This window comes from Saccharothrix luteola (genome assembly GCF_020859565.1).
Lineage (GTDB): Bacteria > Actinomycetota > Actinomycetes > Mycobacteriales > Pseudonocardiaceae > Actinosynnema > Actinosynnema luteola.
Map to the genome: position 1 here is coordinate 1 of NZ_JAJHUO010000044.1, position 57671 is coordinate 57671.

A 57671-nucleotide genomic window follows, 5' to 3' on the forward strand; every position below is an offset into this window, starting at 1 on the left:
CCGACCGGCGGCGGCCAGGTCGGTCCTCAGGCGGCGGAGCGGCGGCGGCCGGCGATGATCCGGCGGCGTTCGTCCTCGCCCATGCCGCCCCACACGCCGTACGGCTCCTGGACCGCGAGCGCGTGCTCGCGGCACGGGTCCACGACGGGGCAGCGGGCGCAGAGCTGCTTGGCCTTGTCCTCGCGGGCGGCCCGGGCGGAGCCGCGCTCGTTGTCCGGGTGGAAGAAGACCGCGCTGTCACGGCCTCGGCACAACCCTTCCTTCTGCCAGTCCCAGACGTCGGTCACGGGCTTGGGCAGGCGCGCGGTGCTGGTCATCGGACGAACCCCCTTGCGGTGTCACAGGTGCTTGATCACGGCTTACCCGCTGGTCCCCCGTGGGCAAACGTGGTGCGCCTCATCGGATGGATTACCGGGGGAGGTGGATTACTCCGGTTCCTCCTGCGCCAGCCGCTGGTCGAGGGTCTCGCCCTCGCGCAGCTCGCGCGGCGTGGTGCCGTGGCGGTCGGCGGCGCTCCAGTGCTCGGGCGGCTCGACGCCGCGCTCCAGCGGGTCGACGTCGAGCTCGTCCTCGTCCAACTGCTCGGTCTCGTCCAGCGGGCGTTCGTTCGGATCGGTCATCGCACTCCTCCCGGCGTGGCGAAGGCGCCCTCCAGCTCGGGCGCGACGGACTCGGCCCAGAACGCGAAGAACCGCTCCTGGTCCGGGCCGATCTGGTTCACGTACACCTCGTCGTAGCCCGCGTCGGCGAACTCGCGGACGCGGTCCACGTACGGCTGCGGGTCGGGGCCGACGGGCAGCGCCTCGGCCACCATGTCCTCGGTGACCAGCGTCGACGCCTGCTCGAAGTGCCGCGGCGTCGGCAGCACCTGGGCCAGTTCGCCGGGCAGCTGCTCGTTCGCCCAGAGCCGGTGCGCCGTTCTCACGCCCTCCTCGGCGGAGGGCGCGTGGCACACCTTGAACCCGGCCTGGGTCGGCTTGCCCTCGCCCCCGGCGGCGCGGAACTTCGCCACCAGCGACGGGTCCGGCATGGTCGAGCACAGGCCGTCGCCGATCCGCCCGGCCACCTTCGCCGCCTTCGGCCCGAACGCCGACACGTACACCGGAACGGGTGACGGCGGCACCGTGTAGAGGCGCGCGTTCTCGACCGTGTAGTGCTCGCCGCGGTGGCTGACCTGCTCGCCGGTCCACAGCGCCCGCATCACCTCGACGGCCTCTTCGAGCATCTCCAGCCGTTCCGGGGCGGACGGCCACGGGTCGCCGAAGATGTGCTCGTTCAGCGCCTCGCCGGTGCCGACGCCGAGAGTGAACCCGCCCCGGCACTGGACGGCCGCCGTCGCCGCGGCCTGCGCCACGACGGCCGGGTGAATCCGCAGCGTCGGACAGGTGACGGCGGTCGTGACGGGCAGTGACGTGACCTCGGACAGCGCGCCGATGACGGACCACACGAACGGGCTGTTCCCCTGCTCGCCGTTCCACGGGTGGTAGTGATCGGAGATCCACAGGCGCTCGAACCCCGCCTGCTCCGCCCACCGCGCCTGCTGCACCAGCTCGCGCGGTCCGTGCTCCTCGCTGGAGAGGAAGTAACCGATGCCGACCATGGCCACCGGTTACCCGCGCAGGAATTCCTGAACCTTGGTCGCCACCCCGCGCTTGACCACGTCCCACGCGTCCGGGTCGCCCCTGAGCATCGCCTCGGCGGTGGCCTTGGCCTGGTCGAACGTCGTGTGGGGCGGGATCGGCGGCACGTTCGGATCGCACCGCACGTCCAGGACCACCGGCCGTGAGGCGGACAACGCCTCGTCCCACGCGCCGCCCAGGTCGGCCGGATCGGCCACGTCGATCCCGCCCAGCCCGACGGACCGCGCGAACGCCGCGTAGCCGATGTCGGGCAGCACCTGCGACTCCTCGAACTTCGGCGCGCCGCCCATCGCCCTCAGCTCCCACGTCACCTGGTTGAGGTCGTTGTTGTGCAGCACGCACACCACGCACCTCGGATCCGCCCACTCCTCGTGGTAGCGGGCGATGGTGATCAACTCGGCCAGCCCGTTCATCTGCATCGCGCCGTCGCCGACCAGCGCCACCACCGGGCGTTCCGGGTGCGCGAACTTCGCCCCGATCGCGTACGGCACCCCGGCGCCCATCGTCGCCAACGTGCCCGACAACGACCCGCGCATCCGCCCGCGCAACTTCACCAGCCGGGCGTACCAGTTCGCCGCGGACCCCGAGTCGGCGGTCACGATCGCGTCGTCGGGCAACCGCGACGACAACTCCCACATGATCCGCATGGGGTTCACCGGGTCCGCGTCCACAAAGGACTGCCGACGCAGGGTGTCCCACCACTCGGCCACGTTGCGCTCGACGGTCTCCCGCCAACGCCGGTTCTCCTTGCGCCGCAACAGCGGGAGCATCGCCCGCAACGTCGCCCCCGCGTCACCGACCAGGTTCACCTCGGTCGGGTAGCGCATCCCGATGAACCGCCCGTCGACGTCCACCTGCACCGCCCGCGCGGCGCCGAACTCGGGCAGGAACTGCGAATAGGGAAAGCTCGACCCGACGATCAACAACGTGTCGCAGTCCCGCATCAGCTCGTAGCTCGGCCTCGTGCCCAGCAACCCGATCGACCCGGTCACCCACGGTTCGTCGTCCGGCAGCACGTCCTTGCCCAACAACGCCTTCGCCACACCGGCGCCCAACACCTCCGCCACCTGGCGAACCTCACCACCGGCCCCGCGCGCCCCCTGGCCCACGAGCATCGCCACGCGCTCCCCGGCGTTCAACACCTCCACTGCGCGCTCGACGTCATCCGTCGCCGGGACGGCGGTCGCCCGACCCCGGCTGGGTGCGCTGGACGGCACGTGCTTGAACGCGTGCTCGGGCGGCGTGTAGTCCAGTTCCTGCACGTCGGCCGGGATGATCAGCGCCGTGGGCGCCCGCTGCGCCTCCGCGGTGCGAATGGCCCGGTCCAGGGCGTTGGGCAACTGCTCCGGCACGGTCACGTCGACCAGGTACTCGGACGCGACGTCCTTGAACAACGAGTGCAGGTCCACCTCCTGCTGGTAACTGCCACCCATCGCCGTGCGCGCCGTCTGCCCGACGATCGCCACCACCGGCACGTGATCCAACTTGGCGTCGTACAACCCGTTCAGCAGGTGGATCGCCCCAGGCCCGGAGGTGGCCATGCACACCCCGACCCGGCCGCTGAACTTCGCGTACCCGACGGCCTGCATCGCGGACATTTCCTCGTGCCGCGACTGCACAAACCGGGGCCTGTCCCCACTACGCCCAAAAGCCGAAACCAGCCCGTTGATGCCGTCACCCGGATAGGCGAACACGTGCTCGACCCCCCAGTCGCGCAGGCGGCGCAGCACGAAGTCGGCAACGGTGTCGGTCATGGCGGCCTCCCTGGAAAAGAAAGGGTTACCCGCCCCACCAGCCCTTACTCAGCCCACCCACCGCCGGCGCCCTACCCCGGGCCGGCCGGTGACGCAGGCAGGGCCGGGACGCAGCAGGGCCAGACGCAGCAGGGCCGGTTGGGGCCAGCAAGGTGGGCACGGCGCTGGCAGACCGGCGGCTGACCGGGGATGGCGGCCGGGCGGTGACCGCGGCTGGGCAACGATCGCGGCTGAGCGGGGATCGAGCGGGCCAAGGTTCGGGCGGGCCAAGGGATCGCCGCCAGGCAGGGCTTGCGGCTGAGCGGGGATGGGGGCTGAGCGGGGATGGGGGCAGGGCGGGGATGGCGCGGGGATCGAGGCTGGGTGGAGATCGCGGCGGCACCGATCGCGGCGGCAGGGATCCGGCGCGGGAATCGGGGCAGGGTCGAAGGGCAGGGCCGCGGCTGGGCGGAGATCGCAAGCTGCTCTGTTGACAGGGCGGGGATCGCGGGCTCCGTTGGCGGGGCGGGGGGCGGGGCGGGATCGCAAGCTGCGTTGGCGGGGCGGGATCGCGGCGGGGTGGAGATCGCGGCGGGGCGGGGATCGGGGGGTGCGTCGGCGGGGCATGGCTGGGCTGGGCGGGGCGGGCGTTGGAACCGCACTTGCCCATCCACGCCCCCTGGGCCGTAGTCGCCATGCCTGTCCGCCGCCGGGCCGGCCGTTTTATCCGGCTAACGTGAGACATGCGGTTTGGGTTGTCCTAGGTTGCACTCTTCGCCCGGTCGAGTGATCAACCAACCCGAGCAACCTCACAGGCACCCACAACGGCCCCCGCAACGGACCCGGAACCAACCCACCGAGGCCCGATTTGACATGGGTTCGGGCACCCCAGGCAGGTCGAGCCGGACCCTCACAACGGCAGCAACAACCGCCCGCCCACCACCAGAGTCCCCACCGCCACCCCGGCGAACAGCAGCACCCACACCAACCCCGGCACCCGCGTGATCCGCGCCAGCTGATCGGCATCGGACTGCCGCGCCAACCCCCGCATCCGCCGCCGCTGCAACTCCCCCACCGGCCTGACCCCGCCCAACAACAAGAACCACGTCACGAACAACGCGAACGCCGCCTGCCACTCCACCGTCGCGTACCACGACACGGCGAACATCACCGCCCCGGTCACCACGACCGACAGCACGCCGAACGCGTTGCGGATCATCACCAGCATCCCGGCCAGCAACCCGACCGTCGCCCACAGCAACGGCCGGACCTGGTCGGACGTCACCAGGACCGCCGCGCCCAGCCCGAGCAACGACGGCGTCACGTACCCCGCGAAGTACATCAGCACGACCGCGAAACCGGTCGGCCTGCCGCGCGACACCGTGACCCCGGACGTGTCCGAGTTCAGCTTGATGCCCTCCAGCCTCCGGCCGGTGAGCAGCGCGACGAGGGCGTGCCCGGCCTCGTGCGCGATGGTGATGACGTGCCTGCTGTACCGCCACACGCCCGGACTGGCCACCAGGACCAGCGCCAGCACGGCGGGAGCCCATTTCGTCAGAGTCGACATCGCCACCCAGCATGCCAGGGCCGCACCAGGGGCTTGACCTGGACCGCGCTCCAGCACCCAGGCTGACCGCCATGAGACGACAGCGCATCGGTTCACTGGAGGTCAGCGCCCTGGCGCTGGGCACGCTGCCGTTCGGCACGTCAGTCGACCAACGGACCTCGTTCGCGATCATGGACCGCTTCGCCGAGGCGGGCGGCACGTTCCTGGACACGGCCAACAACTACGTGTTCTGGGACGGTGGCACGGGCGACGAGAGCGAGCAGACCGTCGGTCGCTGGCTGGCCGCCCGGGGCAACCGCGACGACGTGGTCGTGGCCACCAAGACGGGCGCGCGGCCGTTGACGCCGGGCACCGGGCTGGAGAACGCCGAGGGCCTGGCCGGCGACACGGTCCGCAGTGCCGCCGCCGCGAGCCTGGAGCGGCTGGGCATCGACCACATCGACCTCTACTACAGCCACATCGAGGACCGCCGGGTCACGCTGGAGGACACCCTCGGCGGGTTCGCGTCCCTCGTCGAAGCCGGCACGGTGCGGGAGATCGGCGCCAGCAACCACGCCACGTGGCGCTTCGACCGGGCACGGGCGGTGTCACGGGCGAACGGCTGGCCGCTCTACACCGCCGTGCAGCAGCGGTACAGCTACCTCCGACCGCGGCCGGGGGTGAAGCTGCCCGAGGGCGGTCACGTGCACATGACCGACGAGCTGCTCGACTACGCGCAGACCGAGCGGGACGTCACGCTCGTGGCGTACTCGGCGCTGCTCGCGGGCAGGTACCGGGACAAGCCGCTGGGCGAGGAGTACGACCACCCCGGCACCACGCGGCGGCTGAGGGTGCTGCACGAGGTCGCGGCGGAACTCGGCGCCACGGTCAACCAGGTCGTGCTCGCGTGGCTGATACGCCAGGACATCATCCCGCTCGTGGGCGCCACCTCCGTCGCACAGGTGGAGGAAACGCTGGGCGCGCTCGAGATCGAACTGGACGACGACCAGGTGGACCGCATGGACTCGGCGACCTGAACAGCGAACAGCGAACAGCGCACGGTCCGTTCGGGACCGTGCGCCGTTCGCGCGTCTTGCCGTCAGCGCGTCAGACCAGCCGGCCCATCACCGGCTGAACCGCGACTTGTGCTGCTCCGCGATGGCCGGGTCGATCGGCTGGACCGGCCGCGGGTTCACGGTCGGGTCCATCGACTCGACCCGCTCGTCGCGGTACGCACCGTGCGGCGCGTCGTCGGTGCGCTGCGCGGGCATCTCCTGCGTCACCGGATCGGCCTTCGGGTCGCGGATGCTCGCGTCCCGCTCGTACCGGGCCTGCTCCCGACGCCGCTCCGCCTCCCGCCGGTCCGCGATCGTCTCGCCAGGACCCGCGACCGTCTCGCCGGGGCCCGCGACGGGCGCGATCGGCTCCCCGGTCCGCGTGTCGACCGGCGGTTCCGTCACGATCTTCCGCCGCGCCGGCAGCACCGCGATCAGCAGGCCGACGGCGGCGAGGCCGAGGTGCAGCCAGTTGTCGTTGACGTTGAGCGCCAGCGGGTTGCCGAGGCCGGCCACCGGGTTGGTGGAGAACACCCCGGCCAGGGCCAGGCCCCACAGCAGCACGGCGCCGTAGCCGATGAACAGGATCCAGCCGTACAGGCGCGCCAGGCCGGACGTGCTCGCCATCAGCAGGCCGAGCACACCGAACGCCAGGTGGACCACGTTGTGCAGCGGGTTCAGCGTGAACCCGAGCAGCATCGCGTGCTGGTCGCCCGCGAAGTCGCCGAACCCGGTGCGCACGAAGCCCAGCACACCCAACGCGAGGAAGACCGAACCGACCAGGCCTGCGAGCACCTGGGCGGGTTGCAGGCCCGCGACCTTGACGCGACCGACCGTCGAGTGGTGGGTCATCTCGCCCTCCAACTGAGGACCACGAGCCCGTCTGACCGGGCTCCGGACGACCACCGACTACCCGTCCGGTCCGAGCCGCAAACAGGAGCCGCGAACGGCGCGTCGCCGCCCCGACCCGGTACCGGGGCCGAATGGCGGCGGGGGACGGGCGCACGAACCCGTCCCCCCTTTCCCGACAGGAGTCACACACCCCGCCGTGCCGGGGTTTATCCGCCCCGACCCACCCCATGAAGGCCGGGCGGCCAGCGCCACGCCGAATGCGTGCCGATCATTACAGCCAATAGGCCGATAAGATTTCCCAATAATCACGCACCGTGTCGTCGGATTCGACGCATGCGAAGTATGGGCAGGTCAGGAGCGCTGGACCCGGTCACCGGACGTGCGCGTCGCGGAGCCGTTCCACTCGGTCTCCTTGCTGTTCACGAAGGTCCCCTTTGTGGTTCGTCGAACACCACTGCGGTGTCACCACGACTATCTCCGAACCGGCCGCTCGCGTCAAAGTAATTACGGCGTTCGCGAATTCATCGGACCAACCTCCGGTCCCATCGGGCAGGATCGCTTGACCTCGACTTAACTCGAACTCCTAGCGTGGCCGGCAGGACTTCAGAGGGGATCAGGACATGCACGCCATCGTTCAGCACGAGTTCGGCCCGGCCGAGAACCTGCGCTACGAGCAGGCGCCGGACCCGGAGCCGGGGGCAGGCCAGGTGCGGATCGCGGTGTCCGCGGCCGGGGTGCACCTGCTCGACACGTCGATCCGCCGCGGTGAGCACGGTGGGCCGTTCCCGCTGCCCGAACTGCCCATGACGCCGGGTCGGGAGGTCGCGGGGGTCGTCACCGCGCTGGGCGACGGGGTCGAGCCGCACTGGCTGGGCAAGCGCGTCGTCGCGCACCTCGGCCAGGCCAGCGGCGGGTACGCGGAGCAGGCCGTGGCGAACGCCGCCTCGCTGCACGAGCTGCCCGACCACGTGTCCGACGACGCGGCCGTGGCCATGATCGGCACCGGCCGCACCGCCGTCGGCGTGCTGCGCATCGCCGAGCTCACCTCCGACGACGTGGTCCTCGTGACCGCGGCGGCCGGCGGGCTCGGCGCGCTGTTCGTGCAGGAGGCGAAGGCGGTCGGGGCCAAGGTGGTCGGCGTGGCGAGCACCGCCAAGCTGGACCTGGTCCGCCAGTTGGGCGCGGACGTGGTGGCCGACTACACCCGGCCGGGCTGGGACGAGGGCATCGGGCAGGTCACCGTCGTGCTCGACGGCGTGGGCGGCGAGGCCGGCCGCAAGTCCCTGGAGCTGCTCGGCGTCGGCGGCCGGATCCTGCTGTTCGGCTGGTCCGCGGGCGAGCCCACCGCCATCGACACCGCCGACCTCTACCGGCTCGGCATCACCGCCTCGGTCGTCGTCGGGCCGCGGATGATGAAGGGCACGAACCTGCGCGGGCTGGAGGAGCTGTCGATGCGCGCGTTGGCCGAGGGCAGGCTGACCCCGCTGACCACGACGTTCCCGCTCAGCGAGGCCGCCAAGGCGCACGCCGCGCTGGAGGGCCGCGCCACCGTGGGCAAGGTCGTGCTCAAGCCCTGACACCGGTGAGGCCCCCGTGCGCGACGACCACGCACGGGGGCCTCACCGGTCTACGCCCGCTACACCGGCACCGTGACGATCCGCTCGTCGTCGAAGGTGCGCACCTCGATCGCCGCGACGTCCTCGGGCGCGATGAGCGCCGAGCCGTCGAGGTTGGTGCCGTCCTCCTCACCGGCCGGCGAGACGAGCCAGCTGCCCGCCTCCGCGCGCCGGCCGTCCTTGGCCACGACGATCAGCCTGCACTTCTCGCCCTGCTCGACACCCGCGACGGACGCGTTCACCCGCACCCACCCGGCGGCGGGCCTGACCTGCACGGTCATCCGCGCGCCGGTGACCGGGTCGGTGGCCGACCCGAGCTTCGTCCCGGCGGGCGGCACGGGCGCGGCCGTCGTCCCCTGGACGGCGCCCACGTCGGGCGCGGTGCCCCGGCCGACCGCGAAACCACCGCCGAGCACGACCGCGGCCACGGCCGCCGCGACCAGCCCCAGGCCGACCTGGCGACGGCGCAGCCGGGCGCCGCGCTCGGCCCGCACCTGCCGCAGCGTGCGCCGCAGCAGCAGGTCGCCGCCCTCGGGCGGGCCGTCGAGCAACGCCTCGGGCGGCACGTCGCCCATGGCCTCCTCCATCGCTCGCAGCTCGGCCAGCTCGCCGCCGCACCGCGGGCAGGACGCCAAGTGGTCCTCCACCGCACGTGCCTCCCGCTCGTCGAGCACGCCCAGCACGTATGCGCCGAGCAGCTGTGGATCGTGGTTCGTGGTCATCCGGCCACCCCCTTCAGCGCGACCTGTTGCCCGACGAACGTCTCTCTCAACGCCCGCAGCGCGTAGTGGGATCTCGACTTCACCGTGCCCGGCGGCACCCCTAACGCCTCGGCCGCCTCGGTCACGCTCCGGCCGCGGAAGTAGATCTCCATCAGCACGTCGCGGTGGTCGGACGACAGCCGGTCCAGCGCTTCGAGCACCACCACCGAGTCCACCACCGAGTCCGCGTGGTCGCGCTGCACCGGCGTGGCCGTCGGCGCCTCGGCCACCTCCCGGGGTCGGGCCGCCTTCGCCCTGAACCGGTCCGTGACGATGTTGCGCGCCACCGTGAGCAGCCACCCGCGGACCGAGCCCTTGCCGTTCACCAGGGCGTCCGGGTGCCGCCACGCGCGCACGAGGGTTTCCTGGACGACGTCCTCGGCCGACGCCCGATCACCGGTCAACCGCGTCGCGTACGCGAGCAGCGCCCGCCCGTGCTCCTCGTAGAGGGATCGGATCAGTGCCTCGTCGGCCGCGGCCTCCCGTTTCCGGGACCACAGAGCCGCCATCCACCCACTCCTCTCGTCAACTCCCGCCCTGGACACGGACGCCGCAGGCGTTCGGTTCACCGCGGGCGGCGGGGAGTCCGGTCAGGAGCAGGTCTCGCCGGCGTTCAGGCAGGTCGTGACGCGGTCCATCAGCGCGACCGGCATGACGTTGACGAACATCGCGTGGTCCGTGCGCGGGTCGCGCAGCTGCTCGGGGAAGCTGTCCAGGGCGTAGGGCCGCCCGGCGGGCACGGCGTACGCGACCCGCACGCGCAGCTTCGGCACCGGGAACGTGCCCGGCCGGCACACCCCGTTCGACCCGGGGAACTCGGCGTGCGCCCGGTGGCTCGGGCTGTCGGTGTTGCGGCCGTCCCAGCAGCTCGGGAAGTCGAACGTGCGCAGCACCGCGCCGCCCGGCGCGCACTCCGGGTAGCGGTCGGTGTGCCGGTCCTCGAACCCCGTGCAGCTCCACCGCGCCCGGCCGCGCCCGCTGGTCAGCGCCGCCGGGTCGCCGGTGATCATGCGCAGGAACCTCGGCATGGGCACGACCTGGCTGACCGGGCTGCCGGTGAACGTGATCTCCACCCTCGACGGCGGCAGCACCTCGCCGGTGTTGCCGTGCGCGCCGCCGCCGGGCGCGTGCTCGTCGTGCCCGGTCCGGTCGGTCAGCCGCAGCACCGGCCAGTAGTAGGTGGACCGGTCCTCCGCCGGGCAGGTGGTCCCGGCGGCGGCCAGCGAGTCGTCGGTGGAGCCCGCGTGCGTGCTCAGGTTGCCGACGTACTCGTGGGTGTGGTGCGCGCCGGACGGCTGCCCCGGCGCGATGACCATGTTGTCGGCGTTGAGGTGACGTGGTTCGTTGCGCCCGCAGTCGACGCGGAACGTGCCGGTCGACGCGTCCTGGGTGGTGGTGACCGACTCGACGGCCACCGGCACCTCGTCGATGGCCACGGTGCGGCTGTCCGCGCAGCCCGTCGCCAGCACGAGCACCAGCAGCAGGGGCGACCACCTCACGGCCGACAGCTTATTCGGACCCCGGCCGCCGGCCGCGCGGCCGGGACGGTGCCCGCACGACCCTGCCCGAGTGGGCAGATCACGGCGCCCGGGTCGTCGAGGTGACCAGGACCCGGCCGTCCTCCGTGACGACGCTGACGGCGGCGAGCTCGTCCGGGCCGACCACGGCGGCGCCCGCCAGCGCGGTGTCGCCGAGCCGCGGGGCGACCCAGCCGCCCGCCACGTGACGCCGGCCGTGAACGTCGGTGACCACGAGCAGGCACCGCTCCCCCGCGTCGACGCCGGCCACCACCGCGCTGAGCCGCACCCACCCGTCGGCGGGCGCCACCGTCGTGGTCAGCCGCACGCCGTCGGCCGCGGTGGCGACCAGCAGCCGTGCCCCGGGCGCGCGGTGCCGGCCGAGGTGGACGCCGCCGGCCAGCACCGCGGCGGCGAGCGCGACGCCCACCACCGTGACGACGCCGCCGCGACGCCTGCGGTCACACGCCCGCTCCGCGCGGACCTGGCGCAGCGTGCGTTCGAGGATCGGGTCGTGCATCTCTTCTCGTTCGGCTCGTGCTCGGACGTGTCCCGAGCGGCACTCACCACACGCACCCGTGGGACGTCCGGTTCAACCGCACGCGTCGAGGCGGCCCCGGACCGAGCACCGGGACCGCCTCGCGAGCACTTCAAGACCCGCTCAGTTCAGCTGCACCCTGAGGATGCGGCTGTTGGAGTTGTTCGGCGTGCTGTCCCGGTCGTCGCTGGTGGTCAGCCACAGGCTGCCGTCCGGCGCGGGCTCGACGGTGCGCAGCCGGCCGTACGTGCCCTGGAAGTGGGTCGTCTCCGAGCCGACCGTCGTGCCGCTGATGACCATCCGGTAGAGCCTGCTGCCGCGCAGCGTGGCCATGTACAGGGCGTTGTTGACGACGGCGATGCCGCTGGGCGAGGCGTTGGCGGTGCTCCACGTCCGCTTCGGCGCGACGTAGCCGGAGCAGTTGCCCGACGTGCCCTCGCACGACGGCCAGCCGTAGTTGCCGCCGCGCTCGGACAGGTTCAGCTCGTCCATGATCGTGTTGCCCAGCTCGGCCTGCCACAGCCTGCCCTGGCCGTCGAACGCCAGGCCCTGCACGTTGCGGTGCCCGTAGGTCCACACGTACCGGGCGTTGCCGCCGTTGCCGTAGAACGGGTTGTCGGTCGGCGCGGAGCCGTCGGCGTTGAGCCGCAACACCTTGCCGCCCAGGTTGGACAGGTCCTGCGCCCAGTTCGGGTTCTGGCCGTCACCGGTGCCCGCGTACAGCTTGCCGTCCGGGCCGAACCGCAGCCGGCCGCCGTTGTGGTAGCGGTTGCGCGGGATGCCGGTGAGCAGCACCTGCAACGACGACTGCACCAGGGCGTTGTTCTGCACCTTCATCCGCACGATCCGGTTGTCGTTCGCGGCCGTGTGGTAGATGTACAGGTAGTTGTCGGAGGCGAAGTTCGGCGACACCTCGATGCCCAGCAGGCCGCCTTCACCGCTCGTCGTGACGACGTTCGGCACCGTGCCCAGGGTGGTCTTCACCCCGGACGGCGACAGCTTGACGATGTCGAACGCGTCGCGCCGCGAGTAGACGCCCGACCCGTCGGGCAGGAAGTCCAGGCCCCACGGCACGTCGTTGTCCGTGGCCAGCTGCGTCACCGCACCGACCTGGTCGCCGCCCGACGACGTGGTGGCGGTGATCGCCATGCTCCAGTCGGAGACGTTGCCCACCGCGTCGTACGCCCGCACGTTCATCAGGTACGAGGTGTTCGGGCGGCGTCCGCCGATGGTGGCCGAGGTGCCCGTGGTCTCGCCCACCGGTGAGCCGCCCGCGAGGACCTCGTAGCGGGTCACGCCGACGTTGTCGGTGGACGGGTTCCACGCCAGCGACACGGAGTTCGCCGTGACGCCCGTGACGCGCAGTCCCGTCGGCGTGGTCGGCCGCTCGGTGTCGGCCTGCGCGGGCGGTGTGGTCACCTCGAGGTTGTTGCCCGCCTGGGAGATGTTGCCGGCGGCGTCCTTGGCGTTGACGTAGTAGACGTACGAGCCGTTGGGGTTCAGGCCGGTGATCGTGGTGGACGTGCCGGTGACGGACTTGACGAACTGGCCGCGCTGGTAGACCTCGTAGGACGTGACGCCGACGTTGTCGGTGGCCGGGTCCCAGGCCAGGTCGACCGAGGTGGGCGTGACGTTGGCCGAGCGCAGGTTCGCCGGCGGTGACGGCGGCGTGGTGTCCGCCTGCCCGATCTCGCCGAACACCTGGAACTCCTGCAACGAGTAGCCGTGGTAGGTGGCCGTGCGGCAGCGCGTGGTGCCGTACATCCGGACGTAGCGACCACTTCCGCTCACCACGAGGTCTTCCACGCCGCCCGCGCCGTTCGCGGTGGTGTGGACGCTGGTCCACGTGCTCGCGTCGGACGACGTCTCGATCCGGTAGCCGCGGGCGCACGACAGGTCCCACTGGAGCCGGACCCTCGTGATCGCGGCCACCGCGCCGAGGTCGACCCGGATCCACGACGGGTCGATGCCGCCCTGGCTGGCCCAGCGGGTGGACGAGTTGCCGTCCACCGCCGCCGAGGGCGCGAAACCCGAGCTGCCCGACGACGACGCGGTGGCCGGTTTTCCTTGGGAGAGCAGGACGGGAGCCGCGCTCGCGGGCGCGGCGGACACCAGGGCGGACGCCACCACGGCGAGCGCGGTGGCGAGCGAGCCGAGCGAGGTCGACCAGGCGCTCCTAGTACGGGGTGCCACAGATGCCTCCACAGTCTTTGACGACTCCCCCTTGGCGCTGGGGGATTGGCGCGGCGGCGAAGCGGCGGCGGAGGAGGACGGAGACGGGCGAGCGCGGGTTCAGGGTCTGAGTCTGCGGAACTTGCGCAACAGTTGACCCCCGACCCGGTCGCGTGCAGTCATTCGTCCTGTGGACTGAAACGGTAAGGGCTTTCTCCCACAGCGTCCAGTGGCGTTCCGGGCGATGTGCCCGAACCGCCGCTGGTGCCGACGGCCGAGCTGCTGTCCACTGTGGACGTGCCGCTAGCCGGTGAAGGGCACGGCGACGAGCCGGCCCCACAGCACGAAGGCCAGCAGCGCCAGGTACACGAAGTCCACCACCACCAGCTTGAACTCCCGACGCCGGAAGCGGACGACCGCGGCGCCGACCATGACGATCATCAGGCCGACGGCGGCCGAAGGCACCAGGACCGGCGCGACGTCGAGCACGGCGGGCAGGACCAGGCCCAGCGCCCCCAGCACCTCGAACGCGCCGATGGCCTTGATGGCGCCCGCGCTCCAGTCCTCGGTCCACGCGGCGCTGTGGCCGGTGGCGGCTATCTTCTGCTTGGACAGGACGAGCTTGCCGCCGCCGCCGAAGAAGTAGGCGGCGGCCAGCACGCCGGTGATGATCCACAGGGCGAGGTTCACGGGTTCCTCCTGGTCGAACGGCTGTCGAACGGCTTGTCGACCACGAGACGCCGGTGTTCCGGGCCCTGTGACAGGCCGGGCGCGTGACGCGCGTTACACGGCGTCGGACCGGCGGCGAACAGGCAGGAGCGACCGATGGGCGGCACGGCGCAGACGCGTCCCGCGACCGAGGCGTTCGTCGCCCACCGCAACCTGCTCTTCACCGTCGCCTACCAGATGCTCGGGTCGGCCGCCGACGCCGAGGACGCCGTCCAGGAGACCTGGCTGCGGTGGGCGGGTGTCGACCTCGACACCGTGCGCGACCAGCGGGCGTACCTGGTCCGGATCGTCACCCGCCAGGCGCTCACCCGGCTGCGCGCGCTCGGCAGGCGCAAGGAGTCCTACGTCGGCCCCTGGCTGCCCGAGCCGCTGCTGACCACGCCCGACGTGGCCGAGGACGTCGAGTTGGCCGACAGCGTCTCGATGGCGGTGCTGCTGGTGCTGGAGACGCTCACGCCGACCGAGCGGGCGGTGTTCGTGCTGCGCGAGGTGTTCGACGTCGGCTACGACGAGATCGCCGAAGCCGTCGACAAGACCCCGGCCGCGGTGCGCCAGATCGCGCACCGGGCCAGGGCCCACGTCGCCGAGCGCCGGCCGCGCGGCGCCACCGACCCGGCCGAGACCAGGGCCGCGCTCTCGGCGTTCCAGCGGGCGGTCGAGACCGGCGACCTGCAGGGCCTGCTCGACGTGCTCGCGCCGGACGTCGTCATCCTCAGCGACGCCGGCGGGTTCAAGCAGGCCGCGCGCAAGCCCGTCGTCGGCGCCGACAAGGTGGCCCGCTTCCTGGCCGCCCGCTGGGACGTCGTCGGCACGCGGACGACGACCGAACCGGCGCAGGTCAACGGCGGCCCGGCGGTGATCCTGCGGCTCGACGGCGAACTGGACGGCGTCGTGGCGGCGCGGGTCGAGGGCGGTCTCGTCACCGGCCTCTACTTCATGCGCAACCCGGAGAAGCTGACGCACGTGGCGCGGGAGACGACCCTGAGCCGGTGACGGCTACGGCACCAGCAGGCCCCAGTGGACGGCCCAGGGCACGAACACCGCGCCACCGGCCACCAGCAGGCCCAGCCGCACCCGGTGCCCCGCCGTGAGGTCGGCCCTGGCCTGCCACACCCTCACCCCGGTGACCGCGGTGGCCACCACCACCGCCACCGCCAGGACCTGCAGCCCGAGCCACGGCAGCGGCCGGCCGAGCACCACCGGGCCGAGGCTCCTCGCGCCGCTCGACGCCAGGTGGCCGAGGTAGCCGACCAGGCCGAGGACGCTCAGCAGTCCGGTCGTGGCGAGCAGACCCGCCGGTCGACGCAGGGGTGGCGTGCTGCGCAACCGGCGGACCGCCGCGCTCAGCCCGTACCCCGCGAACGCGACCAGCAGCACTAGGACCGCGACGACCTGCGCCGCCGGTGATCCCGGCTCGACCGGGGTGCTCAGCCGCTCCTGCTCCGGCGGTGTCCCGACCTCCGCGGTGCGCGGTCCGGTCACCCAGGAGGCGACCCGCGCCAGATAGGCCGGCGCGATCTCGTCACCGCGCTGGAAGCCGTCCGGGGACAACCGCATCGTGTGATCGGCACCGGGCACCGAGAGCAGCGTGTAGTCGCCGTTGCCGCCCCGGTCGAGCGACTCCTGGAACACGCGCAGGCTCTCGGCTCCGGGAATCACCCGGTCGAGATCACCCCACAGGGCCAACACCGGTTGGGTGACCCGGGCCAGCACCGGCGCCGGGTCGTAGCCCGACTCGGGGAACAGGCCGGCGCCGACGAGCAGGCCGAGCGTCGTGCGCGAGACGGTGTCCACCAGGGAGCCGGACACACCGGCGGCGGCGAGCCGGTTGACGAGGTTCCACGACTGCTGCCGTTCGGGCGCCGTGCCGGGTGCTCCGACCGTGACCACGAAGGCCACGTCAGCCGACTCGGCCGCGGCGATCGGGGCCACCCAACCACCTTCGCTGACGCCCCACAGGCCGGTCCGGGCCGGGTCGACGCCCGGCTGGGTCCTCAGCGCGCGCAGGGCGGCCAGCGCGTCGTCGGCCAGGAGTTCGAAGTCGACGTCGGACTTGGACCGCTTCGGCCGCTTGTCGTAGATCAGCGTGACGATGCCGGACCGCGCGAACGCCTCCGCCTCCTGGCGGTAGCCGTCCCGCGAGACCCGACCCGAGCCGTGCACCATGACCATGGCCGGGTGCGGGGAGTCCGTGTCGGGCGCGATCACGGTGCCGTGGAGCGTCAGGTCTCCACTCGAAAAGGTGATGTCCTGCTCGACCAGGCCGGATGGCGCGGCTTGGGCGGGTGGTGACAGCGCGGCCGACGCCGTGCCGACGACCAGCGCCGCCAGCAACCGGACGAGGGCACGACGAAGTCGCGAGTTGCGTTCGGGGAGCACGGGTGCTCTCCTTCCCGAGGAGGTTCGCACGTACGAGGAACACGCCGGTTCCGGCGTGGTGCCGCGGCTTCCGCCCGCCCGGGTCGTCGAGTGCCAGCTCGACGGCCCGGGCTTCGTGTCAGGGGCGGTCCGCGGGGCCGGGGACGGGGAACGCGAAGAAGCGCACGGCGACGTGCCGCGCGTCCGCGGGCGTCTCGTCCACCGGTCGTTGGTAGCGCTTGAGCAGCGCCATGTACTCGTCGAAGAACTCGTGCAGCTCGGGCAGCGTCAACCGCACCGAGCCGCGGGAGTGGGGCAGCGCGTCCGCCCACTCGCCCAGCTCCGACCGCCGGGCCAGGAACTCGTCGAACAGCTCCTGGTCGGCGGCCAGCTTGAGCTGCCTGAGCTGGTCCACGAGGGTCCGCACTTCCGGGTCCGCCGGCGCCCGGGGCCCGCGCAAGTCCTGCACGGGCGCGCGCCACCACCGTTCACGGCCGTGCGCGCGCTCGGGCACTTCCTCCACGAACGCGTGCTTCGCGAGCATCCGGAGGTGGTAGCTGGTCGCGCCGCTGCTCTCGCCGAGCGCCTTGCCGAGCGTGCTGGCCGTCGCCGGACCGTGCTGCCCGAGGTGGCGCAGGATCCGTTGGCGCAACGGGTGCGCGAGCGTGCGGAGTTCGTCGACGTCGGAGATCTCGCGCGGTGCGACCATGGTGCAAAGCTAGCGTTGCAAAGCCTGCTTTGCAACCTCGTCGTGCAACCGCACCCAGTCCTCCCGCCGGTCACGCCACGCGTCGCTCGCGAAGAGCGCGGCCTTCGCTTCCGCCGTCGAGAGCCCCAGGACGCGTGACGCGACGTAGGTGGTCTCGACCGGCGACTTCCCCCGTTCCCGCAGCTCGCGGAACACCTGCTCGCCATCCCGACCCGCCATGCTCGTCACGAGCACGTCCAACGCCGTCCGATCCACCACCCGACCTCCCTCACCGCAGCGGGAACGGCGGCTCGCCGCACGACCGGGCGTCGACCTGGAACCCGCCACAGGACCCCGGCCGCGCGACTTACCAGACGTCGTCGTCGGGCCGCCGCCGATCCACGCCCGACAGTGGATCAGCTGTAGAGCCCGTCGTACAGCGCGGCGTGCGTGGAGTGCACGACCTTCCGCTTCACCTTCAACGTCGGGGTCAGCTCGCCCTCGTCCTGGCTCAGGTCGCGGTCCAGCACGGTGAAGCGCTTGATCTGCGAGACGTGCGCGAAGTGGGAGTTCGCCTCGTCCACCACGCCCTGGATCAGGTCCCGCACCTCGGACGTGCGGGCCAGCGCGGGCAGGTCGGTCGGCAGACCCCGGGCCTTCGCCCACGGCACGATCTCGTCCACGTCCAAGGTGATCAGCGCGACCAGGTACGGCTTGAGGTCCCCGTAGACCACCGCGTGCGAGATCCAGCGCGACTGGCGGAGCTGGTTCTCGACGTTCGCGGGCGCGATGTTCTTGCCGCCGGCGGTGATGATGATGTCCTTCTTGCGGCCCGTGATGGTGACGAAGCCGTCGTCGTCGACCTCGCCGAGGTCGCCGGTGTGCAGCCAGCCGTCGGTCAGCACTTCAGCGGTGGCGGCGGGGTTGTTCCAGTAGCCCGCGAACACGTGCGGTCCCTGCATCAGCAGCTCGCCGTCCTCGGCCACCTTGAGCTGCAGGCCCGCCATCCCGAACGTGCCGACCGAGCCGAGCTTGTGCCGCGCCAGCGTGTTCACCGTGCCGACACCCGTGGACTCGCTCATGCCGTACCCCTCCAGCACGGGCACGCCGGCGGCCGTGAAGAACTCCAGCACCTCCACCGAGATCGGCGCCGCGCCCGACAACGCCTGCCGCAGCCTGCCCCCGAAGATCGCCCGGACCTTGGCGAACACCGGGTCCACCTGCTCGAACGCGGCCGCCAGGTCGGGCGGCAACGGCCGGCCGGCGGCCTGCGCCCGGCGCACCGCCAGCCCGACCTCCACCGCCTGCCGCAACCGCTCCGCCGGCACGCCGGCCGTGGCGGCGGTGTAGATCTTCTCGAAGATCCGGGGCACGGACGGCAGGAACGTCGGCCGCACCTGCGCCAGCTCCGCCACGACCTTCGACGTGTCGCCGCCGTAGAACGCGACCGCGTGGCCCGTGTAGAGCGCGCCCAGGTGCACGATCTGCGCGAACACGTGCGCCAGCGGCAGGAACAGGTACGCCACGTCGTCGGGCAGGACGTACGACAGCTCCTCGCTGAGCCGGCACATCGTCAGCCAGTTCCGGTTGGTGAGCACGCAGCCCTTGGGCGGACCCGTGGTGCCCGAGGTGTAGATGATCACGGTCGGGTCGTCCGGGTCGATCGCCGCACGGCGGTCGTCCAGCTCGTCCGGCAACGGCGACGTGCGCCCCTGCGACCGCAGCTCGTCCAACCCGCCACCCTCGATCACGATCACGTCCCGCAACGAGGGCACCTGCTCGCGGATCGACTCGACCTTGTCCCGCTGCGCGTCGTCCTCCGCGATCACGAGCACCGCACCCGAGTCGCCGATGATCCACGCGCACTCCTCCGCCGCGCTCGACGGGTAGATCGGCACCACGACACCACCCGCCGCGAGCACCGCCAGCTCCGCCGCCGACCACTCGACCCTGGTGTCCGCCAGCACGCACACCCGGTCCCCCGGCTCGACACCCAGGTGCACCAGCCCGGACGCCAGTTCCATGACCCACTCGGCGACCTCGGTGAACGTCAGGTCGTGCCACTGCCCGTCACGCGAGTGGCGCCACGCCACCCGGTCGTCGTGCGCCTGGGCGGCGGTGAAAGGCAGGTCGGCGATGACGCGTGCCGTGGTCGCGGGCATGGCGGTGCTCCTCACTGGACTGCGGAAGGGGTGACGCGCACGTGGACGCCGTTGAGCACGGCGGTGCCCGACAGCGGGTCCACGGCCAGGTCGTCGGTGAGCAGGTTGACGTTGACGCCGGGGTGGGCGCGCGCGGTGGCGAGTCGCGTGCCCGGCCGGTCGTGGCCCCACCCGTGCGGCAGGCTGACCACCCCGGCGGCCATGTCGGCGCTGACCTCCACGGTCACCTCGACCTCGCCGACCCGCGACGCCACCCGCGCCGGCCCGCCGTCCTCGAGACCCAGCCGCGCGGCATCGGCCGGGTTGACCAGCAACGTGCACAACTGCTTGCCCTTCACCAACGCGGGCACGTTGTGCAGCCACGAGTTGTTCGACCGCAGGTGTCGCCGCCCCACCAGCACCAACCCGTCAACGGGCCTTCGCAACGCCGCCAGCACCCGCGGCACGTCGGCCGCGATCGGCTCCGGGCACAGCTCGATCCGCCCGGACGGCGTGCGCAGGACTTCCGGCACCCGACTCGTCAACGCCCCCAAGTCGACCCCGTGCGGCCGTTCCAGCAAGTCGTCCACCGACAACCCGTACGCCCCGGCCCGCAACCGGGCGTCCAACAGCCGTTCCTCACGGCTGTACCCGGACTCCCCCGACAGCCCGACCAACGCGTCGAGATCCGCGTCCGCCCCGAGCCCGGCCAGGATCCCGGTCAACCGCAACAGGATCTCACCCTCGTCCACCTCGTCCGCTCCGAGCGGCACGGGGGGCCGCGAGTACTTCGCCACGTTCCGCACCGTGAACGACAGGAACGCCAAGTCGTAATGGGCACGCCTGCTCGGCGGCGGAGGCGGCAGGATCACGTCCGCGTGCCGCGTCGTCTCGTTGAGGTACGGGTCGACCGACACCATGAAGTCCAAAGTGGACAAAGCGGCGTCCAACCGACCCGAGTTGGGCACCGACAACGCCGGGTTCCCCGCCACCGTCACCAACGCCCGGACCTGCCCCTCACCGGGCGTCTCGATCTCATCGGCCAACGTGACGACCGGGAACTCCCCCGCCACCTCGGGCAGCCCCCGCACGCGACTGCGCCACCGCCCGGTGGCGAACCCCTTGCCCGACCCCGTCCCCCGCCGCATGTGCGCGGGCATCGGGAACATCGCCCCACCAACCCGATCCAGGTTCCCGGTCAGGACGTTCAGCACGTCCACCAACCAACTGGCCACTGTGCCGAACTCGACCGTCGTCGTGCCGATCCGCCCGTACACCGCCGCCCGCGACGCCGCCGCGAGCCGATGCGTCAACGCCCGGATCTCCTCCGCCCCGATGCCACACCGCGCCGCCACCGCCTCCGGCGTGAACGGCCGGGACAGCTCCCGCACCCCTTCCACCCCGTTCACGTGCGGCGCGAGGTCCTTCAGGTCGACCAACGACGCCGCGAACAACTCGTTCACCATCGCCAGCAGCAGGAACACGTCCGTGCCCGGCACGATCGCCAAGTGCTGATCGGCAGCCGCCGCCGTCCGACTGCGCCGCGGATCGACCACCACGAACGCCCCACCACGCCGACGCAACGCCTTCAACCGCCCCGGCACATCCGGAACCGTCCACAGACTGCCGTTCGACGAAAACGGATCCGCCCCCAACAACAACAAAAAGTCCGTCCGGTCGACATCCGGCACCGGAATCGAATACATCCCCCCGTAGAGCAGCCCGGACGACACGTGCTTGGGCATCTGGTCGACCGTCGCCGCGGTGAAGAAATTGCGCGACCCCAACGCCTTCCTCAACCCACCCGCGTACAGCCCACCGGCCAACGAGTGCACCGTCGGATTCCCCAAGTACAGGGCAACCGAATCCCGACCATGCTCACCGATAATCTCACTCAAACCTCGATCGACCAGCGCGAACGCCTCACCCCACGACACCGCCTCGAACGACCCACCACGCCGCGCCAACGGCCCGCGCAACCGATCCGGATCAGCGTCCAACGCCCCCAACGACGCACCCTTGGGACAGAGGAAACCACCGCTGAACGTGTCCTGCCGATCACCACGAACACCAGTGATCCGATCCCCCTCGATCGTCAACTCCAACCCACAGGTCGCCTCACACAACGGACACGTCGTAAACGCGGTACGCATACCCCTCCTCACCCCAACAACCACCAGCAGGCTGGTGTTATCAACGAGCCCACAACGGACCCGCCACACCCCACCGAGGCCCATGTCAAATCGAGCCGGCCTTGCCCACCGGGGCCGAACCACCGGGACTGAACCACCGAGGGTTGAACCATTGAGGGCTGCACCACCGACCCACCCGCCACACCACCGACCCAACACGCCCGGCCTACCACCGAGTCAGTGCGGCTTCCACAACAACTAAGCCCTACCCCCGCCCGTCCGCCCCCTCCAACCCACCCACCCCGTCCAACACCCGCGCCAACTCCAACCGCGACGACACCCGCAACTTCGCGTAGATCCGCGACAGGTACACCTCGATCGTCCGCGGGCTGTAGTGCAACGCCGCCGCGATGTCCCGGTTGCGCATCCCCTGCTGCACCAACCGCGCGACGTTCTCCTCCGCCGCCGTCAACACCCCGGACGCCCGCCCCCGCCCGCGCGCCCGCGGCACCTTCGCACCCAACTCCTTCAACCTCGCCCCAGCCTGCCGACGCAACCCGTGCGCACCAACCCGCTGGAACACCGCATACGCCTCGAGCAGCTCGTCCACGGCCGCCCCGTCCACCAGCCCCAACGCCAACTGCCCCCGTGCCCGCTCGAACACCAGCCCACCGACCTCCGCCTCGCGCACCGCCTCACGCAGCACCGCACCGTCCCGCTCGACCAGCCCGACCACCCGCCGGACCGTCGTCCGGGTCCACGGCGACACCCGATCGGCCGCCACGGCCCGCAGCCTCCCCAGCACCCGCCGCGCGTCGTCCACCCGACCACCGGCCAGGTCCAGCTCGACCAACCGGCCCAGCAACTCGCAGCCGTACGCCGACGTCCCGTCGTCGTCGACCGCCTCCACCAGCACCCGCCGCGCGCCCTCCACGTCACCCCGCGCCGCCAGGTACCCGGACATCGCCAACGCGTGCAGGCGGGACATGTTGGGGCTGTTCGGCACCCCGAACGCGGCCAACCGCGCGGCGACGTCCAGCTCACCCCGCCAGGTGCGCACCTCCAGCTCGATCGCGCGCAGCCCGTCCAGCATCATCAGCTCCTGCCGCGACTCCAACTCCGCCGCCGCCCGCCCCACCCGCTCCAGGCACGCGTCCCACTCACCGCCGAACCAGTCCAGCGCCACCCGCGCCATCTCCAGCTCACCGCGGAACGCGTGCCCGCCCGCCCGTTCCCGCAGCTCCTCCGCCCGCCGCAACCGCCACGACGCGTCGTGCACCAGACCGGCCAACGCGCCCGTCGACGCGCTCACCGCCAACGCCTGCAGCTCCAACGCGGGCTGTCCGTCCGCCGCGGCCAGCGACCGGTTCGCGTAGTCGACCGTCTTGTCGTGCCGGAACAGCATCGACGTGACGACCGCCAGCCGGTCGAACACCACCACGCCCTCGGCGGCCGACGTCAGCGGCATCGCCTCGGTCCGCTCCGCGGCGACCAACGCCTCGGCGTGACGCCCGGTGAACACCAACAACAACGCCCGCTGCGCGTGCAACGCCGCCGGCGCCCCCGCCACCCCCGCAGCCGCCAGCTCCGCGTCCACCAGCCGCAACGCCTCCGCGAACCTCCCGACCAGGAACATGCTGGTCAGCACCACCATCGCGCACCGCGACCGCTCCGCACCGGCAGGCAGCGCCGCCAACGCCGCCAGACCGGGCTCGATCGCCGCACCGGGCCGGGACGCGTGCGCCAGCGCCCGGCACTGCGAGGCCAGCAGCCCGGCCCGTTCCGGCGCGGCCACCGGCAGCAGCTCCAACGCCCGCGCGCACAACGCCGCCGCCGTCTCGGGCGCCGTCGCGCGGTTCGCCGCGGCGGCCTGCGCCATCACCCGCACCGCGCGCAGGTCGCCCGGCGGCGCGGACTCGGCCAGGTGCCAGGCCAGCTCCATCTCGTCGACCGCCAGCCCGCGCGCCCGGTCGTCCAGCAGCCGCGCGCTGATCAGGCTGTGCAGGTGCCGACGCTGGGCGGGCCCGATCTCCTGGTACAACGCCTCACCGACCAGCGCGTGCGAGAAGCGGTAGCCCCGATCTTCGTCCCGCACCACGATGTGCGCCCGCAGCAGCCCGTCGAACGCGTCCACCACCGTCTCCTCGGGCAGCGACGACACCCGCGCGAGCAGCCCGATCTGGTCGAGCCGCACCCGCCGGAAGATCGACACCGCGCGGGCGACCGCCCTGGTGTCCCGGTCCAGCGGCGCGACCCGCCGCAGCACCGCTTCCCGCCTGGTCAGCCGGATCGCCGACGGCGACACGGTGAGCCGGGCCCGGTTGCCGTCCACCGCGACCAGGTCCAGTTCGCGCAGCGACCGGGCGATCTCGACCGCGAAGAACGGGTTGCCGTCCGCCCGCTGGTGGACCTCGTGCGCCAGGCCGTCGTCCACCGGCGTGCCCAGCACGGTCTCCACGATCCGCGCCACGTCACCGCCGCTCAACGGGGCCAGCCGCACGCGCACCACGTCGGCGTGCCGTTCGAGCCGGTCGAGCAGCTCCTCCACGCCGGGGTTCCGGTGGTGCTCGCGCACCGCCGTGATCAGCACCAACGGCGCGGCCGTGACCCTGCGCAGCACCACGGCGAGCATGGCCAGCGAGTCGTCGTCCACCTGGTCGACGTCGTCCAGCACGAGCGCGGCGGGCCGTTCGGCGGTGAGCGCGGCCAGCGCCCGTGCCACCACCTCGCACGACCGGCCGAACCAGGTCGCGTCGGGCGCCGCCGTCAGCTCCAACGCCTCCACCGCGGCGCGCACCTCACGCGACCCCGCCCCACCCGGCGCGACCGCCACCGACCGCAACGCCGTGGCCACCGCCGCGTACGGGATGCGCCTGCTCACGTCGTCCGACTCGGCGGCGGCCACCGCGCACCCCCGGTCGCGCAGCCGGCGGCACGCCTCGGCCACCAGGCTGGACTTGCCGATCCCGGGCTCGCCCGACACGACGACAGCCACCAACCCGGCCGCGGGCACGCGCTCGACCGCGTCGAACACGGCCGCCAACTCGGCCTCCCGGCCGAAGAAGGACCGGCCGACGAAAGACGACAACAGGCGACCTCCCGCCGTCGGAGCGGCCACCACCCTACCCACTGAGGAATCCCTACTCACGTGGCGTGGCTCACGGTGGTGGCATGGCGGCAGACAACCGCACCTGGAGGGTCCATGACGGTCGAGGGCACCTGCGCCGACGAGTTCGCCGAGGTCCGCGCCGAGTTCGAACGCAACTTCGCCGAACGCGGCGAGCTCGGCGGTGGCGTGCACGTGACGCTCGACGGCGAGACCGTGGTCGACCTGTGGGGCGGCGACGCGGGCGGGCGGCCGTGGACCGAGGACACGATCACGCACGTGTGGTCGTGCACCAAGGGCGCGACCGCGTTGTGCGCGCACGTGCTGGCGTCCCGGGGCGAGCTGGACCTCGACGCGCCGGTCACCGCGTACTGGCCGGAGTTCGGGCAGAACGGCAAGGCGGACACGCTGGTGCGGCACCTGCTGTCGCACCAGGCCGGGTTGACCGCGGTGCGGGAGCCGGTGCCGCCGGGCGGGATGCTCGACTGGGAGCTGATGACGGGCCTGCTGGCGCGGCAGGAGCCGTTCTGGGCGCCCGGCACGCGGCACGGCTACCACGCGTTGACGTTCGGGCACCTGATCGGCGAGGTGATCCGGCGGGTGTCCGGGCTGGCGCTGGCCGAGTTCTTCGAGAAGGAGGTCTCCGGTCCGCTGGGGCTGGACTTCTGGCTGACGCTGCCCGACGACCTGGAACCGCTGGTCGCGCCCACCGTCCCCGTCGAGCGCGGCGAGGCGCTGCCGGGCATGTACGTGACCGGGCTGTCCGAGCCCGGGTCGATGCAGGGGCTGCTGCTGGGCAACACCGGCGGTTACGTCGCGGCGTCGAACACCCGGGAGGCCCACGCGGCGCAGTACGGCTCGGTCGGCGGGATGAGCAACGCGCGCGGCCTGGCGCAGATGTACCGGCCACTCGCGTCGGGCGGCGAGTACAACGGCGTGCGGCTGGTGGACGAGGCGCAGCTCCCGGTCATGTCGGGGGTGGAGTCGGCCGGGTTCGACGAGATGCTGCTCGCGCCGACCCGGTTCTCGGCCGGGTTCATGAAGGCGGCGGCCAACCGGCGCCTGCCCGCCGTGGAACGCGGGGTGGCGATGTCGGAGGACGCGTTCGGGCACTCCGGGATGGGCGGTTCGCTGGGCTTCGCAGACCCCGGCGCGCGGATGTCGTTCGGCTACGCGATGACGAAGATGGGGCCGGGCCTGGGCGTCAATGCCCGCGGCCAGTCCCTTGTGGACGCCGTCTACCGCGCGTTGGGCTACCGCCAGGCCCTCACCGGCACCTGGTTCCGCTGACGGTTCAGCGCGCGCGGAGGAAGCGGGCGGCGGCCACGAACTCCTCTTCCTCCGGTCCGTCCTCCCACTCGTGCAGGCACAGCTGGTCCGCGACCTCCGCCAGCCCGCGCCAGCCGTCGTCGGGCAGGCCGTGCTCGCGCGCCACCGCCACCAGGTCCGCGAACGCGTCGGCGTGCAGGCCGTCGGCCAGGTGTCCGTCGTACGGGGCCAACGCCTCCCGGGGCAGCAACGCGGCCACCTCCACGAGGTGCGCGCGAGCACGGGCCTGACGGAGCAGCACCTCGTCGTCACCGGGATCGTCCAACGCCGAGGGCTCAACCGACGCGATCAGCAGCATCAGGAACCAGAGGCGTTCCACGTCCTCCTGGAACGCCTCTCGATCCTCCTGCACGCGCGGGTCCCACAACGGGCTGCCCTCGACCAACCGGCGGGCTTCGTCGTCGGGCACGCCGGCGCCCTTGGCGTAGTAGACGATCGCCGCCGACTTCGGCACCCCACGTCCACCGAGCGCGGTGAACACCTCTTCGTGCCCGAGCCCCCGGACGTGGGCGTCGTGGACCATGGCGATCAGCTCGGGGTCGTCGTGCACACCGGCGATCCTACGAGCCGGTGCCGTAGACCGAACGCAACCAGACGCACGTCAGGGTGTCGACCAGCTCGCGGTCCCGCGCCGCCGACCGGCGGGACCGCGAACGGCTCAGGAAGGCCTGCTCGTTCATCGCCACCAACACCGCCGCCAACGACTTGGCGTCCGGGCCCGCCGGAGCGACGCCCGCCTCCCGCTCGAGCTCGATCCGCGACGCGGTCGCCTCCACGAACCGGTGGGCGACGCCGGCCCAGAACTCCCGCATCAACGGGTCGGTGTCACGGGCCCGTACGGCGGCGCGCAGCACCGGCCCGTGCTCGCGCCACACCGCGAGGCTCGCGCCCAACGCGCGCCGGATCGAGGCCTCGGGCGGTTCGCTCCCGCGCCGCAGCCACGACGACGCCGACTCGTAGAGGGCGTCGAGGACTCCACCGGACAACGCGTGCAGCACCGCTTCCCGCGACGCGAAGTGGAAGTAGAACGTCGACCGCGAGATGCCCGCTCCCGAGGCCAGTTCGTCGACCGCGATGTCGTCCAGGGAACGGGTCTGCAGCAGCCGCTCGGCCGTGTCGAGGATCGCCTGCGAGGTGAGGTCGCCCTTGCTGGGCCTGCGTCGCGACCCGACCGTGCCGGCACGTGGGGACATGGCGGACATCCTCGGTTCCGCACGCGTTCGGCCGCAAGGTTTTCGCGCGCACCGCTGCCAAGTCGAGAACGTCGACGCGCACCACCGCGCCGGTCCGGGTAGACAATGGGGTGTGGATCCGCTCTGGGCACTGCGACAGGTGGCGTTCCAGCTGGAGCGCGCCGGTGAACCCACCTACCGCGTCCGGGCGTTCCGCAAGGCCGCCGAGGTGCTGGCGGCGTTGCCGGACGGGGAGGTGGCGCGGCGGGTCGCGGCGGGCACCCTGACCGACCTGCCCGGCATCGGCAAGGCCACCGCCGGCGTGATCGCGGACGCCGTCGCCGGGCGCGAGCCGGCCTACCTGAGCCGGTTCCGCGAGCCGGTGGTGGGCGGGCAGGCGCTGCGGGCGTTGCTGAAGGGCGACTGCCACACGCACTCCGACTGGTCGGACGGCGGCAGCCCGATCCGGGAGATGGCCGAGACCGCGCGCGACCTCGGGCACTCGTGGATCGTGCTGACCGACCACTCGCCCCGGCTCACGGTGGCCAACGGGCTGTCCGCGGACCGGCTGCTCGAGCAGCTGGACGTGGTGGCGGAGCTGAACGCCGAGCTGGCGCCGTTCCGGATCCTGACCGGCATCGAGGTGGACATCCTCGACGACGGCGCGCTCGACCAGCGGCCCGAGCTGCTCCAGCGGCTCGACCTCGTGGTCGCCAGCGCGCACTCGAAGCTGCGGATGGCGGCGCCGGAGATGACGCGGCGGATGGTGGCCGCGGTGTCCAACCCGCACGTCGACGTGCTCGGGCACTGCACGGGACGGCTGGTGGTCGGCAAGGGGCGGCCGGAGTCGACGTTCGACGCGGAGGCGGTGTTCTCGGCGTGCGTCGAGCACGGCACGGCGGTGGAGATCAACTCGCGGCCGGAGCGCCGCGACCCGCCGGGCAGGCTGCTGCGGCTGGCGGTCGAGCTGGGGTGCACGTTCGCGATCGACAGCGACGCGCACGCACCGGGGCAGCTGGACTGGCTGTCGTTCGGCTGCGAGCGTGCCGAGGAGTGCGGCGTCACCCCCGACCGGGTGATCAACACCCTGGAGGCCGCGGACCTCCTGTCCCGCTGACCACCGACCGCGCAACCGCCAACCGCGCCGACCGTCCGGCCCTCAACGACCAGCCGTCGCCGGGCGCTGCGCCCTCGACGCGCGGACCAGGTGGCCGTACCACGGGATCAAGGGCCCGGTCCGGCCTTCGACCAGGCGCAGCCACGTGGCGCGGCACAGGGCGAGGAACGGCGCCGCGTCCCAGTAGCGCGCCAGCTCCGCCAGCGAGCGGGTCTGGACGTTGCCCAACCCGTACCGGCGGTCGAAGCCGTACGACACCGGCACCGCCGCGCCGTTCGCCTCGATCACCAGCGGGGTGAGCCAGCGGCCGAGGGGTTGCCCGTCGTCGACCGGCGCGGCCATGAACGCCTCCGGCTTGCGGGCCAGCATGGTGCGCGGCACGGCGTCCAGCTGGACGGCCAGGCCGTGTTCCTCGGCGATGCGGCCCAGCTCCACCGCCGCGTACGCCAGCTCGACGGCGTCCGGGCGCTCACCGGCCATCAACCTGTTCGCGGCGCCTTCCGGCTCCAACGGGTGAACCTGGAGAAGCAGAGCGCCCGATTGGACCGCGGCCAGTGCGACTTCACCCAGTTGGGTGGCATTCCCCTGGGTCAACGTGGTGATCACGCCGACCGGGAGCCCGACCTCGGTGAGCCGGCGGATGCCCGCCAACGCCTTCTCGAAGCACCCTTCCCGATCACGGATCCGGTCGTGCGTGGCGCGATCACCGTCCAGCGACACGGCCACCAGGTCGACCAGCCCGCGCACGAGGCCGATGCGGCGCTGCGTCAACGCCACCGCGTTCGTCGTGACGGTCGTCCGCAGCCCGGCCTCGCGGGCGGCGCGCAGCAGCGCGGGCAGTTCCGGGTACAGGAACGGCTCACCACCGGAAACGTTCAGCACGTCGTAGCCGAGCGCGGCCGCGTCACGCACCACGGCCGACAGCACGGAGATCGGGATGGCCTCGGCGACGTCCGGGCCCGAGCTGGAGTAGCAGTGCAGGCAGCGCAGGTTGCACAGCCTGGTCGGGTGGACCTGCAGAACCGCCCGGCCACTCGTCTGGCCCATTCCACCCTCCCGCGATGCTCGACATCCCTATGGAGCACGCACGAGGCCCGGTGATACGTCGAACCGTCAACCCGCTTCGCGGCCGCACGCGACCGGGGCCCGCCCGACGCCCGCTCATCACCACCGCCCGCCCCCCGGCCGAGCGTCCCGCCGACGCCGTCCCGCGACGCGCGAGGGTGCGCATTCCGATCCACCGCCGCAATTGTGCGGACAACTCACGAAACCACTCGAATTGACGTTTTCGGCGCGTGCCGACCGATCCGGTGTTAACGTGCTGCGCCGGTCGAGGCATTACCCGGCATTATCCCGAGTTCGGCTCACGTCTTTGGACCTGAAGGGGTCGCCGACATGGATGACCAGGACTTGAACACCGCTCACGTGCGCCGCAAACCGGGACCGGCGCTCTGGCTGTCGGCGGCCGGCGTGGCCGTGCTGGCGCTGGGGATCGCCATCGGCAGCACGTTCGACGCCGAGCCCGCCACCACCGCGGCCCCCGCCCTTCCGACCACATCACCGCAGGCCACGACCTCGACCACGGAGAGCGTCGCCGCCGCGAGACCGGGCACGATCTGGCTCTCCGACCTGCCACCGGTCGACAGCAGCTCGATCGACGACATGTACGTCGAGAGCCCGTGGACGGCCGCCCCCGCGAAGGTGCGGAAGGTGACCTACCCCAAATCCGTTTCCGCCACCGGAGCCTGGTGCTCGTCCGCCCAGCTGACATTCGCACTGGACGGCAAATACGACCGGTTCACCGCCCAGGTCGCGATCGCGGACGATTCATTGGCGACGAAAGAACTCGACTTCTACGTCCTCGTCGACGACCACCGGGCGGCCGAGATCGCGAACACCGGCCCCACCCCGCAACCGGTGGACCTCCCCGTCACGGGCGCGCGCCTGCTGACCATCGGCGTCGAGCCGTTGGCGGAGGACCCGAGCGACTGCCCGGGGCCGGAACGCGTGGGCGTCTGGGCGGACCCGACCCTGACCCCGGCCGGCTGACGGACAACGCCCCACGACCGGCTGAGGGACGACGTGCCCCGGCCGCGCGGGGCCGCGGCCGGGGCACGTCGATCCATCAGGTGCAGCCGGGCGACATCAGGCGTAGCAGGGCTTCTCGAACTTGAAGTCCTTCGCCGTCGGCCCCGTGAAGAAGTCCTCCACCAGCCCGACACCGGTCGCCGCCTGCTCGTCCGGCTTGTAGATCAACGTCTGCCGGAACGTGGCGTCGTTCGAGTTGCCGGCGAAGTTGCCCGCGCCCTGGGGCAGCATGCCCTCGTAGTCCACCGAGTTCAGCTGCCGCACGGCCGCGAGCACACCGGCCCTGGTCAGGTCCTTGTTCGAGGCCGCCTTCTCCAGCGCCGCCTTCAACGGGTACGACCACACCCACCCGGCCGTGTAGCCGTCGTTCGGCGTCACGCTCGGCAGGGCCTCGCGCAGCGCCTTGTGCCCCGGCGAGTCCGTCGCCCACGACTTCCACGGCGCGGACTGCAGGTACAGCGCCTTGATCGCGGGCGCCGCGGGGCTCTGCATCAGGCCCTGGTTCCACGTCGGCGACGTGCCGATGAACTTGCCCTTGAACCCGCGCGCCGCCGTCTGGCCGATGATCACCGCCGCGTCGGTCGGACCGGTGGTCAGGATGACCACGTCCGGCTTGTTCGCCAGCACCGCGTCGATCGCGCCGCCCTGGTTGTCCTGGCCGGTCTGGGTGACCGCGTTGGAGTACGCCACGCCGCGCTTCTCCGCCGCGATCTTCGCGCCCGCCGCCGCGTCGTCGCCGTAGTCACCGGGCAGGTGCACGGCCATCACGCTCTTCGCGCCGAGCTCGTCCACCGCGTAGTCGACCGAGTTCATCGACTCGACGCAGTAGTTCGCGCCCGATTCCAGGACGACCTCCTCCACGCCCCACAGCGACGTCCACGACGCGGGCACGCTGACCATCTGCGTGCTCTCCAGGTCGGGCAGGATCGCCGCGGTCGTCGGCGAGCCCAGGGTCTGCGCCAGGGCCAGGACCTTGCCCTTCATCTCCTGGTAGACCTGGTTGTGGATCTGCGGGTTGTACTTGTTGTCCTTGACGTACGTGGTCACGTCGACGTCGTAGCCGCCGATGCCGCCCTTGTCGTTGACGCGCTTCCAGAACGCCTTCTGCGACTCCGTGATCGGCACCGCGAGCGTCTTGAACGGCCCTTCGGTCAGGTCGGAGATCGACCCGAGGTAGATGCAGCCCCGGTCACTGTGGCCGGTGTCCGGGCACGGCTCGCTGGTCACGCCGAAGTCGACCTTGATACCGCCCTTGCCCTCCTGCGGCGCCGCGCCGTCGCCACCGCGACACGCGACGGCGGCCAGCGCCACCACGGAGAGCACCGCGAGCACCGCTCTGTGACTTGCCATCCCATCCACCCTTTCAGTACGAGAAAGGCCAAGTGCGCCAGTAGTTGCGGACGCGCACCCAGATACCGAACAGGCCACGTGGCTCCACGATCAGGAACACCACGATCAGCAGCCCGTAGAGGACCGCCTCGACCTGGAACACCGTGACCGCACCGGTCGCGTCTGCGCTGATGAACGGCAGCACCGTCGGGAGTTCCCGGGTGATGCGCGGCAGCAGCGTGATGAACAGCGCGCCCATGATCGCGCCGGAGATGGTGCCCGCGCCGCCGATGAGCACCATGGCGATGTACTGCACCGACAGCAGCAGGCCGAACGAGCCGGGGTCGAAGAACCCGTTGACCACGAACAACAACGAGCCCGCGACACCGGCGTAGAACGACGACACGGCGAACGCCAGCGCCTTGTACCGGGTCAGGTCGACGCCGATCACGGCCGCCGCCAGGTCGCGGTCGCGCACCGCCGCGAACGCCCGCCCGATCCGCGACCGCACCAGGTTGCGCGCCAGCACCGCGAAGATCACCAGCAGGACGAACATCAGCAGGTAGAGCTGCTGCGGCCCGCTGAAGAACTCCGACGGCCGGTCCAGCCGCACGCCGAACAGCTCCGGCACCGCCGCCGGCCGGCCCACGCCCGGACCGCCGGTCAACGACGTCCACTCGCGGAACACGTGCTCGCCGAGGAACACCAGCCCCAGCGTCACGATCGCCAGGTACAGCCCGCGCAACCGGACCGCGATCGGCGCCACGACCAGCCCCGCGAGCCCCGCCACCAGCCCGGACGCCAGCAGCCACACGGGCAGCGACGTCACCCCGAACCCGAGCACCCGCCCGTCCGGGTCCCCGGAGAGCGCCGCGCCGGTGTACGCGCCGATGGCCAGGAAGAACGCGTGCCCCAACGACACCTGCCCGGCGTACCCGGTCACGATGTTCAACCCGATCGCGCCGATCGCCGCCACGAACCCGGTGGCCAGCAACATCAGCAGGTCGTCGGTGATGGCGAACGGCACCAGCAGCGCCACCACCACCAACGCCCCCGTCCACGTCCGCTTGGGGCGCGTGTTGAGGAACGCCATGTCCTGCGCGTAGGAGGTGTAAAGCTCCGGACGACCCTTCACAGCCGCTCCACCTCCTTGCTGCCGAACAGCCCGTAGGGCCGCACGAGCAGCACGACCAACATCAGCACGTACGGCGCGACCAGCGCGAAGTTCGGCCCGAGCCACGGCGCCACGTCACCCTGGTAGGTGCCGACCAGCGACTCCACGACCCCGACGGCCAGCCCGCCGACGACCGCGCCGCCCAGCGAGTCCAGCCCGCCGAGGATGATCGCCGGCAACGCCTTCAGCGCGATCACCCACAGCTGCTGGTCCACGCCCGCGCCGGTGGCCACGAACACCCCGGCCAACGCCGCCAGACCACCCGCGATCGCCCACGACAGCGCGAACACCGAACCGACCGAGATGCCCTGCGCCAGCGCGACCTCCTGGTCGTAGGCCACCGCGCGCATCGCCAGCCCCACCCGGGAGAACCGGAAGAACGCGAACAGCACCGCGACCACGACCACCGTCGTGCCGAACATGACCAGGTACCGCTGCTGCACCTCGACGCCGAGCAGCGTCACCGTCGACAGGCCCCACGGGTCGCCGACCTGCCGCACGTCCAGCCCGATGAACGCGTTCGTCACCACGCGCACCACCACGTCCACGCCGATGGTGATGATCGCGACCACGAACACCGGCTTGCCGATCATCGGCCGCAGCACGGTCCGCTCCACGCCCAGCGCCAGCACGGCGATCAGCACCGCCGCGATCGGCACGGCCGCGAAGAACCCGACCTCCGCGGCCAGGTAGCTGACCAGCACCGCGCCCGCCAGCATGAACGCCGGCTGGGCGAAGCTGATCACCCTGGTGGACTTGTAGATGATGACGAAGCCCAGCGCCAGCAGCGCGTAGATCGACCCCGAGCCCAGGCCCCGGATCAGCGATTGCAGGAACTCGGTCATCCGCGCCCCCCGGCGTACATGTCGTCGACGAGCTCGCCGAACACCTTGGCCAGTGCCGACCGCTTGACCTTCTGCGTCGCGGTCAGCTCACCGTCCTCGTGGTCGAGCTCCTTCGGCAGCATGCGGAACTTCTTGACCTGCTCCACGGTGGCGAACCGCCCGTTGACCTCGGTCACGATGCCCTGCACCAACTCGCGCACCTCGTCCTTCTCCGCGAGGTCGCGGTAGGTGGTGTAGGTGATCCGGCGTTGCCTGGCCCAGTGGCCGACGGTGTCGTACTCGATGCCGATCAGCGCCACCAGGTACGGGCGCCGGTCGCCGAGCACGATCGCCTCCTTGATGTACGGCGAGGACTTCAGCGCGTTCTCGACCTCCGACGGCGCCACGTTCTTGCCGCCCGCGGTGATGATGATGTCCTTCATCCGGTCGGTGATCCGCACGTGCTTGCCGTCGACCCACTCGCCGACGTCGCCGGTGCGCAGCCAGCCGTCCGGGGTCATCGCCCGCCGGGTGGCCTCCTCGTCGCGCCAGTAGCCGGCGAACACGCCCGCGTGCCTGGTCTGGATCTCGCCGTCGTCGGCGATCCGCAGCTCCACGCCGGGGTGCGGTTCGCCGACCGTGCCGAGCTTCACCCGGCCGGGCCGGTTGCCGGTGGCGACGGCGCTGTTCTCGGTCATCCCGTACACCTCGTGCATCGGCACGCCGATGCCCATGAAGAACCGCAGCACCTGCGGCGAGATGGGCGCGGCGCCCGACGCGGCGTACCGGACGTGCCGCAGCCCGATCCGCGCCTTCAACGCGCGGAAGCAGAACAGCCAGCCGATGCCGTACTTCAGCCGCGTGCCGACGGTGTGCCTGCCGCCGTTGCGCACCAGGTGATCGCCGAGGCCGTCGGCCACGCGCAGCCAGAACCGGGTGGTCGCCCGCTTGAGCCAGGTGGCGCTGGACGCGCTGATCGTGATGGCCGCCAACACCTTCTCCCAGATGCGGGGCACGCCGAACAGGATCGTCGGCTGCACCTCGCGCAGGTTCGCCTGCACCGTCTCGATGGACTCGGCGAAGTGCACCTGCACCCCGGCCGACGCGCTGAACCACGTGGTGAAGATGCGTTCGGCGACGTGGCACAGCGGCAGGTAGGACAGCGTGATGTCCTTCGGTGACGGCGGCGGTTCGGTGAACCCGCCGCCCTCGACCAGCGACTGGACGGCGAACTCGACGTTCGCCACGGTCAGCATCGCGCCCTTGGGCGGCCCGGTCGTGCCCGAGGTGTAGATCAACGTCATCACGTCGTCCGCCTCGACCTCGCGCATCCGGCGCGCGACCGCGTCCGGGTTCCGCTCCCGGTGCTCCGCGCCCATCGCCAGGAAGTCGTCCCACGACAGCAGCTTCGGGTTGTCGTAGCGGTGCCGGATGCCGCGCGGCTCGATGTACACGATGCGCTCCAGGTCGGGCAGGGCGTCCAGCACGGCCAGCGCCTTGTCCACCTGCTCCTGGTCCTCGGCGATGAGCACGCGGGTCGCGGAGTGCGACAGCAGGTACGCGACCTCGGCGGCCGGGTTCGTCGGGTACAGGCCCACGGTGACCGCCCGCACGGCCGCCGCGCCGATGTCGGTGTAGAGCCACTCGCGGCGGTTCTCCGAGTGGATCGCGACCCGGTCGCCCGCGTCGACGCCGAGCGCCAGCAGGGCGTGGCCGACCAGCTCGGCCTGCGCCCAGTACCGCGCCCAGCTCACCTCGCGCCAGATGCCGAAGTCCTTGGCCCGCAACGCCACCGCGTCCGGCGTGCGGGCGGCCCGGTCGCGGACGCGGGTCACGATGGTGGTGAGCCCGGTGGTGGTGGCCGTCGTCATGCCGCGCCTCCCGCGCTCTGGTGCGCCTCGCCGAGGTAGGCGCGCACGACGTCGGGGTCCTGCTGCACCTCGGCGGGCGTGCCGGTGCGGATCGGCTTGCCGAAGTCCAGCACCATCACCCGGTCGGCGAGGTCCATCACCAGGCCCATGTCGTGCTCGACCATGACCATCGCGATGCCGAGCTCGTCGCGGACGTCGAGCACGAACCGCGCCATGTCCTCGGTCTCCTCGACGTTCATGCCCGCGACCGGCTCGTCCAGCAGCAGCACCTTCGGCTCCATCGCCAGCGCGCGCCCGAGTTCCACGCGCTTCTGCACGCCGTACGGCAGCAGGCCCACCGGCAGGCGCCGCCACTGCTCCAGCTCGAGGAAGTCGATGACCTCCTCGACCGCCTCCCGGTTGGCCAGCTCCTCGCGCCGGGCCCGGCCGACCCACGCGAACGCGGCCAGCGCCCCGTACCGCATGTGGTTGTGCCGGCCCAGCATCAGGTTCTCCACCACGGTGAGGTGGGCGAACAGCTCGATGTTCTGGAACGTCCTGGCGATGCCCATGGCGGCGACCTTGTGCGGGCGCCTGCCCAGCACCTCCTCGCCCTGGAACCGCACCGACCCCTGCTGTGGCCGGTAGACGCCGGACAGCACGTTGAAGATCGACGTCTTGCCCGCGCCGTTGGGCCCGATGATGGCGAACAGCTCGCCCGCGGCGACGTGGAACGACACGCCGTCCACGGCGGTGACGCCGTCGAACGCCAGCCGCACGTCCCGCACTTCGAGCACGTTCGCCCCGGCTTCCCGGCTCTGCGCTGCTCGGCTCACGACAACCACCGCTTCCGCCGCTTGTAGTGCTTCACGTCGCGGAACGACTGCGCGGCGCCCTCACCGCGCAGGCCCAGGTAGAACTCGCGCACGTCCTCGTCGGCCAGCAGCGCGGCGGCCGGCTTGTCCATCACGACCTTGCCCGTCTCCAGCACGTAGCCGTGGTCGGCGATGGACAGCGCCATGGTCGCGTTCTGCTCGACCAGCAGCACGGTCGTGCCGGCCGCGTTGATCTTCACGATGAGGTCGCGGATCTGCTGGACCATGAGCGGGGCCAGGCCCAGGCTCGGCTCGTCCAGCAGCAGGTAGCGAGGCTCGGACATCAGCGCCCGGCCGATGGACAGCATCTGCTGCTCGCCGCCGGACAGGTAGCCCGCGCTCTGCCGCCGCCGTTCGCGCAGCCTGGGGAACAACTCGTACATCCGGTCCAGGTTCTGCTTGATGCCGCGCGGCCTGCTGTGCCCGCCGATGCGCAGGTTCTCCTCGACCGACAGCTCGGCCAGGATGCGCCTGCCCTCCAGCGCCTGCTTCACGCCGAGCGACGCGATGCGCGTCGGCGAGGCGCGGTGGATCGGATCGCCGTCCAGGGTGATCCCGCCGCGCGTGACCTTGCCGTCGTGCACGTCGAGCAGGCCGGACAGCGCGCGCAGCAGCGTCGTCTTGCCCGCTCCGTTCGCGCCGAGCAGGGCGACGATCCGCCCCTCCGGGACCCTCAGGCTCACGCCGCGCAGCACCAACATCACGTCGTCGTAGACCACCTCAAGGTTGTTCGCCTCGAGCACCAGGCGCCTCCGGGGATGTCGGGGAGGCGATCAGTATGACTCCGATCACAGGGTTACCTACCGCTGTTCGCAAACCGTGATGAACCAGCCCACGGCATGTTCGGCTTTCACGATTCTGTTGCTCAGTCCTGTGTGGACTGGTGTAGCGGGAGGGGTCCGTGGGTATGCCCCCGGCTACTGCGACGAGGGTTGTGAGGAGCGTTCGCCACACATGGACGGCTCGGAGGTGGAGCTCAGGGTGGCGGCCAGACCGGCCCACCTCTCGGTCATCCGCGCGGTCGCCGGCGCGGTCGCGCGGCGCACCCCCGACCTGGCCGTCGACCTGATCATCGCCGTCGACGAGGCGTGCAGCGCACTGATCTCCCGGACCCTGGACCCGTCGGCCGTCCTGCGGTGCCGGTTCGCCCGGGAAGGTGATTCCGTCCGCTTCCGGGCGGAGGTCCGGTCATCGGCCGTCACCGTGCCCGATCATGACTCGTTGTACTGGCGGGTCGTCAGCTCCGTGACCGACGCGGTGGCCACCTGGGTTGACGGGGAGGGTCGGTTGCGGGTCGAGCTGAGGTGTCGGGCATGAACGCGGTGGACTACCAGCCGCTGTTCCACGAGCTGGCGGAAGCCGAGCGGGACGGCGAGCGCTACCAGCGGCTGCGTGACCGGTTGGTCACCGAGCACCTGCCGATGGCCAGGCACATCGCCGACCGGTTCGCCGAGCGCGGCGAGTCCGTGGAGGACCTGCGGCAGGTGGCGGCGGTCGGGCTGATCAACGCCGTGGACCGGTTCGACGTCACGCGCGGTATCGACTTCCTGGCGTTCGCCGTGCCGACGATCACCGGTGAGGTGCGGCGGTACCTGCGTGACCAGGGGTGGGCGCTGCGCGTGCCGCGGCGGTTGAAGGAGCTGTGCGTCGCCATCGACACGGCGCGGGTGGAGCTGTCCCGCGTGTCCGGGCGCACGCCGACGCCCAGCGAGGTCGCCAGGCACCTCGGCATCGGGGTGGACCAGGTCTACGAGGGGCTGCACGCGACGTCGGCGTACCACCTGCTGTCGTTGGACGAGCAGTCGATCAGCGAGGAGTTGAACTACGCCGAACGGCTGATCAGCGACGACCCGGCTCTGGAGGTCGTCGAGCTGCACCACGCGTTGGACCCGATGCTGCGCGGGCTGCCCAAGAGGGAGAGGCGGATCGTGGTGCTGCGCTTCTTCCGCGGCATGACGCAGAGCCAGATCGCGGACTCGGTCGGCGTGTCGCAGATGCACGTCTCGCGGCTGTTGAGCCGGTCCTTGGCCCGGTTGCGCTCGTTGCTCGATGATGAGTAGCGCTCGTGCGCCGTCGAGCCTGGGTCGCGCGGGACGGAAGGGGTGGTCGCCGTGGTGGCGGGCCCGGTGAGCCTGGCGTGGCCGCAGCGGGCGGCCGTGGTCCTGGGCGTGCTGCTGGTCGCGTGGGGCGTGGCGGACCTCGTGCGGTCCGAGCCGGGATGGGCGGTGCTGCACCTGGTGAGCGGTGTGGTGATCGGGGCGGCGGCGGTGCGGACCCGGGTGGCGCGGCTGGTCGGCTCGATGACGGGTGTCGTGTACCTGGTCGTGTTCGCGTTCGGGGTGAGCGAGTCGGGTGGGTCGATGGACGCCGGCCTCATCGGCAACGCGGTGCACCTGCTGATCGGCTTCGCCTCCGTGGGCGTCGCGGAGGGCTGCGCGTGGTGCGAACAACGAGCCCGCCGCGCCGCCGACTCCCACTGACCTCCCCTTCCTTGTTCCACCTGTTCCTCCCACCTCGCCCCCACCCGCCTTCGCCACACCACTCGCCGAGCCGTCCGGCCGCCGTTCCCTCAGCCCTTCCCGCCGCCGTTCCCGCCGCCATTCCCATCGCCGTTCCCGCCGCTCTCTTCCCTCAGCCGTTGCTGCGCCGTTTCGAGGGCCGCTCCCACACCGATCTCAGGCCCGTTCCCACAGCCATCGGCGCGTTTTCCCGTGCCGGTGAGCGCGGTTGCACCAACCCCCTTTCGGGTACCACCCGTGTAACCCGAACGGGGAGGACCGAACCGATGCACACGGCGAGTCTGCAAAACCTGGTCGACGTCGAGGGACCGTTCGTCTCCGTGTACCTCGACGTCGGCGATCACGTGGACCTGCGATGGCGGGCGATGCGCGATCAACTCCAAGCCATGGCCGCCGACCCGTACCTCGTGGCATTGGCGCACAACGCGATCATGTCCGGCACGACCCCGCGCGGCCTCGCCGGGCGTGGTCTGGTCGTGGGCGGCGGACGGGTGCTGGTCGACCAGTACGTCCCGGTCCCACCGACCGGCTACACCGCCCGAACCGGCCCGCTCCCCTACATCCTGCCGCTGGTCGACCTGTCCGAACCCCTCCTGCCGCACGTGGTCGTCCAGGTCGGCGAGCACGGCGCGGACCTGCGCGGCGTCGACCCGACCGGCCGCCCGGTGGCGGTGGCGACCGTGGGCGCGCGGCGTCCCGGACGGCGACTCGACGCCCAGGAACTGGCCGACGTCGCCGAGGAAGCCGCCACCCTGGTCGACCTGCTGGGCGCGCCGCTGCTGGTGCTGGCCGGGCCGTTGGCCGGGCGGCGCTCACTGCGGGTGGCCTTGCCGACCCGCTACCACCACTTGGTGGTCGAGGTCGAGGGACCACCCGATCGGGCCGTGCTCCACCTGGCCGGACGGGCGAACCAGGACGCCCGGCGCGCGGTGGTCGAGCGATTCCGGGACGAGTCCACGCGGCTCACCGGACGCGCCGTGCACGGACTGGTCGCGGTCCGGCAGGCGTTGGCCGAGGGCCGGGTCGACACGCTGCTGCTGACCGACACGCTCGTCGGCTCGCAGCAGGTCGACGACGGCCGGGCCGACGAGGTGCTGCCGTTGCGGGCGGTCGAGTGCGGGGCCGAGATCGTGCTCGTCGGCGGGGCGGTTCGGCTGCACGAGGACGTCGGCGCCCTGCTCCGCCAGTGATCTCCGGTGATCTCCGGTGATGGCCACTGAGGCCGGGTGATGCCCGGTGACGTCCACTGCTACCCCAGCCGGGGCCCGGTCCCGGCCGACGATTGCGGTCGTGACGGAATTGCGGTGGTGGGCGATCGCGGTGGCGGCTGGTGATTGCGGTGGTACGTGATTGCGGTGACGGCGGCTGAGGTCGGGACGGTCGGCGGATGGTCGGCTGGGTGAGGCGGATGGGGTGGCACGGGGGGGTGGTTGGCGAGGGCTCCTCATGGTTTTAACCGAGGTGCGGTAACGGTGTTTCCGTACACTTTTGGCCGTTGATCACTCGAAAGTGTGACCGGACGACCGACCGACCTGCGGAAACGGTGGACATGACGTGATTCACCTCCGCAGCATCCGCAGCACGGCCCGTTCCACTGTCTCACGATCAGCCGACCTCGGTCTGATCATCACCCCGTCGTGGTACCGCCGCACCACCCGCGGGTCGACGTAGGACCTCCTCGCCACCGCCGGCGTGTTCCCCAAGTGCTCCGCCACCTCCCGCATCACCCCCGCCTCCACCCGCTTCCGCCCCCGCGCGGACTCCGGCCGGCCTTCCCTCGCGAACGCCGCCGCCGCCAGCACGGTCGCGTGCCACGTCCGCAAGTCCTTCACCGAGAACTCCGCCCCGACCATCTCCTTGAACCTCTCGTTCACGTCATCCGACCCGACCGCGTACCCCCGCGCGTCCACCAGCAGCCGCTCGTCCCCGCCCCGCCCCCGCAGCAACCCCCGCACCGCCCGCGCCAACGCCTCGTCCTCCACCACCGTGGTGAACTCGATCCCGCCCTTCGCCGGGTAGCAGAACTCCACAGTGGACCGCCGAACGGCCACGTGCGAGCACAGCAACGTCGCCACGCCGTGCGTCCCGTTGTCCGCCGCGTACGTCTCACCCCCGACCCGGAACACACCGCGCTCCAACACCGCCAGCGCCACCGCCAGCACCCGCCGCCGCGACCGCCCCCGCCCGCTCAGCTCCCGCGCCACCTCCGCCCGGAACCCGGGCAGCACGGGCGCCAGCGAGAGCACCCGGTCGTGCTTCTCCTCGTCCCGGTCCTGCCGCCACCGCTCGTGGTACAGGTACTGCCGCCGCCCGGCCGCGTCCGTGCCCACCGCCTGGATGTGGCCGTTCGGGTGCGGGCACACCCACACGTCGCGCCACGCGGGCGGGATGACCAGGGACTTGATCCGCGCCACCGACGCGGCGTCGAGCGGCTCGCCGTCGGCGTCGACGTAGCTGAACCCCCGGCCCCGGGCACGGCGACGCCAGCCCGCCTGGGCCGGATCACTGCGGCGCAATCTCACAGCGGCCAGGTTCCCGACCGCGACCGAGTGAAACGCCCGTCCCCCGAACGATTCGCAAGACCGTGGTTGAAACCGCGGCCGAGTGGGTATGGGACCGGCATGACGGAGCCGTGGACCGTGGGCGTCGAGCAGGAGTTCCTCCTAGTCGACCCCGAGTCGCGCCGACCCGTGCCGCTGGCCGATTCGGTCGAGCAGCACGCCGGCGCGGGCCACGACGTGCAACGGGAGCTGACCCCCTTCCAGATCGAGGTCGCCACGCCGGTGTGCCGGACCGCCGAGGAGCTGGCGGAGCAGGTCATCGGTGGTCGCATCCACCTGGCGAAGGCCGCGCACGCGGCGGGCTGCCGGCTGCTGGCCTCGGCGATCCCGCCGATCGGCACGCTGGGCCCGCCTCCGGGCACGGACGACCGCCGCTACCGCATGATGGAGCGCACGCACCGCGCGATCATCGGTGGTCAGGGCGTGTGCGGGATGCACGTCCACGTGGGCGTGCCGGACCGGGACGTCGCGGTCCGCGTGGCGAACGCCCTGCGCCCGTGGCTGCCGACGTTGCTGGCGTTGAGCGCGAACTCCCCGATCGAGCAGGCCGAGGACACGGGTTACGCGAGTTGGCGCACGATCGTGTGGTCGCGGTGGCCGATCAGCGGCCCGCCGCCGCACCTGGGTTCCGCCGCCGAGTACGACCGGCTGGTCGGCGCGCTGGAGTCGACGGAGGTGCTGCTCGACAGCGGGATGGTCTACTGGGACGTGCGGCCGTCCGCGCAGCACCCCACGGTCGAGGTGCGGGTAGCGGACATCCCGATGACGGCGCGCGAGGCGGTCGTCATCGCCGAGGTCATCCGGGCGTTCGCCCGCACCGCCGCCGAGTCGGGGGAACCCGAACGGGTGGATGACATGATGTTGCGCGCCGCGTACTGGCGGGCCGCGCGCGACGGCGTGGACGGCTTGGCGGTCGACCCGCGCACGGGCAACCTGGTGCCGGCCCGGGATCGCCTGGCCGAACTGGTGTCGTGGTGCGCCGACGCGCTCGAGGACGCCTCCGCGCTGTCCACTGTGGAGGATCACGTGGCCTGGCTCGGCGCGCACGGCAGCGGCGCCGCGCGCCAGCGCCGGGCGTTGGGCGGCTCGCCCGACGCGCGCGGGCTGGTCGATCTGATCTTGGCCGAAACGGTCGACGACGGCCGTTGAGGTCTACCGTGAAGGATTCGACGCCGCGCCGGCGTCGCTGAGTGAGAGGAGTACCGGCGTGCCAGAACCCGCGGCGACGCTTGCTTCCGTTCGGGTCGACAGACCCGCGGACGGCGTAGTTGTGCTGCACGTGTCGGGCGAGTTGGACACGAGCAGCGCGGAGGAGTTGACCAGGCCGCTCACGGAGCACCTGGTCGAGAACGTGCGGGGTGTGGTGGTGGACCTCGGTGGGGTGCGCTTCCTCGGTTCGGCCGGTTTGGAGTCGCTGGTCGTCGGCAGTCAGCGGGCGAGCGCTCTCGGCGTCCCGCTGGTGCTGGTGGCGACCAGCCGGGCGACGCAGCGGCCGATCGAGGCGACCGGGCTCAGCTCGGTGTTCACCGTGGTCGGTTCCGTGGAAGAGGCGTTGACCCGGTTCTAGGGGTTCGACTTCCAGGGGATCGACGCCCTACCAGCCCTACCAGAACCGGCGGACCGTCCTGATGGCGCAGCGCACCGCCCCCACCGGGGGCAGTGCGCCCGCCGGGGGGACCACCCACCGGGATCGCGCCGCCGGGATGCGCCGCGGACCGTGCCAGTAGCGGACGTCGGGCGGCGGCACGTGCCCCGCCACGGGTTCCGGGTCGGGTCTGGCGAGGAACAGCCAGCGCAGCCGGCGGCCGGGCACGGCGAGGATCGGCCCGAGCGGTCCGGCGGAGCGGAGGTGGGTGCTGACCTCGGCGCCCCAACTGGCCGGCACCTCCACCGCCACCGCGCCCTCGGCCAGCACCAGGGATGCCAGTGATTCGTCCACGTGCCACGGTTCCATGCCCGCCGATGGTGGCGTCGGCTCGTGTCGGGATTGTGTCGCCGTGCAGCGCGGCGCGTTACACCTGGCCGATGTCCTCGAACCACAGTTCGGGCTTGGCGGCGATGAAGTCGGTCATCATCCGGACGCACGCCTGGTCGTCCAGCAGCGTGATCCGGACACCGTGCTCGGCGAGCCAGTCGTGACCGCCGTGGAACGTCCGGGCCTCGCCGATCACCACGTGGGGTATCCCGAACTGGCGAACGAGCCCGCTGCAGTACCAGCACGGTGACAGCGTGGTGACCATGACGGTGTCGCGGTAGCTCGCCCGGCGGCCCGCGGCGCGGAACGCGGCGGTCTCGGCGTGGGTGGACGCGTCGCCGTCCTGGACCCGCCGGTTGTGGCCGCGGCCCAGGAGGGTGCCGTCGGCGGCGAACAGGGCCGCGCCGATCGGGATGCCGCCCTCGACGAGCCCGGCGCGCGCTTCGGCCACCGCCACCGCGAGCATGTCCTGTGCGTCCGCGCTGTTGTCCACGGCGCCAACCTACTTGGGCGGCAGGGTCTCGACGAACTCCCGCGCCCGGCCGATCCAGTCGGTGAGGCCGGAGTCCTCGTCGAGCGCCGAGCCGTCCACCACGACCCAGCCGCGCATCACCTTGCCGGTCATGTCGAAGACCCGCGTCCCGGGCAGGGCGAGGCACGCCTCCGCCGCGTCGGGGCCGACGCGGGCGATCATGTCGTCACCGGTCACGCCGACGAGCATGTTGCCGTGCAGCAGGAACGCGATGCCGCCGAACATCCGCTTGGCGCTCAGGCCGGGCAGGTCGCCGACCTCGTCGCGGATCCGTTCGGCCAGGTGCTCGTCGTATGCCATCTCCCGGTCCTCCCCACTCGACGTTCACGCACCGAAGCACAGGAACCCGGCGCTCGCGGCGAACGCGGCGTCGCCGTCGTCGCGGTGCGCCTGCTGCGCGCCCGCCAGCGCGACCGCGGGCGGGTGGCCCGCGCCGAGCCTGCGGTGCAGGTCGACCATCAGCGGTGTGGTCACCTCGGCCGGCACGGGGATGACCGGCGCGACCAGCGTGCGCGTGCCGAGCCCGAGCAGCGCCGCGGTGAACCCCATGAGCTCGTCGCCGGGCCGCACCGCCGACAGGCCCGAGTCGCACGCCGACAGCACGACCCGCGCGGGCGGTGTGCGCAGCCGTTCGAGGTCGTAGACGGTCAGCGGGCCGTCGGCCAGTTCCAGCGCCGAGAACAGCGGGTTGTCGGCGCGGAACGAGCCGTGCGCGGCCACGTGCGCCAACGGCGCGCCGTCCATCGCCGACGCCACCGCGTCCACCGTCGCCTCGCCGCCCACCAGCACCGAAGCCCCGACCGGGCCGAGCGCCGCGATGGCCGTGATCTCCGTCGGCGCGGCCGGCAACCGCGGACCCGCCGCCAAGACCACCCGATCGTGCGACACCAGCACGGATGTGGCGGCACGCAGCCACACCGTCGCCGACGGCACCACGGTCACCGCACGGCCGCGGCACGCGGGCAGCGCCGACCACGGCAGGCCGCCGAGCCGACCGGTCGGCGCGAGCACCAGGGGCCGGTCGTCGAGCCGTCGCCGCAACGGTTCCAGCAGCCGGTTCTGCAGCAGCCGGGCCGCGTGCTCCGCACCCGCTCGCACCGGCGTGCGGTCGACGTGGTCGGGCAGCGTCACCAGCCGGTGCAGGGCGAACCGCAGCAGCCGCAGCTCGCGCACCGCGCCGGCCGCCGGGCCGAGCCGGTGCAGCGACGCCCGGCCACCCGCCACCACCACGGCCAGCAGCTCGCCGTCGTGGTCGACGTACTCCACCAACGCCGACGTGCCCAACGCCCGCTCCAGCTCGCCGACCGCGGGAGGCTTGAACACCGCGCCACCACCGCCGGTCCGCCGGGTCAGCTCGCGCACCCGCTGCTCGCCGCGCACCTGCCGCTGCCGCAGCGCCGCCGTCGGCCGCCCCGCCGTGGACGCCGCTTCCAGGTCCGCCGTCACGGCCCGCAGCTCCGCCAGCGCGTCGGCCAGCCCCGAGTCCTCCGGCGGCCGGGCGGGCGTCATCCGCAGCGCGCCCGCGCGCCACGCCTCCGCCCAGCTCAGCACCCGGCCGGCCCGGCCGCCCGCGACCGCCGCGCGCAGGCCTTCCGACGCCAGCGCCGCGCCCTGCGCGCCGCTCAACGCCCGCAACTCCGTCGCGCCCAGCGACACCCGGTACTCGTCCAGCAGCGCCAACCCGCGCCGCAACGCGATCTGCGCGCCGCGCGCGTTGCCGAGCAGGTCGCGCCGCAACGCCTCGGCGTACCAGCCCTGCACCCGGTGCGCGGCCGGTCCGCCGCGCCTGGCCGCGCCCGCCGCGGTCAGCTCCGCCACGGCGCGCGAGCGGTCGCCGAGGTCGCGGGCGACCAGCGCGCCGTCGACCCGCGCCTCCAGGCCCGCCATCCGCCAGCCCAGCGCGTCCAACCGGGTCGCCACCCTCGTCAACGCCGTCACCAGGGCCCTGGTCCGCTGCCCGCTCAGGTACGCGGCGCGCAGCTCCACGTGCCGCGCGCCTTCCGCCCACACCTCGCGCTTCTCGCGGCGGAAACCCTTGCGCGCGGCCACCGCCATCTCCACGGCCCGGTCCAGGTCGCCCTCCAGCAACGCGATCCTGGCCCGGTAGAACAGCGCCTCCGACCGGGCCAGCACCAGGTCGCCGCCCAGTTCCCCCAACGCCCGGTCGGCCGCCGCCCGCGCCTCCTCCAGCAGCGGCACGGACACCAGCAGCTCCAGCCGGTTGATCAGCAGCGCGGGCCGCGGCACCGCCAGCCGCCGGTACTCCCGCTCGGCCTCGGCGAACATCGTCAACGCCCGCGGCACGTCGCCCGCGCGTGACGCGGAGATGCCCGCGTTCCACCGCACGTCGGCCACGGCGAGCGCCTGGTCGAGCTCCCGGTAGAGCGAGGCGGCGCGGTCGAAGTCCTCGTCCGCCGCACGCAGGCCGCCGGTGTAGGCGCGCAGCAGCCCGCGGTTGTTCAGCGCCCGCGCCTCCACCAGCCGCTCGCCGAACCGGCGCACCACCTCGATCGCGCCGTTGTACTCGCGCAACGCCTCGTCGTAGCGGCACAGGTAGTGCAGCACCAGGCCCCGTTGCATCCGGCCGCTGCCCGCGTCCACGCCGCGCAGGTTCGGCAGCGCCGCGTTGATCGCGCGCAACGCCTGCGCGTGCCGCCCGGTGTTCGACAGCACGAACGCGAGGCTCATCCGGGCCAGGGCCGCCGAACGCGCCGAACCCGCCCGTTCGGCGATGCGCACGGAACGGCGCAAGTGGCGCAGCGCCGCGTCGAAGTCGTGCAACTCGCGCAACGCCAGACCGATCGCGCGTTCCGCGGCGGAGGCCTCTTCGTCGTCGCCGGAAGTCCGCGCCGCCCGCAGCGCGGACCGGCCGATCTCGATGGCCGCCCGCGGATCCCGCTGCCGGGCTTCCAGCGCTGCGGCGGCGGAAACCCCTGCCACGAACCCACCTTATTACCAAGTGGGCTGTGGTAGCTTGCTCACACCCGGCACCCGTCGACGTCGCTGTGAGGCCTCGGTGTCCGAACCATCGAATCGCTCCGGGCTCTACCAGGAGGCCTTCCGACAGGCCATCCGCGACCACAAGAGCTACCGCCTCCACCCCGAGCGGGGCCGGGAATTCCTCTTCGTCGCCGGTGAGCTGCTGACCATTCCCGAGGACGTCGACCGGGTCGCCCGCAAGCTCGCGCAGAACAACATCGGCAACAGCCGCGGCCGGGATTTCGCCGGCATGGCGCGGTTGGTGCTGTCCCGGAATCCCGACGACATCCCGGAGATCGTCCGCCTGCTGCGGGACCCGGCGCAGTGGCCCGGCGAGCGCACGCCGTACGTGCAGCCGCACCACGTGCTCGTCGGGCACGGCGGCAACATGCACGGCAACCCGGGCGAGCCGCCGCGCGTCGGCACGCCGCTGGCGGACCCGGACCCGGCGCGCACCCACCTCGGCCGCGGCGTCGTCGTCGGCATCGTGGACACGGGCATCTCGGCGACCGCCGCGATCGACCACCCGCGGTGGCTCGGCGACGCGTTCGTCCCCAAGGCGGACGAGGTCGACGCCGCCTACCGGTACTCCGACGTGTTCGCCCTCGAAGGCGGCCACGGCACCTTCGTCGCGGGCGTGGTCCGGCAGGCCGCGCCGGGCGTGCGGTTCGACCCGGAGAAGGCGTTGGACCCCAACGGCCTCGGCACCGAGGAGCAGTTCGCCCGGGCGCTGTCGTCGTTCGACGAGAAGGTCCAGGTCCTCAACATCTCGATGGGCTGCTTCACCCAGGACGACACCGCCTCCGAACCGATCCGCCGGGCGCTCGCGGGCCTGCCGCGCGACGTCGTCGTGGTGGCCTCCGCGGGCAACCAGGGCACCACCCGGCCGAGTTGGCCGGCGGCGCTGCCCGGTGTCCTCGCCGTGTCGGCGGTCGCCGAGGAGCGTGACGGCAGCCGTGCGCCCGCCTGCTACGCCAACCACGGGCACTGGGTCGACGCGTGCGCGGTCGGCAACCGGACGAGCACGTTCCTCAAGGGCCGGTGGGAGCTGCCGGACCTGCCGGTGGACGTCTACGACCGGTTCGCCTACTGGCTGGGCACCTCGTTCGCCGCGCCGCACGTGGCCGGGCGGATCGCCGCGACGATGACCGAGAACGGCCTGACCGCCGTCGCGGCCCGCGACCACCTGCTGGTGGGGCAACCGGAGTTCTTCCCCGGCTACGGCGTGTTCGTGTGATCGGCGCTGCTCGGCCGACGGCGGCGACCTGACAGGCGCCTGTCCGAAGCTTGTATCTCGCAGCGCGGTCGCGGCTCCGTAGTGTGTGGCAGCGAAGAATCCGAAGTCCGTGACCCGGCTGGGGTCCGCGCCGGCGCAGGCCGGGGCGGAGGCGCGGCACCCGCCGGACCAGAGGAGGGGACGTGACCCCTGCTTCCCCGATCGCCGCGCTCGTGAGCGCGGCGGCGGAGGGCGACCAGCGCGCGTGGAACGAGATCGTCGCGCGCTTCACGCCCTTGGTGCTGGCGGTGGTGCACCGGCACCGGTTGCGGCACGCGGACGTCGCGGACGTGCACCAGACCGTGTGGTTGCGGCTGGTGGAGCAGCTGCGCAGCCTGCGGGAGGCGGACGCGCTGCCCGGGTGGATCGCCACGACCACCCGCAACGAGTGCCTGCGCGTCCTGCGGGTCCAGCAGCGCACCCTGCCGTACGACCCGCGGTCCGAGGACGAGCCGGCGAGCCCGGACGACGCGGTCGCGGACCTGGACGAGGAGCTGGAGGCCGCCCAGCGGCGGCAGGCGCTGCGGGAGGGCTTCCGCTCGCTGCCGGAGCCGTGCCGGGTGCTGCTGGCCAGGCTCATGGCCGACCCGCCGCCGAGCTACGCGGCGGTCGCCGAGCAGCTCGCGATGCCGGTGGGCAGCATCGGGCCCACCCGGATCAGGTGCCTGGAGAAGTTGCGCAAGACTCCCGCGGTGATGGAGCTGGTCGAGCCGCGGCCGGTGGGCGGAGGAGGTGTGGTCGGTGTTGAGGGACGATCCGGGGTGGGACAGCGATGAGGTGCTGCTGCGGGAGCTCGGCGAGGCGCTCGCCGAGGAGCGCGACGTGCCGGAGCACCTGCTCGAAGCCGCGCGGGCGGCGTTCGCGTGGCGCACGGTCGACGCCGAGCTGATCGCCCTGACCAGCTACGACTCCGCGCTGGACGACGAGCTGGCGGCACGGGCGCGGGCGACGCAGACCGCGCGGCAGCTCGTGTTCGACGCCGAGGGCGTGTCCGTGCAGGTCGAGGTGACCGAGGCGGGTGTCGCGGGCCAGGTGCTGCCGGCGGGGCCGGGCCGGGTCGCGCTCGTCACCGCGACCGGGCCGGTGGAGGAGGCGGAGCTGGACGAGCTGGGCCTGTTCCTGCTCGGCCCGCCGCCGTCGGGCCCCGTCCGGTTCCGCTGCGAGGTCGGCGGCACGACGGTCATGACCGACTGGGTGTGTGTTTAACCCGATCCGGTGAAACCTTGACGCCGGTGGCCGGTGGTCCGAAGATGCGGTGACCTGATCTTCACCCATCGCCGCACACCCACTCATGACCGAGCCAGTCCGCGTCACCACCGCCGGGGGAAGCGTTCCCACGGCGGTCGAGGCGTCGGCGCTGCCGGAGCTGTTCCGGCAGGTCTTCGTCGGTTCCACGGCGGGCATCGCGATCTTCGACGCCCACGGTGCGCTGGTGGGCGCCAACCCGGCGCTGGAGGCGATGCTGCCGCCCGCGGAGCTGGCGACCCTGTTCACCGCCACGCCGTCCGCCGGGGGCGTGACCAGGGCGCAGCGGCAGTTCACCGACGCGGCCGGCGAGCCGCTGTGGACCGAGGTGGCGCTGTCGGTGGTGCGCGACGCCGACGGCCGGCCGCGCTGGCACGTCGCCGTGGTCGAGGACACCACGGAACAGCGGGTGCTGCGCGACTACCTGCGCCACCAAGCCCTGCACGACGTGCTGACCGGCCTGCCGAACCGGCAGAGCTTCCTGCCCGGGCTGGAGCGGGCGCTGAGCCGGCCGGGCTCCATCACGTTGTGCTACCTGGACGTGGACGGCGTCGCCATCGTCAACGACGGCCTCGGCTACGAGGCGGGCGACGAGCTGCTCCGGGTCGTGGCACGGCGGCTGACCGCGGTGGTGGCGGACGAGAACGCCACGGTCGCGCGCATCGGCGGCGACGAGTTCGTCGTGCTGATCGAGGACTCGCCCACCACGCCGGGCATCCCCGCGCTGGCCGAGGCGATCGAGGCCGCGCTCGTCGAGCCGGTGCGGCTGGCCGGGCACGGCGTCGGCGTGTCCGCGGGCATGGGCTTCGTCCGCACGTCGGCGCGCGGGTCGGACGCGATGGCGTTGCTGCGCCAGGCGCACAGCACGCTGCGCCGCGCGGAGAGCGGCGGCAAGGGCCAGTGGGGCATCTACGACGCCGGGCGCGACGCCCGCGACCGCGCCAGGTTGTCGTTGATCGCGACCATGCCCGGCGCGTTGCAGAACGGCGAGATCGCGCTGGACTACCTGCCGGTCGACCGGCACGGCGCACCGGTCGCGGCGGCGGCCCGGCTGCGGTGGCACGAGGCGGAGTACGGCCCGGTGTCGCACGCGGAGTGCCTGCGGTTCGCCGACGAGCTCGGGCTCAGCGGCCAACTCGCCGAGTGGGTGCTGGAGGAGGCGTGCGCCTACGCCGCGGCCGAACGGCTGCCGGTGCTCGTGCGGCTGTCACCGGACCAGTCGCGCGACCCGGACCTGACCGCGCCGGTCGCCGAGGCGTTGCGCTCCTCGGGCCTGCCGCCGGAGCTGCTGTGGCTGAGCCTGTCCGCGCGGTGCCTGTCCGCGCCCGCCGAGGACCTCGACGCGGTGGAGGACAACCTGGTCGCGTTGGGCGGCATGGGAGTCCGCCTGCTGCTGCACGACGCCACGCTCGGCCTGCCGGAACTGTCCGCTGTGGAGCGTCACGGCCTGCACGCCGTGGAACCGGCCGTGCCGCCGGGGGAAGCGTTGGCGCACAAGGCCTTGGCCGCCGTGCTGCCGCTGGTGCGGGCGGCCGGCGCGCTGGTCGTCAGCGACGGTGGCCTGCCGGACGCGGACCTGGTCGTGCGATCGTGATGATCTCGCGGCTGGTGTCGGTGAGCGGCGTGCGGTCCCAGAAGCCGTAGCGCTCGGCCACGTCGAACCCGGTCTCCCGCAGCAGCGCGTCGAGGTGGTCGGCGTCGGTGAACCGCAGCGCGCCGCGGTCGACGCGGGGCTGCGGCCAGTCCGGGCTGCTGAACGTCTCGGTCATCGTGACCAGCCCGTTCTCCACGCTCTCCACGAAGTGCTCGACCCGCACCCGCTCGCCGTCGGGGCCGACGATGTCGGTGCCGTTCTCGGGCGTCCACCGCTCCCAGGCCCGCGCGCCGGGGTTGCGGGTCTCGAACGCGAACCGCCCGCCCGGCTTGAGCGCCCGGCGGATCGCGGTGAACTGGGCGCGCGCCTCGTCGTCGGTGAGGAAGACCTGGAACGCGTGACCGGTCATCACGACCAGGTCGAACTCCCCGTCGAACGCGACCGTGCCGAGGTCGCCGCGCACCCACTCCACGCCGGGGTCGCGCCGGGCCTGCAGGAGCATGCCCTCGGCCGGGTCGAGCCCGACGAGCCGACCGGCGTGCCCACTGGCGCGGGCGGCCTTGAGCAGCGTGCCCGTGCCGCAGCCGACGTCGAGCACCGCGTCCGCGGCCAGCACCAGCTCGAGGTAGAAGCGGTCGTCCTCGCCGAACTGGTTGATCAGGTCGTAGTAGGCGGCCAGGTCCGGGTCCTCGAAGGAATCTGCCACCCAGGCGATTGTGGCCCGCACGGCGACGGGCCGCGACCGATTTTCGGCCACGGCCCGTCGCGCGGGTGGGTCAGGCGAACGTCGGCTGCCGCATCGCGTGCTGCACCAGCGTGATCAACGTCTGCTTGGTCGACTGCCGGTTGCGCGCGTCGCAGGGCACGATCGGCACCGACTCGTCGATCGTCAGCGCCTCCCGGATGTCCTCGATGCGGTGGTGCAGCAGGCCGTCGAAGCAGTTCACGCCGATCACGTACGGCAGCTCGCGGTCCTCGAAGAAGTCGATGGAGGCGAACGCGTCCGCCAAGCGGCGGGTGTCGACCAGCACGACCGCGCCGATCGCGCCCTTCACCAGGTCGTCCCACATGAACCAGAACCGGTGCTGACCCGGTGTGCCGAACAGGTAGAGGATGAGGTCGCTGTCCAGCGACACCCGGCCGAAGTCCATGGCCACCGTGGTGGTCATCTTGTTGGGCGTGGCCGAGAGGTCGTCCACGCCGACGCTGGCCTCGGTCATCACCGCCTCGGTGGTCAGCGGCACGATTTCCGACACCGACCCGACGAAGGTCGTCTTGCCGACACCGAACCCGCCGGCCACCACGATCTTCGTCGACGTGACGGTCAGGCTCGCCGCGGGTGACCCCGGCCGGTCGGGAGCGCCACCGCTCATGTTGCTCTGCTTTCCCTAGTAGTAGGACCTCGCCGGGTGGTGGGACCTCAGCCGCGCATGGCGACGTGCAGCTGCGAGCGGATCTCCGGGGTGAGCTGGACGCCGACCCGCTCGACCAGCCGCGTCATCGCGTAGCCGATCAGGCCGATGTCGCAGTTCGGCGCCGCGAGCACGGCCAGGCACGAGCCGTCGCTGATGGACATCAGGAACAGGTAGCCCCGTTCCATCTCCACCACGGTCTGCTTGACGTCGCCCGCCTCGAAGCAGCGCGCCGCGCCGAGGTTCAGGCTGACCAGGCCCGACGCGACGGCCGCGAGCTGCTCGGCGCGGTCGATCGGCAACCGCTCCGAGGACGCGAGCAGCAGTCCGTCCGCGGAGACCACGATCGCGTGCGCGACGCCCGCGACCCGGGCGACGAAGTCATCGACCAGCCAACTGAAGTTTTCGAGTTCCTCGGTTGCGGTGGTCACTTCTGCTCCTTGGTCTGATTCCCGCCGTTGGCGGGGGTGTTGTCGTCGAACGACACGCCGTCCCACGGCATGCCGGCGTCATCGCCCGCCTGACGGCCGAGTTGCACGCCTCGCTGGTAGGTGGCGAAGCGCTGGCGCAACCGGTCGGCGGACCTGCGCGGCGGCACGGCGGTCGCCACACCGGCCGACGAGGCGCCGTTCGCCGACGGCTGCGCCGCCGACGGTGCCGGCGCCGAACCGCGCGAGGGCGCGGAGAGCGAACCCGGCATCAGGCGCGCCTTGGGCACGCGCTTGGGCAGGCCCGCGGTGGTCGTGTCGTCGACCGGCGCCTTGAGCGCGCTGGTCGCCAGCGTCCAGCTGTCGTCCGCCGCCGCGCCCCAGCCGGGTCCCGACGACGCGCCGGAGGACGGGATCGCCGACGGCGCGGGCTCGCGCTTGGGCAGGCCCGCCGGGGTCGAGCCGCGCGGCTCGGGCGGCTTCGGCCTGCTCGTCGGCGCGGGCGGCGGGGTGATCAGGTCGGAGCGGTCGGTGTACGCGGTCTGCTCCGACGCCGTGCCGACGTGGCCGCCGTCCGTGCCCATCAGCTCGGCGCGGTCGGCGAACATCGTCCGCTCGGACGCGGTCTCCGGCGGCACGCCGGCCGCCGGGTGGTCGGCGACCTCGCCGCGCACCACGCCGCCCTCGGCCTCGCCGCCCTGGAACCAGCGCGACAGCACGTCCTCGTAGATCGGCAGCCGCTGGGTGGAGGCGTCGTCCTCCTCCCGCTCGACCTCCGCGACCGGCTCGGGCGCCAGGCGCCGGGGGGCCGACGGCGGGTACGAGTAGTCCGGCACCTCCTCGCCGGGCGGCGGCACGGTCTCCGTCACGGTGGCGGTGAACAGGTCGTCCACCGGGGTCTGCTCGACCTGGAAGTACTCGTTGGGCTCGGCCTCGTGCGTGTGCACGACCTGCGGTCCGGTCGAGGCGGGCAGTTCCAGCGGCGCGTAACCGCCGGGCGCGATCTCCGGCGTCCACTTGGGCACGCCGGCCAGCACGCCGACGCCGCTCTCCTCCAGCTGCGGCGCGGCCTGGCGCTGCGGCAGCGCGGCGGGCGCCGGCCTGGGCGCGAGCGGCTCGGGACCGCGGTGCAGCAGGTCCATCGGGAGCACGACCTGCGCCGTGACGCCACCCTCTATGTCGTCGTTGTTGCTCAACGTGACCCGGATGTTGTGCCGCTTGGCGAGCTGGCCGACCACGTACAGGCCCATCTCGCGGGCCACCGACACGTCGACCTCGGGCGGGTCGGCGAGCTTGGTGTTGGCCTCGACGACGTCCTGCTCCTGCATGCCGACGCCGCGGTCGTGGATGCGGATGGACACCTCGCCGCGCCGGGTCTCGATCGCCCGCACGGTGACCTTGGTGGTGGGCTTGGAGAACGCGGTCGCGTTGTCCAGCAGCTCGGCGATGAGGTGCGCGAGGTCGTTGACCACGCGGCCCTGCACCTTCAGCTCCGGCGCGGGCGCGATCTGGATCCGGGCGTACTTCTCGACCTCGGACACCGCGGCGCCGAGCACCTCGGAGATCGGCACCGGCCGGGTGACGCGGCGGTTGACCGTGGTGCCGGAGAGCACCAGCAGGTTCTCGCTGTTGCGGCGCATCTGGGTGGCCAGGTGGTCCAGCTCGAACAGGCTGGCCAGCTGGTCGGGGTCCTGCTCGTCCTGCTCCAGCCGGTCGATGACGGTGATCTGCCGCTCGACCAGCGCCTGCGAGCGCCGGGACAGGTTGATGAACATGTCGTTGACGTTCGCGCGCAGCGCCACCTGCTCGACCGCGAGGCGGACGGCTTCGCGCTGCACGGCGTCGAACGCCCGGGCCACCTGGCCGACCTCTTCGGTCGTGTTGATCGGCACGGGCACCAGCGCCTCTTCCGCGGCACGTGCCGGGTCGCGGTGCGTCCGGATCCGCTTGATCGCGTCCGGCAGGCGGTTGCGGGCCACGTCCAGCGCGGTGCGGCGCAGCACGCGCAGCGGCGTCAGCATCGAGCGGGCGACGAAGGCCATGAGGGCGAACGCGATCACCAGCGCGACGGCGACCAGCGCCGCGTCACGCCACGCGGACGCGCGGGCCGCCTCGGTCAGGTCGATCGAGGCCTGGTCGGCCTGCCGCTCCAGGTCCTGCGACACCTGCCGCAGCAGCGCCGCGGTCTCCTCGCCGACCGCCATGACGTCGCCGTCCGAAATGGACACCTCGCCGGCGTCGGCCTGCTGCACCAGCGCCAGCTGCACCAGGCTGTTGCGCGCGTCGACCGGCGTGCCGGTCACGGTGTCCGACAGCAGCTGGCGGTTCTCCTGGCTCGCGGTGACCGCGAAGTCGGTGAGCGCCGCGTCCAACCGGGACTGCGCGGCGCGCAGCGCGTTGGCCTGGCCGGGGGCGAACTCGCCGCGCTTGGCCGTCGACAGCAGGATCGAGTTCTGCTGCGTCAGCTGCTCCTTCGCGGAGTAGAGCGCGAGGTTGGCGCCGGCCAGCGGCGTGATCGTCTCGTTGCTCAGGCTGCTCGCGGTCGCGCGGTGCACCTGCGCCAGCGCGGCCAGCACCTGGCCGTAGGCGCTGTGCACCGAGATGTCGGGGTACTTGGTGGTGGTCACGGTGTTGCGCAGCGCGTTGAGGCCGTCCAGCGACTGCAACGACTTCTGGAACGCCTCGCGCACCGCGTCGTCGACACCGGTCGTGGAGGCCGCGACGTCGCGCAGCCTGCGGACCTCGGTGTCGACCTTGCTCGAGCGCGTCTGGAACTCGGGGCCGTTCTCCTGGCGACCGCCCGCGACGAACCAGACCGCGGCGTCGCGCTCCAGCTGCAGGGCGTCGGACACCGCCGCCACCTGGGCGGACAGCTGGAGTTCCCGCTGGACCTGGCCGAACAGCTCCACGTCGTCCAGCTGGGTGTTCAGCCTCAGCCCGGCGAGGGTCAGCGTGCTCAGCGCGGGCACCAGGAGCACCACGGCCAGCTTGCTGCGCAAGCGCCAGTTCCGCAGCCGCCACCGGGACACTCCCCGGTCGCCGGGCACGGCGCCTGTGCTGGGCCCCGAGTCGGGTGGACCGCTTCCAGCGGCACCCGTGTCGAGTTGAATCCGCTCCGGATCTCTCCCGGAGGCGTGGTCGTCGTGACCGCGCACCGTCAGCACACTCCCCAGCCCGGTGAAACGACACTTCCCTACAAACCCGGTGGATCTTGGTGGAAAAAACCGCCGAGTCATACCGCCGTTCGGACGAGGTAGCCGGTAGTTTGCAAATCAACCATTGTCGCGCGGACCACACGTGGACGCGCTAAACGATCGCTAACCGGCGTTCATGGTTTTTTCACGCCCTCGACCCGAACGGGAAACACCCGAGGGGGAGCCCGGCCCCGACGACGGGCTCCCCCGTCGGGTCAGCTACCTGACGGGGCGACCAGCATCGGCTTGACGTCGAAGTCCTTCTCCAGCAAGCCGTAGGTTCGCATCAGACCCGCCACGCGCTGCAAGCGGGTGGCGTCCAGCGTGGTCGGGAACTCGCCGAAGTGCACGAGGCTGGCGGTTTCCTTGTCGACCTTCGCGTACTCGACCAGCAGCGGCTCGACCGTGGGGCGGTCCGCCGCGTCGCGCTGGCCCTTCGCCATCGCGCGCTGGAACGCGGCGACGGTGTTCGGGTTCTCCTTCACGAACTTGCCGGTCGTGGCGTAGCCCGCGATCGGGATGTCCGCGGTGGGGCCGGACGCCGCGTCGAGCACGGTGATCTGGCCGCTCGCGCGCTGGGCGCGGCTGATGAACGGCTCCACCATGAAGGCCGCGTCGACCGTGCCGTTCTGCACCGCCGCTTCCATGTCCGGGAACGGGAACTCCTTGAACGTCACCTTGGAGGGGTCGACGTCGTTGGCTTCCAGGGTCGCCTTCGCGGTCAGCTCGGCGATGTTCCGGAACGTGTTGATCGCGATGGTCTTGCCCTCGAGGTCCTTGGGCGACTTGATCGGCGAGTCGGCCTTCGCGAGGATCAGGAACATCTCCGGCTTGGCCTGGTAGCCGTCGCTGACCAGCTTGAGGCCGTCGACGGCCTTGGCCGCCTCCTTCGCCTCGGCACCGAAGAACGACACCCAGTTGCCGAAGGAGATGTCGAGCTCGCCGTTGATCAGGCCCGGGATGGCCGCGGCGCCACCCTGGATGATCTCGATCTTGACCTCGAGACCCTCCTCCTGGAAGTACTTCTTCTGGATCGCGACGTGGACCGACGCGACGTCGAGGATCGGGAGCAGGCCAAGGGTGATCTTGGCCTTTTCGACCTTGCCCGGTGCGGCGGCGGCGTCGGTGGGCTTCTCCTCGGAGCCACCGAGCAGACCGCAGCCGGAGACGACGGCGAGCATCGCGACCGCGGAGACAACGCCGAAGATCCTTCGTGCCGAGAGGCCGACTCTTCGAGTCATGGGGGGCATCTCCTGTTGGAGTGAAGACTTTGCGGGGGCAGGATGCACGAGCGACAGGGTGCTGCAGAACCACTCAAAGTGACACGAGTGGTTCGACAAGACCCCAGTCGACCGACACTCGAAGGCTGATCCACTACCTTCGGTGAGCATCTTTGCACAGGCTGTCCAGAGGTTGGGGTATGCGGTGAGCGATCTTGACGCGGAATGGGCCGTACAGAGCAACCGGCGCCCGGTGGGCATCGTCGGAGCGGGCCCTGCGGGATTGACCTTGGGGAACCTGCTCCGCGAGGCCGGAATCCCCTGCGTGGTGCTGGAAAAAGGCACCCGCGAGCACATCGAGACCCGGCCGCGCGCCGGGGTGTTGGAGCACCGC

54 protein-coding genes (1 of these 54 running past the window's edge) are annotated in these 57671 nt (G+C 72.1%); 17 read left to right on the top strand and 37 right to left on the bottom strand.

Features of this window, described 5'->3' with window-relative positions; all coding sequences use genetic code 11:
• Positions 1-26: 26 nt before the first annotated feature.
• From LNK82_RS42125 to LNK82_RS42145, 5 genes are all read right to left on the bottom strand, one after another.
• Positions 27-317, bottom strand: coding sequence for a WhiB family transcriptional regulator (locus LNK82_RS42125; RefSeq protein ID WP_230566217.1), 291 nt, complete (start codon positions 315-317; stop codon positions 27-29).
• A 108-nt stretch (positions 318-425) separates the two neighbouring features.
• Positions 426-620 (bottom strand): hypothetical protein, encoded by a 195-nt coding sequence (locus LNK82_RS42130; protein WP_372470431.1) that lies wholly within the window; start codon positions 618-620, stop codon positions 426-428.
• A complete protein-coding gene (locus LNK82_RS42135; RefSeq protein WP_230566218.1) occupies positions 617-1600 on the bottom strand; it encodes a TIGR03557 family F420-dependent LLM class oxidoreductase in 984 nt (327 codons plus the stop codon). Before LNK82_RS42135 ends, LNK82_RS42130 begins: the two co-directional genes overlap by 4 nt.
• Positions 1601-1609: 9 nt before the next feature.
• On the bottom strand, positions 1610-3394 hold the full coding sequence (locus tag LNK82_RS42140) for a thiamine pyrophosphate-requiring protein (RefSeq protein ID WP_230566219.1): 1785 nt from the start codon (positions 3392-3394) through the stop codon (positions 1610-1612).
• Positions 3395-4283: 889 nt separating this feature from the next.
• Entirely contained in the window at positions 4284-4940 is a 657-nt protein-coding gene (locus LNK82_RS42145; RefSeq protein ID WP_230566220.1) for a M50 family metallopeptidase, read from the bottom strand.
• Positions 4941-5011: 71 nt separating this feature from the next.
• Between LNK82_RS42145 and LNK82_RS42150 the strand changes: the two genes are divergently transcribed.
• A complete protein-coding gene (locus LNK82_RS42150; RefSeq protein ID WP_230566221.1) occupies positions 5012-5956 on the top strand; it encodes an aldo/keto reductase in 945 nt (314 codons plus the stop codon).
• 87 nt (positions 5957-6043) lie between these two features.
• Here the strand turns inward: LNK82_RS42150 and LNK82_RS42155 are convergent, their stop codons facing one another.
• Positions 6044-6826 (bottom strand): DUF4383 domain-containing protein, encoded by a 783-nt coding sequence (locus LNK82_RS42155; RefSeq protein ID WP_230566222.1) that lies wholly within the window; start codon positions 6824-6826, stop codon positions 6044-6046.
• Between the two features lie 620 nt (positions 6827-7446).
• Here LNK82_RS42155 and LNK82_RS42160 point away from each other — a divergent pair.
• On the top strand, positions 7447-8403 hold the full coding sequence (locus tag LNK82_RS42160) for a zinc-binding dehydrogenase (RefSeq protein ID WP_230566223.1): 957 nt from the start codon (positions 7447-7449) through the stop codon (positions 8401-8403).
• A gap of 59 nt (positions 8404-8462) precedes the next feature.
• Here the strand turns inward: LNK82_RS42160 and LNK82_RS42165 are convergent, their stop codons facing one another.
• From LNK82_RS42165 to LNK82_RS42190, 6 genes are all read right to left on the bottom strand, one after another.
• Positions 8463-9164 carry an anti-sigma factor family protein gene (locus LNK82_RS42165; RefSeq protein WP_230566224.1) on the bottom strand — a complete coding sequence of 234 codons (702 nt, stop codon included), beginning with the start codon at positions 9162-9164 and terminating at the stop codon, positions 8463-8465.
• On the bottom strand, positions 9161-9712 hold the full coding sequence (locus tag LNK82_RS42170) for a sigma-70 family RNA polymerase sigma factor (protein ID WP_230566225.1): 552 nt from the start codon (positions 9710-9712) through the stop codon (positions 9161-9163). Before LNK82_RS42170 ends, LNK82_RS42165 begins: the two co-directional genes overlap by 4 nt.
• Before the next feature lie 81 nt (positions 9713-9793).
• On the bottom strand, positions 9794-10702 hold the full coding sequence (locus tag LNK82_RS42175) for a DUF1996 domain-containing protein (RefSeq protein ID WP_230566226.1): 909 nt from the start codon (positions 10700-10702) through the stop codon (positions 9794-9796).
• Between the two features lie 79 nt (positions 10703-10781).
• Positions 10782-11240, bottom strand: coding sequence for a hypothetical protein (locus tag LNK82_RS42180; protein ID WP_230566227.1), 459 nt, complete (start codon positions 11238-11240; stop codon positions 10782-10784).
• A gap of 141 nt (positions 11241-11381) precedes the next feature.
• Positions 11382-13451 (bottom strand): PQQ-dependent sugar dehydrogenase, encoded by a 2070-nt coding sequence (locus LNK82_RS42185; protein WP_230566228.1) that lies wholly within the window; start codon positions 13449-13451, stop codon positions 11382-11384.
• A 282-nt stretch (positions 13452-13733) separates the two neighbouring features.
• Positions 13734-14120: a DoxX family protein gene (locus tag LNK82_RS42190; RefSeq protein ID WP_230566229.1), complete on the bottom strand. Its 387-nt coding sequence runs from the start codon at positions 14118-14120 to the stop codon at positions 13734-13736.
• A gap of 135 nt (positions 14121-14255) precedes the next feature.
• On the opposite strand from LNK82_RS42190, the gene LNK82_RS42195 reads away from it, so the two are divergent.
• Complete coding sequence (locus tag LNK82_RS42195) at positions 14256-15152, top strand: RNA polymerase sigma-70 factor (RefSeq protein ID WP_230566230.1); 897 nt, start codon at positions 14256-14258, stop codon at positions 15150-15152.
• A 3-nt stretch (positions 15153-15155) separates the two neighbouring features.
• Here LNK82_RS42195 and LNK82_RS42200 read toward each other — a convergent pair whose 3' ends face one another.
• From LNK82_RS42200 to LNK82_RS42225, 6 genes are all read right to left on the bottom strand, one after another.
• Positions 15156-16538 (bottom strand): alpha/beta hydrolase family protein, encoded by a 1383-nt coding sequence (locus LNK82_RS42200; protein WP_230566231.1) that lies wholly within the window; start codon positions 16536-16538, stop codon positions 15156-15158.
• 118 nt (positions 16539-16656) lie between these two features.
• A complete protein-coding gene (locus LNK82_RS42205; protein WP_230566232.1) occupies positions 16657-17226 on the bottom strand; it encodes an ArsR/SmtB family transcription factor in 570 nt (189 codons plus the stop codon).
• Between the two features lie 9 nt (positions 17227-17235).
• Positions 17236-17484: a hypothetical protein gene (locus LNK82_RS42210; protein ID WP_230566233.1), complete on the bottom strand. Its 249-nt coding sequence runs from the start codon at positions 17482-17484 to the stop codon at positions 17236-17238.
• A 137-nt stretch (positions 17485-17621) separates the two neighbouring features.
• On the bottom strand, positions 17622-19367 hold the full coding sequence (locus LNK82_RS42215; RefSeq protein ID WP_230566234.1) for an AMP-dependent synthetase/ligase: 1746 nt from the start codon (positions 19365-19367) through the stop codon (positions 17622-17624).
• 11 nt (positions 19368-19378) lie between these two features.
• Entirely contained in the window at positions 19379-21499 is a 2121-nt protein-coding gene (locus LNK82_RS42220; protein ID WP_230566235.1) for a molybdopterin-dependent oxidoreductase, read from the bottom strand.
• A 244-nt stretch (positions 21500-21743) separates the two neighbouring features.
• Entirely contained in the window at positions 21744-24566 is a 2823-nt protein-coding gene (locus LNK82_RS42225; RefSeq protein WP_230566236.1) for an ATP-binding protein, read from the bottom strand.
• 114 nt (positions 24567-24680) lie between these two features.
• On the opposite strand from LNK82_RS42225, the gene LNK82_RS42230 reads away from it, so the two are divergent.
• Entirely contained in the window at positions 24681-25874 is a 1194-nt protein-coding gene (locus LNK82_RS42230; RefSeq protein WP_230566237.1) for a serine hydrolase domain-containing protein, read from the top strand.
• Between the two features lie 4 nt (positions 25875-25878).
• Here LNK82_RS42230 and LNK82_RS42235 read toward each other — a convergent pair whose 3' ends face one another.
• Together LNK82_RS42235 and LNK82_RS42240 are read right to left on the bottom strand one after the other, a co-directional pair.
• Positions 25879-26463, bottom strand: a complete 585-nt coding sequence (locus LNK82_RS42235; protein WP_230566238.1) for a hypothetical protein — start codon at positions 26461-26463, stop codon at positions 25879-25881.
• Positions 26464-26473: 10 nt separating this feature from the next.
• Positions 26474-27106 (bottom strand): TetR/AcrR family transcriptional regulator, encoded by a 633-nt coding sequence (locus LNK82_RS42240; RefSeq protein WP_230566239.1) that lies wholly within the window; start codon positions 27104-27106, stop codon positions 26474-26476.
• A 112-nt stretch (positions 27107-27218) separates the two neighbouring features.
• On the opposite strand from LNK82_RS42240, the gene LNK82_RS42245 reads away from it, so the two are divergent.
• Entirely contained in the window at positions 27219-28202 is a 984-nt protein-coding gene (locus LNK82_RS42245; RefSeq protein ID WP_230566240.1) for a PHP domain-containing protein, read from the top strand.
• A gap of 42 nt (positions 28203-28244) precedes the next feature.
• Here the strand turns inward: LNK82_RS42245 and LNK82_RS42250 are convergent, their stop codons facing one another.
• Positions 28245-29249: a radical SAM protein gene (locus LNK82_RS42250; protein WP_230566241.1), complete on the bottom strand. Its 1005-nt coding sequence runs from the start codon at positions 29247-29249 to the stop codon at positions 28245-28247.
• 348 nt (positions 29250-29597) lie between these two features.
• Between LNK82_RS42250 and LNK82_RS42255 the strand changes: the two genes are divergently transcribed.
• Entirely contained in the window at positions 29598-30251 is a 654-nt protein-coding gene (locus LNK82_RS42255; protein ID WP_230566242.1) for an NPCBM/NEW2 domain-containing protein, read from the top strand.
• 96 nt (positions 30252-30347) lie between these two features.
• On the opposite strand, the gene LNK82_RS42260 is transcribed toward LNK82_RS42255, so the two are convergent.
• Genes LNK82_RS42260 through LNK82_RS42285 form a run of 6 tightly spaced genes read right to left on the bottom strand, consistent with a single transcriptional unit; the run spans position 30348 to position 37085 of the window.
• A complete protein-coding gene (locus tag LNK82_RS42260; RefSeq protein WP_230566243.1) occupies positions 30348-31640 on the bottom strand; it encodes an ABC transporter substrate-binding protein in 1293 nt (430 codons plus the stop codon).
• A 13-nt stretch (positions 31641-31653) separates the two neighbouring features.
• Complete coding sequence (locus LNK82_RS42265) at positions 31654-32754, bottom strand: branched-chain amino acid ABC transporter permease (protein WP_230566244.1); 1101 nt, start codon at positions 32752-32754, stop codon at positions 31654-31656.
• Entirely contained in the window at positions 32751-33638 is an 888-nt protein-coding gene (locus LNK82_RS42270; protein WP_230566245.1) for a branched-chain amino acid ABC transporter permease, read from the bottom strand. Before LNK82_RS42270 ends, LNK82_RS42265 begins: the two co-directional genes overlap by 4 nt.
• On the bottom strand, positions 33635-35488 hold the full coding sequence (locus LNK82_RS42275; RefSeq protein ID WP_230566246.1) for an AMP-dependent synthetase/ligase: 1854 nt from the start codon (positions 35486-35488) through the stop codon (positions 33635-33637). The genes LNK82_RS42270 and LNK82_RS42275 overlap by 4 nt, the downstream gene beginning before the upstream one ends.
• On the bottom strand, positions 35485-36303 hold the full coding sequence (locus LNK82_RS42280; RefSeq protein WP_230566247.1) for an ABC transporter ATP-binding protein: 819 nt from the start codon (positions 36301-36303) through the stop codon (positions 35485-35487). The genes LNK82_RS42275 and LNK82_RS42280 overlap by 4 nt, the downstream gene beginning before the upstream one ends.
• Entirely contained in the window at positions 36300-37085 is a 786-nt protein-coding gene (locus tag LNK82_RS42285) for an ABC transporter ATP-binding protein (protein ID WP_230566248.1), read from the bottom strand. Before LNK82_RS42285 ends, LNK82_RS42280 begins: the two co-directional genes overlap by 4 nt.
• A gap of 211 nt (positions 37086-37296) precedes the next feature.
• On the opposite strand from LNK82_RS42285, the gene LNK82_RS42290 reads away from it, so the two are divergent.
• The 4 genes from LNK82_RS42290 (at position 37297) to LNK82_RS42305 (ending at position 40051) form a co-directional block, all read left to right on the top strand.
• A complete protein-coding gene (locus LNK82_RS42290) occupies positions 37297-37659 on the top strand; it encodes an ATP-binding protein (protein ID WP_230566249.1) in 363 nt (120 codons plus the stop codon).
• Positions 37656-38402: a SigB/SigF/SigG family RNA polymerase sigma factor gene (locus LNK82_RS42295; protein ID WP_230566250.1), complete on the top strand. Its 747-nt coding sequence runs from the start codon at positions 37656-37658 to the stop codon at positions 38400-38402. Before LNK82_RS42290 ends, LNK82_RS42295 begins: the two co-directional genes overlap by 4 nt.
• A gap of 42 nt (positions 38403-38444) precedes the next feature.
• Positions 38445-38822, top strand: coding sequence for a hypothetical protein (locus LNK82_RS42300; RefSeq protein WP_230566251.1), 378 nt, complete (start codon positions 38445-38447; stop codon positions 38820-38822).
• A gap of 305 nt (positions 38823-39127) precedes the next feature.
• Entirely contained in the window at positions 39128-40051 is a 924-nt protein-coding gene (locus LNK82_RS42305) for a hypothetical protein (protein WP_230566252.1), read from the top strand.
• Positions 40052-40420: 369 nt separating this feature from the next.
• Here LNK82_RS42305 and LNK82_RS42310 read toward each other — a convergent pair whose 3' ends face one another.
• Complete coding sequence (locus LNK82_RS42310) at positions 40421-41383, bottom strand: DNA topoisomerase IB (RefSeq protein WP_230566253.1); 963 nt, start codon at positions 41381-41383, stop codon at positions 40421-40423.
• Between the two features lie 99 nt (positions 41384-41482).
• Here LNK82_RS42310 and LNK82_RS42315 point away from each other — a divergent pair, with 99 nt between their 5' ends.
• Together LNK82_RS42315 and LNK82_RS42320 are read left to right on the top strand one after the other, a co-directional pair.
• Positions 41483-42571: a carboxylate-amine ligase gene (locus tag LNK82_RS42315; RefSeq protein ID WP_230566254.1), complete on the top strand. Its 1089-nt coding sequence runs from the start codon at positions 41483-41485 to the stop codon at positions 42569-42571.
• Positions 42572-42692: 121 nt separating this feature from the next.
• Positions 42693-42989, top strand: coding sequence for an STAS domain-containing protein (locus LNK82_RS42320; protein WP_230566255.1), 297 nt, complete (start codon positions 42693-42695; stop codon positions 42987-42989).
• Positions 42990-43025: 36 nt separating this feature from the next.
• On the opposite strand, the gene LNK82_RS42325 is transcribed toward LNK82_RS42320, so the two are convergent.
• From LNK82_RS42325 to LNK82_RS42340, 4 genes are read right to left on the bottom strand one after another with little or no spacing between them, the layout of a single operon-like run.
• The gene (locus tag LNK82_RS42325) at positions 43026-43376 is read right to left on the bottom strand and encodes a hypothetical protein (RefSeq protein WP_230566256.1); all 351 of its coding nucleotides are present in this window, start codon (positions 43374-43376) and stop codon (positions 43026-43028) included.
• Between the two features lie 58 nt (positions 43377-43434).
• On the bottom strand, positions 43435-43863 hold the full coding sequence (locus tag LNK82_RS42330) for a nucleoside deaminase (RefSeq protein WP_230566532.1): 429 nt from the start codon (positions 43861-43863) through the stop codon (positions 43435-43437).
• Positions 43864-43899: 36 nt separating this feature from the next.
• Positions 43900-44229, bottom strand: a complete 330-nt coding sequence (locus LNK82_RS42335; protein WP_230566257.1) for a TfoX/Sxy family protein — start codon at positions 44227-44229, stop codon at positions 43900-43902.
• A 24-nt stretch (positions 44230-44253) separates the two neighbouring features.
• Positions 44254-46869 (bottom strand): CHAT domain-containing protein, encoded by a 2616-nt coding sequence (locus LNK82_RS42340; protein ID WP_230566258.1) that lies wholly within the window; start codon positions 46867-46869, stop codon positions 44254-44256.
• 76 nt (positions 46870-46945) lie between these two features.
• Here LNK82_RS42340 and LNK82_RS42345 point away from each other — a divergent pair, with 76 nt between their 5' ends.
• The 4 genes from LNK82_RS42345 (at position 46946) to LNK82_RS42360 (ending at position 51023) form a co-directional block, all read left to right on the top strand.
• The gene (locus tag LNK82_RS42345) at positions 46946-48145 is read left to right on the top strand and encodes a S8 family peptidase (RefSeq protein WP_230566259.1); all 1200 of its coding nucleotides are present in this window, start codon (positions 46946-46948) and stop codon (positions 48143-48145) included.
• Positions 48146-48327: 182 nt separating this feature from the next.
• Entirely contained in the window at positions 48328-48960 is a 633-nt protein-coding gene (locus tag LNK82_RS42350) for an RNA polymerase sigma factor (RefSeq protein ID WP_230566260.1), read from the top strand.
• Positions 48926-49390, top strand: a complete 465-nt coding sequence (locus LNK82_RS42355; RefSeq protein WP_230566261.1) for a hypothetical protein — start codon at positions 48926-48928, stop codon at positions 49388-49390. The genes LNK82_RS42350 and LNK82_RS42355 overlap by 35 nt, the downstream gene beginning before the upstream one ends.
• Positions 49391-49475: 85 nt before the next feature.
• The gene (locus LNK82_RS42360; RefSeq protein WP_230566262.1) at positions 49476-51023 is read left to right on the top strand and encodes a GGDEF and EAL domain-containing protein; all 1548 of its coding nucleotides are present in this window, start codon (positions 49476-49478) and stop codon (positions 51021-51023) included.
• Here LNK82_RS42360 and LNK82_RS42365 read toward each other — a convergent pair.
• The 5 genes from LNK82_RS42365 to LNK82_RS42385 form a co-directional block, all read right to left on the bottom strand.
• Complete coding sequence (locus LNK82_RS42365) at positions 50977-51729, bottom strand: class I SAM-dependent methyltransferase (protein ID WP_230566263.1); 753 nt, start codon at positions 51727-51729, stop codon at positions 50977-50979. The two genes, LNK82_RS42360 and LNK82_RS42365, sit on opposite strands and share 47 nt — an antisense overlap.
• A 70-nt stretch (positions 51730-51799) precedes the next feature.
• Entirely contained in the window at positions 51800-52396 is a 597-nt protein-coding gene (locus LNK82_RS42370) for a GTP-binding protein (RefSeq protein ID WP_230566264.1), read from the bottom strand.
• Positions 52397-52443: 47 nt separating this feature from the next.
• Positions 52444-52866 (bottom strand): roadblock/LC7 domain-containing protein, encoded by a 423-nt coding sequence (locus LNK82_RS42375; protein WP_053721145.1) that lies wholly within the window; start codon positions 52864-52866, stop codon positions 52444-52446.
• Positions 52863-55862 carry a sensor histidine kinase gene (locus LNK82_RS42380; RefSeq protein ID WP_230566265.1) on the bottom strand — a complete coding sequence of 1000 codons (3000 nt, stop codon included), beginning with the start codon at positions 55860-55862 and terminating at the stop codon, positions 52863-52865. Before LNK82_RS42380 ends, LNK82_RS42375 begins: the two co-directional genes overlap by 4 nt.
• 410 nt (positions 55863-56272) lie before the next feature.
• Positions 56273-57298 (bottom strand): ABC transporter substrate-binding protein, encoded by a 1026-nt coding sequence (locus LNK82_RS42385; protein ID WP_230566266.1) that lies wholly within the window; start codon positions 57296-57298, stop codon positions 56273-56275.
• Positions 57299-57530: 232 nt separating this feature from the next.
• On the opposite strand from LNK82_RS42385, the gene LNK82_RS42390 reads away from it, so the two are divergent.
• A protein-coding gene (locus LNK82_RS42390) for a 4-hydroxybenzoate 3-monooxygenase (RefSeq protein WP_308257185.1) crosses the window boundary here: on the top strand, positions 57531-57671 show its start. It continues 1017 nt past the right edge of the window; the window shows 141 of its 1158 coding nt (coding positions 1-141); it begins with the start codon at positions 57531-57533; its stop codon lies beyond the right edge, outside the window.

Coding starts and splice junctions, on each gene's coding strand:
- LNK82_RS42165 (WP_230566224.1), bottom strand. CDS start 9,164: ATGACCACGAACCACGATCCACAGCTGCTCGGCGCATACGTGCTGGGC.
- LNK82_RS42140 (WP_230566219.1), bottom strand. CDS start 3,394: ATGACCGACACCGTTGCCGACTTCGTGCTGCGCCGCCTGCGCGACTGG.
- LNK82_RS42255 (WP_230566242.1), top strand. CDS start 29,598: ATGGATGACCAGGACTTGAACACCGCTCACGTGCGCCGCAAACCGGGA.
- LNK82_RS42330 (WP_230566532.1), bottom strand. CDS start 43,863: ATGCTCGCGGTGGCGGTGGCCGAAGCGCGCGCCGGGCTCGTCGAGGGC.
- LNK82_RS42205 (WP_230566232.1), bottom strand. CDS start 17,226: ATGGTCGCACCGCGCGAGATCTCCGACGTCGACGAACTCCGCACGCTC.
- LNK82_RS42290 (WP_230566249.1), top strand. CDS start 37,297: ATGGACGGCTCGGAGGTGGAGCTCAGGGTGGCGGCCAGACCGGCCCAC.
- LNK82_RS42360 (WP_230566262.1), top strand. CDS start 49,476: ATGACCGAGCCAGTCCGCGTCACCACCGCCGGGGGAAGCGTTCCCACG.
- LNK82_RS42275 (WP_230566246.1), bottom strand. CDS start 35,488: ATGACGACGGCCACCACCACCGGGCTCACCACCATCGTGACCCGCGTC.
- LNK82_RS42270 (WP_230566245.1), bottom strand. CDS start 33,638: ATGACCGAGTTCCTGCAATCGCTGATCCGGGGCCTGGGCTCGGGGTCG.
- LNK82_RS42150 (WP_230566221.1), top strand. CDS start 5,012: ATGAGACGACAGCGCATCGGTTCACTGGAGGTCAGCGCCCTGGCGCTG.
- LNK82_RS42180 (WP_230566227.1), bottom strand. CDS start 11,240: ATGCACGACCCGATCCTCGAACGCACGCTGCGCCAGGTCCGCGCGGAG.
- LNK82_RS42135 (WP_230566218.1), bottom strand. CDS start 1,600: ATGGTCGGCATCGGTTACTTCCTCTCCAGCGAGGAGCACGGACCGCGC.
- LNK82_RS42170 (WP_230566225.1), bottom strand. CDS start 9,712: ATGGCGGCTCTGTGGTCCCGGAAACGGGAGGCCGCGGCCGACGAGGCA.
- LNK82_RS42335 (WP_230566257.1), bottom strand. CDS start 44,229: ATGGCATACGACGAGCACCTGGCCGAACGGATCCGCGACGAGGTCGGC.
- LNK82_RS42240 (WP_230566239.1), bottom strand. CDS start 27,106: ATGTCCCCACGTGCCGGCACGGTCGGGTCGCGACGCAGGCCCAGCAAG.
- LNK82_RS42295 (WP_230566250.1), top strand. CDS start 37,656: ATGAACGCGGTGGACTACCAGCCGCTGTTCCACGAGCTGGCGGAAGCC.
- LNK82_RS42145 (WP_230566220.1), bottom strand. CDS start 4,940: ATGTCGACTCTGACGAAATGGGCTCCCGCCGTGCTGGCGCTGGTCCTG.
- LNK82_RS42220 (WP_230566235.1), bottom strand. CDS start 21,499: ATGCGTACCGCGTTTACGACGTGTCCGTTGTGTGAGGCGACCTGTGGG.
- LNK82_RS42385 (WP_230566266.1), bottom strand. CDS start 57,298: ATGACTCGAAGAGTCGGCCTCTCGGCACGAAGGATCTTCGGCGTTGTC.
- LNK82_RS42125 (WP_230566217.1), bottom strand. CDS start 317: ATGACCAGCACCGCGCGCCTGCCCAAGCCCGTGACCGACGTCTGGGAC.
- LNK82_RS42260 (WP_230566243.1), bottom strand. CDS start 31,640: ATGGCAAGTCACAGAGCGGTGCTCGCGGTGCTCTCCGTGGTGGCGCTG.
- LNK82_RS42370 (WP_230566264.1), bottom strand. CDS start 52,396: ATGAGCGGTGGCGCTCCCGACCGGCCGGGGTCACCCGCGGCGAGCCTG.
- LNK82_RS42325 (WP_230566256.1), bottom strand. CDS start 43,376: ATGGAACCGTGGCACGTGGACGAATCACTGGCATCCCTGGTGCTGGCC.
- LNK82_RS42230 (WP_230566237.1), top strand. CDS start 24,681: ATGACGGTCGAGGGCACCTGCGCCGACGAGTTCGCCGAGGTCCGCGCC.
- LNK82_RS42155 (WP_230566222.1), bottom strand. CDS start 6,826: ATGACCCACCACTCGACGGTCGGTCGCGTCAAGGTCGCGGGCCTGCAA.
- LNK82_RS42195 (WP_230566230.1), top strand. CDS start 14,256: ATGGGCGGCACGGCGCAGACGCGTCCCGCGACCGAGGCGTTCGTCGCC.
- LNK82_RS42130 (WP_372470431.1), bottom strand. CDS start 620: ATGACCGATCCGAACGAACGCCCGCTGGACGAGACCGAGCAGTTGGAC.
- LNK82_RS42160 (WP_230566223.1), top strand. CDS start 7,447: ATGCACGCCATCGTTCAGCACGAGTTCGGCCCGGCCGAGAACCTGCGC.
- LNK82_RS42305 (WP_230566252.1), top strand. CDS start 39,128: ATGCACACGGCGAGTCTGCAAAACCTGGTCGACGTCGAGGGACCGTTC.
- LNK82_RS42215 (WP_230566234.1), bottom strand. CDS start 19,367: ATGCCCGCGACCACGGCACGCGTCATCGCCGACCTGCCTTTCACCGCC.
- LNK82_RS42315 (WP_230566254.1), top strand. CDS start 41,483: ATGACGGAGCCGTGGACCGTGGGCGTCGAGCAGGAGTTCCTCCTAGTC.
- LNK82_RS42250 (WP_230566241.1), bottom strand. CDS start 29,249: ATGGGCCAGACGAGTGGCCGGGCGGTTCTGCAGGTCCACCCGACCAGG.